The organism is Bradyrhizobium sp. Rc2d, from assembly GCF_900099855.1.
In the GTDB taxonomy this organism is placed as follows: Bacteria; Pseudomonadota; Alphaproteobacteria; order Rhizobiales; family Xanthobacteraceae; genus Bradyrhizobium.
Window position 1 is genome coordinate 1 of record NZ_FNCU01000013.1, and the last position, 53,596, is coordinate 53,596.

At 62.9% G+C, this 53,596-nt stretch carries 62 protein-coding genes, 2 tRNA genes and 1 pseudogene (1 of these 65 cut by a window edge); 28 read left to right on the plus strand and 37 right to left on the minus strand.

Annotation, left to right across the window (positions count from 1 at the left end):
• On the plus strand, positions 1-317 hold a 317-nt coding region (locus BLV07_RS17505), incomplete at its 5' end, for a transposase (protein ID WP_143035441.1).
• Between the two features lie 104 nt (positions 318-421).
• Here BLV07_RS17505 and BLV07_RS17510 read toward each other — a convergent pair.
• From BLV07_RS17510 to BLV07_RS17525, 4 genes are all read right to left on the minus strand, one after another.
• Positions 422-498: transfer RNA gene (locus BLV07_RS17510), tRNA-Pro, on the minus strand.
• A 74-nt stretch (positions 499-572) separates the two neighbouring features.
• A complete protein-coding gene (locus BLV07_RS17515; RefSeq protein WP_091887812.1) occupies positions 573-1,058 on the minus strand; it encodes a DUF192 domain-containing protein in 486 nt (161 codons plus the stop codon).
• Between the two features lie 114 nt (positions 1,059-1,172).
• Positions 1,173-1,802 (minus strand): cold-shock protein, encoded by a 630-nt coding sequence (locus BLV07_RS17520; protein WP_176945599.1) that lies wholly within the window; start codon positions 1,800-1,802, stop codon positions 1,173-1,175.
• A 198-nt stretch (positions 1,803-2,000) separates the two neighbouring features.
• Complete coding sequence (locus tag BLV07_RS17525) at positions 2,001-2,762, minus strand: SIR2 family NAD-dependent protein deacylase (RefSeq protein WP_176945600.1); 762 nt, start codon at positions 2,760-2,762, stop codon at positions 2,001-2,003.
• Between the two features lie 265 nt (positions 2,763-3,027).
• On the opposite strand from BLV07_RS17525, the gene BLV07_RS47595 reads away from it, so the two are divergent.
• Positions 3,028-3,192 (plus strand): hypothetical protein, encoded by a 165-nt coding sequence (locus BLV07_RS47595; RefSeq protein WP_176945601.1) that lies wholly within the window; start codon positions 3,028-3,030, stop codon positions 3,190-3,192.
• A 71-nt stretch (positions 3,193-3,263) separates the two neighbouring features.
• On the opposite strand, the gene BLV07_RS17530 is transcribed toward BLV07_RS47595, so the two are convergent.
• A complete protein-coding gene (locus BLV07_RS17530; RefSeq protein ID WP_091887817.1) occupies positions 3,264-3,551 on the minus strand; it encodes a hypothetical protein in 288 nt (95 codons plus the stop codon).
• Positions 3,552-3,931: 380 nt separating this feature from the next.
• Here BLV07_RS17530 and BLV07_RS49750 point away from each other — a divergent pair, with 380 nt between their 5' ends.
• A complete protein-coding gene (locus BLV07_RS49750) occupies positions 3,932-4,057 on the plus strand; it encodes a hypothetical protein (protein ID WP_283806522.1) in 126 nt (41 codons plus the stop codon).
• On the opposite strand, the gene BLV07_RS17535 is transcribed toward BLV07_RS49750, so the two are convergent.
• The 4 genes from BLV07_RS17535 to BLV07_RS17540 all read right to left on the minus strand — a co-directional run bounded on the left by BLV07_RS17535 (position 4,054) and on the right by BLV07_RS17540 (position 5,760).
• A complete protein-coding gene (locus tag BLV07_RS17535; protein WP_091887818.1) occupies positions 4,054-4,251 on the minus strand; it encodes a hypothetical protein in 198 nt (65 codons plus the stop codon). The genes BLV07_RS49750 and BLV07_RS17535 overlap by 4 nt on opposite strands.
• Positions 4,252-4,723: 472 nt before the next feature.
• Complete coding sequence (locus tag BLV07_RS46290; RefSeq protein ID WP_143035442.1) at positions 4,724-4,912, minus strand: hypothetical protein; 189 nt, start codon at positions 4,910-4,912, stop codon at positions 4,724-4,726.
• A gap of 96 nt (positions 4,913-5,008) precedes the next feature.
• Positions 5,009-5,146, minus strand: coding sequence for a hypothetical protein (locus BLV07_RS47600; protein WP_008558897.1), 138 nt, complete (start codon positions 5,144-5,146; stop codon positions 5,009-5,011).
• A gap of 317 nt (positions 5,147-5,463) precedes the next feature.
• The gene (locus BLV07_RS17540; protein ID WP_008558895.1) at positions 5,464-5,760 is read right to left on the minus strand and encodes an HU family DNA-binding protein; all 297 of its coding nucleotides are present in this window, start codon (positions 5,758-5,760) and stop codon (positions 5,464-5,466) included.
• 354 nt (positions 5,761-6,114) lie between these two features.
• Between BLV07_RS17540 and BLV07_RS17545 the strand changes: the two genes are divergently transcribed.
• Positions 6,115-6,606, plus strand: a complete 492-nt coding sequence (locus BLV07_RS17545; protein WP_091887820.1) for a hypothetical protein — start codon at positions 6,115-6,117, stop codon at positions 6,604-6,606.
• A gap of 116 nt (positions 6,607-6,722) precedes the next feature.
• Complete coding sequence (locus tag BLV07_RS17550; RefSeq protein WP_091887822.1) at positions 6,723-7,025, plus strand: hypothetical protein; 303 nt, start codon at positions 6,723-6,725, stop codon at positions 7,023-7,025.
• A 341-nt stretch (positions 7,026-7,366) separates the two neighbouring features.
• Here the strand turns inward: BLV07_RS17550 and BLV07_RS47605 are convergent, their stop codons facing one another.
• From BLV07_RS47605 to BLV07_RS17560, 3 genes are all read right to left on the minus strand, one after another.
• Complete coding sequence (locus tag BLV07_RS47605) at positions 7,367-7,534, minus strand: hypothetical protein (protein ID WP_176945602.1); 168 nt, start codon at positions 7,532-7,534, stop codon at positions 7,367-7,369.
• A gap of 76 nt (positions 7,535-7,610) precedes the next feature.
• Entirely contained in the window at positions 7,611-7,838 is a 228-nt protein-coding gene (locus tag BLV07_RS17555; protein WP_091887823.1) for a hypothetical protein, read from the minus strand.
• Positions 7,832-8,065 carry a hypothetical protein gene (locus BLV07_RS17560; RefSeq protein ID WP_091887825.1) on the minus strand — a complete coding sequence of 78 codons (234 nt, stop codon included), beginning with the start codon at positions 8,063-8,065 and terminating at the stop codon, positions 7,832-7,834. Before BLV07_RS17560 ends, BLV07_RS17555 begins: the two co-directional genes overlap by 7 nt.
• 489 nt (positions 8,066-8,554) lie before the next feature.
• Here BLV07_RS17560 and BLV07_RS17565 point away from each other — a divergent pair, with 489 nt between their 5' ends.
• Complete coding sequence (locus BLV07_RS17565) at positions 8,555-8,767, plus strand: hypothetical protein (RefSeq protein WP_091887827.1); 213 nt, start codon at positions 8,555-8,557, stop codon at positions 8,765-8,767.
• Between the two features lie 208 nt (positions 8,768-8,975).
• Here the strand turns inward: BLV07_RS17565 and BLV07_RS49755 are convergent, their stop codons facing one another.
• From BLV07_RS49755 to BLV07_RS17580, 4 genes are all read right to left on the minus strand, one after another.
• On the minus strand, positions 8,976-9,107 hold the full coding sequence (locus BLV07_RS49755; protein WP_256477664.1) for a hypothetical protein: 132 nt from the start codon (positions 9,105-9,107) through the stop codon (positions 8,976-8,978).
• Positions 9,079-9,261: a hypothetical protein gene (locus BLV07_RS17570; protein WP_091887829.1), complete on the minus strand. Its 183-nt coding sequence runs from the start codon at positions 9,259-9,261 to the stop codon at positions 9,079-9,081. Before BLV07_RS17570 ends, BLV07_RS49755 begins: the two co-directional genes overlap by 29 nt.
• 39 nt (positions 9,262-9,300) lie before the next feature.
• Positions 9,301-10,242 (minus strand): non-homologous end-joining DNA ligase, encoded by a 942-nt coding sequence (ligD, locus tag BLV07_RS17575; protein ID WP_244551134.1) that lies wholly within the window; start codon positions 10,240-10,242, stop codon positions 9,301-9,303.
• Between the two features lie 199 nt (positions 10,243-10,441).
• Complete coding sequence (locus BLV07_RS17580) at positions 10,442-13,855, minus strand: AAA family ATPase (RefSeq protein WP_091887831.1); 3,414 nt, start codon at positions 13,853-13,855, stop codon at positions 10,442-10,444.
• A gap of 443 nt (positions 13,856-14,298) precedes the next feature.
• Between BLV07_RS17580 and BLV07_RS17585 the strand changes: the two genes are divergently transcribed.
• Together BLV07_RS17585 and BLV07_RS17590 are read left to right on the plus strand one after the other, a co-directional pair.
• Positions 14,299-14,490, plus strand: coding sequence for a hypothetical protein (locus BLV07_RS17585; RefSeq protein ID WP_091887833.1), 192 nt, complete (start codon positions 14,299-14,301; stop codon positions 14,488-14,490).
• Positions 14,491-14,544: 54 nt separating this feature from the next.
• Positions 14,545-14,913, plus strand: a complete 369-nt coding sequence (locus tag BLV07_RS17590) for a VOC family protein (RefSeq protein WP_091887835.1) — start codon at positions 14,545-14,547, stop codon at positions 14,911-14,913.
• Positions 14,914-15,373: 460 nt separating this feature from the next.
• Here BLV07_RS17590 and BLV07_RS17600 read toward each other — a convergent pair whose 3' ends face one another.
• Positions 15,374-15,838, minus strand: a complete 465-nt coding sequence (locus BLV07_RS17600) for a hypothetical protein (RefSeq protein ID WP_091887839.1) — start codon at positions 15,836-15,838, stop codon at positions 15,374-15,376.
• Between the two features lie 946 nt (positions 15,839-16,784).
• Here BLV07_RS17600 and BLV07_RS17610 point away from each other — a divergent pair.
• The 3 genes from BLV07_RS17610 to BLV07_RS17620 all read left to right on the plus strand — a co-directional run bounded on the left by BLV07_RS17610 (position 16,785) and on the right by BLV07_RS17620 (position 18,912).
• Positions 16,785-17,324 carry a hypothetical protein gene (locus BLV07_RS17610; protein ID WP_091887843.1) on the plus strand — a complete coding sequence of 180 codons (540 nt, stop codon included), beginning with the start codon at positions 16,785-16,787 and terminating at the stop codon, positions 17,322-17,324.
• 207 nt (positions 17,325-17,531) lie between these two features.
• Complete coding sequence (locus BLV07_RS17615) at positions 17,532-17,984, plus strand: VOC family protein (protein WP_091887845.1); 453 nt, start codon at positions 17,532-17,534, stop codon at positions 17,982-17,984.
• Positions 17,985-18,273: 289 nt separating this feature from the next.
• Positions 18,274-18,912, plus strand: coding sequence for a glutathione S-transferase family protein (locus BLV07_RS17620; protein WP_091887847.1), 639 nt, complete (start codon positions 18,274-18,276; stop codon positions 18,910-18,912).
• A gap of 229 nt (positions 18,913-19,141) precedes the next feature.
• Here BLV07_RS17620 and BLV07_RS17625 read toward each other — a convergent pair whose 3' ends face one another.
• From BLV07_RS17625 to BLV07_RS17635, 3 genes are read right to left on the minus strand one after another with little or no spacing between them, the layout of a single operon-like run.
• Positions 19,142-19,309 carry a hypothetical protein gene (locus tag BLV07_RS17625; RefSeq protein WP_091887849.1) on the minus strand — a complete coding sequence of 56 codons (168 nt, stop codon included), beginning with the start codon at positions 19,307-19,309 and terminating at the stop codon, positions 19,142-19,144.
• Between the two features lie 6 nt (positions 19,310-19,315).
• A complete protein-coding gene (locus tag BLV07_RS17630; protein WP_091888156.1) occupies positions 19,316-19,576 on the minus strand; it encodes a hypothetical protein in 261 nt (86 codons plus the stop codon).
• Positions 19,577-19,632: 56 nt separating this feature from the next.
• Positions 19,633-19,887, minus strand: a complete 255-nt coding sequence (locus tag BLV07_RS17635; RefSeq protein WP_091887851.1) for a PilZ domain-containing protein — start codon at positions 19,885-19,887, stop codon at positions 19,633-19,635.
• A gap of 223 nt (positions 19,888-20,110) precedes the next feature.
• On the opposite strand from BLV07_RS17635, the gene BLV07_RS17640 reads away from it, so the two are divergent.
• Positions 20,111-20,185, plus strand: a tRNA-Glu gene (locus BLV07_RS17640).
• Between the two features lie 156 nt (positions 20,186-20,341).
• Here BLV07_RS17640 and BLV07_RS17645 read toward each other — a convergent pair.
• From BLV07_RS17645 to BLV07_RS17655, 3 genes are all read right to left on the minus strand, one after another.
• Positions 20,342-20,698: an Mth938-like domain-containing protein gene (locus BLV07_RS17645; protein WP_091887853.1), complete on the minus strand. Its 357-nt coding sequence runs from the start codon at positions 20,696-20,698 to the stop codon at positions 20,342-20,344.
• 108 nt (positions 20,699-20,806) lie between these two features.
• Positions 20,807-21,994 (minus strand): 6-phosphofructokinase, encoded by a 1,188-nt coding sequence (locus BLV07_RS17650; RefSeq protein WP_091887855.1) that lies wholly within the window; start codon positions 21,992-21,994, stop codon positions 20,807-20,809.
• 51 nt (positions 21,995-22,045) lie between these two features.
• Complete coding sequence (locus tag BLV07_RS17655) at positions 22,046-23,191, minus strand: fructose-1,6-bisphosphatase (RefSeq protein WP_091887857.1); 1,146 nt, start codon at positions 23,189-23,191, stop codon at positions 22,046-22,048.
• Between the two features lie 314 nt (positions 23,192-23,505).
• Between BLV07_RS17655 and BLV07_RS17660 the strand changes: the two are divergent.
• The 5 genes and pseudogenes from BLV07_RS17660 to BLV07_RS17680 all read left to right on the plus strand — a co-directional run bounded on the left by BLV07_RS17660 (position 23,506) and on the right by BLV07_RS17680 (position 27,805).
• Positions 23,506-24,127: pseudogene (locus BLV07_RS17660) on the plus strand (PilZ domain-containing protein).
• A gap of 105 nt (positions 24,128-24,232) precedes the next feature.
• Positions 24,233-24,487 carry a hypothetical protein gene (locus BLV07_RS47610; RefSeq protein WP_176945603.1) on the plus strand — a complete coding sequence of 85 codons (255 nt, stop codon included), beginning with the start codon at positions 24,233-24,235 and terminating at the stop codon, positions 24,485-24,487.
• Positions 24,488-24,793: 306 nt separating this feature from the next.
• Entirely contained in the window at positions 24,794-25,834 is a 1,041-nt protein-coding gene (locus BLV07_RS17670; RefSeq protein ID WP_091887859.1) for a PrsW family glutamic-type intramembrane protease, read from the plus strand.
• Between the two features lie 70 nt (positions 25,835-25,904).
• Positions 25,905-26,483, plus strand: a complete 579-nt coding sequence (locus BLV07_RS17675; protein WP_091887862.1) for an HdeD family acid-resistance protein — start codon at positions 25,905-25,907, stop codon at positions 26,481-26,483.
• 236 nt (positions 26,484-26,719) lie between these two features.
• On the plus strand, positions 26,720-27,805 hold the full coding sequence (locus BLV07_RS17680; RefSeq protein ID WP_091887865.1) for a 3-deoxy-7-phosphoheptulonate synthase: 1,086 nt from the start codon (positions 26,720-26,722) through the stop codon (positions 27,803-27,805).
• A gap of 71 nt (positions 27,806-27,876) precedes the next feature.
• On the opposite strand, the gene BLV07_RS17685 is transcribed toward BLV07_RS17680, so the two are convergent.
• From BLV07_RS17685 to epmA, 3 genes are read right to left on the minus strand one after another with little or no spacing between them, the layout of a single operon-like run.
• Complete coding sequence (locus BLV07_RS17685) at positions 27,877-28,131, minus strand: hypothetical protein (protein WP_091887867.1); 255 nt, start codon at positions 28,129-28,131, stop codon at positions 27,877-27,879.
• Positions 28,132-28,173: 42 nt separating this feature from the next.
• Positions 28,174-29,268 (minus strand): lysine-2,3-aminomutase-like protein, encoded by a 1,095-nt coding sequence (locus tag BLV07_RS17690; RefSeq protein WP_091887869.1) that lies wholly within the window; start codon positions 29,266-29,268, stop codon positions 28,174-28,176.
• Positions 29,265-30,329 (minus strand): EF-P lysine aminoacylase EpmA, encoded by a 1,065-nt coding sequence (gene epmA, locus BLV07_RS17695; RefSeq protein WP_091887871.1) that lies wholly within the window; start codon positions 30,327-30,329, stop codon positions 29,265-29,267. Before epmA ends, BLV07_RS17690 begins: the two co-directional genes overlap by 4 nt.
• A 162-nt stretch (positions 30,330-30,491) precedes the next feature.
• On the opposite strand from epmA, the gene efp reads away from it, so the two are divergent.
• Positions 30,492-31,058: an elongation factor P gene (gene efp / locus BLV07_RS17700; RefSeq protein ID WP_028177546.1), complete on the plus strand. Its 567-nt coding sequence runs from the start codon at positions 30,492-30,494 to the stop codon at positions 31,056-31,058.
• Positions 31,059-31,082: 24 nt separating this feature from the next.
• A complete protein-coding gene (locus tag BLV07_RS17705) occupies positions 31,083-32,705 on the plus strand; it encodes a peptidase M23 (protein WP_091887873.1) in 1,623 nt (540 codons plus the stop codon).
• Positions 32,706-32,800: 95 nt separating this feature from the next.
• On the opposite strand, the gene BLV07_RS17710 is transcribed toward BLV07_RS17705, so the two are convergent.
• Both BLV07_RS17710 and BLV07_RS17715 read right to left on the minus strand, forming a co-directional pair.
• The gene (locus tag BLV07_RS17710) at positions 32,801-33,304 is read right to left on the minus strand and encodes a cupin domain-containing protein (RefSeq protein WP_091887875.1); all 504 of its coding nucleotides are present in this window, start codon (positions 33,302-33,304) and stop codon (positions 32,801-32,803) included.
• Between the two features lie 21 nt (positions 33,305-33,325).
• Entirely contained in the window at positions 33,326-33,805 is a 480-nt protein-coding gene (locus tag BLV07_RS17715; protein ID WP_091887877.1) for a carboxymuconolactone decarboxylase family protein, read from the minus strand.
• A 54-nt stretch (positions 33,806-33,859) separates the two neighbouring features.
• On the opposite strand from BLV07_RS17715, the gene BLV07_RS17720 reads away from it, so the two are divergent.
• Positions 33,860-34,378 (plus strand): MarR family winged helix-turn-helix transcriptional regulator, encoded by a 519-nt coding sequence (locus tag BLV07_RS17720; RefSeq protein WP_091887879.1) that lies wholly within the window; start codon positions 33,860-33,862, stop codon positions 34,376-34,378.
• On the opposite strand, the gene BLV07_RS17725 is transcribed toward BLV07_RS17720, so the two are convergent.
• Positions 34,375-34,626: a hypothetical protein gene (locus BLV07_RS17725; protein WP_091887880.1), complete on the minus strand. Its 252-nt coding sequence runs from the start codon at positions 34,624-34,626 to the stop codon at positions 34,375-34,377. The genes BLV07_RS17720 and BLV07_RS17725 overlap by 4 nt on opposite strands.
• Positions 34,627-34,798: 172 nt before the next feature.
• Here BLV07_RS17725 and BLV07_RS17730 point away from each other — a divergent pair, with 172 nt between their 5' ends.
• Complete coding sequence (locus BLV07_RS17730) at positions 34,799-36,028, plus strand: lytic murein transglycosylase (protein ID WP_091887882.1); 1,230 nt, start codon at positions 34,799-34,801, stop codon at positions 36,026-36,028.
• 6 nt (positions 36,029-36,034) lie between these two features.
• Here BLV07_RS17730 and BLV07_RS17735 read toward each other — a convergent pair whose 3' ends face one another.
• From BLV07_RS17735 to recJ, 3 genes are all read right to left on the minus strand, one after another.
• Positions 36,035-36,826, minus strand: coding sequence for an aldolase (locus BLV07_RS17735; protein WP_176945604.1), 792 nt, complete (start codon positions 36,824-36,826; stop codon positions 36,035-36,037).
• Between the two features lie 96 nt (positions 36,827-36,922).
• The gene (locus tag BLV07_RS17740) at positions 36,923-37,732 is read right to left on the minus strand and encodes an SDR family NAD(P)-dependent oxidoreductase (RefSeq protein ID WP_176945605.1); all 810 of its coding nucleotides are present in this window, start codon (positions 37,730-37,732) and stop codon (positions 36,923-36,925) included.
• A gap of 35 nt (positions 37,733-37,767) precedes the next feature.
• Positions 37,768-39,609 carry a single-stranded-DNA-specific exonuclease RecJ gene (gene recJ / locus BLV07_RS17745; protein ID WP_091887889.1) on the minus strand — a complete coding sequence of 614 codons (1,842 nt, stop codon included), beginning with the start codon at positions 39,607-39,609 and terminating at the stop codon, positions 37,768-37,770.
• Positions 39,610-39,893: 284 nt separating this feature from the next.
• On the opposite strand from recJ, the gene BLV07_RS17750 reads away from it, so the two are divergent.
• The 3 genes from BLV07_RS17750 to BLV07_RS17760 all read left to right on the plus strand — a co-directional run bounded on the left by BLV07_RS17750 (position 39,894) and on the right by BLV07_RS17760 (position 42,561).
• The gene (locus tag BLV07_RS17750; protein ID WP_091887891.1) at positions 39,894-40,970 is read left to right on the plus strand and encodes a methyl-accepting chemotaxis protein; all 1,077 of its coding nucleotides are present in this window, start codon (positions 39,894-39,896) and stop codon (positions 40,968-40,970) included.
• A gap of 390 nt (positions 40,971-41,360) precedes the next feature.
• Positions 41,361-42,104, plus strand: coding sequence for an SDR family oxidoreductase (locus BLV07_RS17755; RefSeq protein ID WP_091887893.1), 744 nt, complete (start codon positions 41,361-41,363; stop codon positions 42,102-42,104).
• A 40-nt stretch (positions 42,105-42,144) separates the two neighbouring features.
• Positions 42,145-42,561: a cupin domain-containing protein gene (locus BLV07_RS17760; RefSeq protein WP_091887895.1), complete on the plus strand. Its 417-nt coding sequence runs from the start codon at positions 42,145-42,147 to the stop codon at positions 42,559-42,561.
• Positions 42,562-42,925: 364 nt separating this feature from the next.
• On the opposite strand, the gene BLV07_RS17765 is transcribed toward BLV07_RS17760, so the two are convergent.
• Positions 42,926-44,686, minus strand: coding sequence for an adenylate/guanylate cyclase domain-containing protein (locus BLV07_RS17765; RefSeq protein WP_091887897.1), 1,761 nt, complete (start codon positions 44,684-44,686; stop codon positions 42,926-42,928).
• Positions 44,687-45,010: 324 nt separating this feature from the next.
• Here BLV07_RS17765 and BLV07_RS17770 point away from each other — a divergent pair, with 324 nt between their 5' ends.
• The 4 genes from BLV07_RS17770 to BLV07_RS17785 all read left to right on the plus strand — a co-directional run bounded on the left by BLV07_RS17770 (position 45,011) and on the right by BLV07_RS17785 (position 49,514).
• Positions 45,011-46,261 (plus strand): adenylate/guanylate cyclase domain-containing protein, encoded by a 1,251-nt coding sequence (locus BLV07_RS17770; RefSeq protein ID WP_244551135.1) that lies wholly within the window; start codon positions 45,011-45,013, stop codon positions 46,259-46,261.
• Positions 46,262-46,573: 312 nt separating this feature from the next.
• A complete protein-coding gene (locus BLV07_RS17775) occupies positions 46,574-47,005 on the plus strand; it encodes a YybH family protein (RefSeq protein ID WP_091887901.1) in 432 nt (143 codons plus the stop codon).
• A 224-nt stretch (positions 47,006-47,229) separates the two neighbouring features.
• Positions 47,230-47,994, plus strand: a complete 765-nt coding sequence (locus BLV07_RS17780; protein ID WP_502690091.1) for an IS5 family transposase — start codon at positions 47,230-47,232, stop codon at positions 47,992-47,994.
• A 227-nt stretch (positions 47,995-48,221) separates the two neighbouring features.
• Positions 48,222-49,514, plus strand: a complete 1,293-nt coding sequence (locus BLV07_RS17785; RefSeq protein WP_176945606.1) for an adenylate/guanylate cyclase domain-containing protein — start codon at positions 48,222-48,224, stop codon at positions 49,512-49,514.
• Between the two features lie 78 nt (positions 49,515-49,592).
• On the opposite strand, the gene BLV07_RS17790 is transcribed toward BLV07_RS17785, so the two are convergent.
• The 4 genes from BLV07_RS17790 to BLV07_RS17805 form a co-directional block, all read right to left on the minus strand.
• On the minus strand, positions 49,593-50,606 hold the full coding sequence (locus tag BLV07_RS17790; RefSeq protein WP_091887905.1) for a 4-hydroxythreonine-4-phosphate dehydrogenase PdxA: 1,014 nt from the start codon (positions 50,604-50,606) through the stop codon (positions 49,593-49,595).
• On the minus strand, positions 50,603-52,141 hold the full coding sequence (locus BLV07_RS17795; RefSeq protein WP_091887907.1) for a tripartite tricarboxylate transporter permease: 1,539 nt from the start codon (positions 52,139-52,141) through the stop codon (positions 50,603-50,605). The genes BLV07_RS17790 and BLV07_RS17795 overlap by 4 nt, the downstream gene beginning before the upstream one ends.
• Before the next feature lie 11 nt (positions 52,142-52,152).
• A complete protein-coding gene (locus tag BLV07_RS17800; RefSeq protein ID WP_176945607.1) occupies positions 52,153-52,635 on the minus strand; it encodes a tripartite tricarboxylate transporter TctB family protein in 483 nt (160 codons plus the stop codon).
• A 217-nt stretch (positions 52,636-52,852) separates the two neighbouring features.
• Positions 52,853-53,596, minus strand: partial view of a Bug family tripartite tricarboxylate transporter substrate binding protein gene (locus BLV07_RS17805; protein ID WP_091887911.1) — the 3' portion only. 249 nt of this gene lie beyond the right edge of the window; the window shows 744 of its 993 coding nt (coding positions 250-993); the start codon falls outside the window, past its right edge; its stop codon occupies positions 52,853-52,855.

Consider the following 53,596-nt stretch of genomic DNA (forward strand, 5'->3'; position numbering starts at 1 on the left):
CGGTCCCCTTGCTCGAGCACCTGCGAGACCGCTTCCCGAGCCTCCAACATGTCTTTGCCGATCGGGTTTACCGCGGCAAACAGCTTACCAACGCGCTGTCCCACTGTGGACCGTGGACAATCGAAATCGTCCAGCGACCACCGGGGGTCAAGGGCTTCCAGCTCCTGCCCAAACGTTGGGTGGTCGAACGCACCTTTGCGTGGCTCGGTCGCTGCCGACGCCTCACCAGAGACTTTGAAGGCTCGGCCGCGACAGAGCTTGCCTGGCTTCATGTTGCCCATCTCAGGCTGCTGACAAGACGCCTCGCTGCACCCTAAAAAGCTCGCCGCCCTTTTTGAGTCAGGCTCTAAGGCGCCCCCCGAATCCCTAGGCAAGAGATTTGGGCATCGGCCTGGGGCATTCTTCGGGGACACGTCGGAACTGGTCGGGGCAGCTGGATTCGAACCAACGACCTGCAGTACCCAAAACTGCCGCGCTACCAGGCTGCGCTATACCCCGAATGTCCGGCGAGCCCCGTCGATACACGCTTCCCGGCGCGTCAGCAAGGCGCCAATGACGCCGTTCCAGGGCGCCTATTTGCTGCCGAACAGCGGGTGGGCGACCCGGTCGCCGGGGCGGATGCCGTATTTCTGCGCCGTTCCCGCCACCACCTCCAGAACGGCCCGGGCCGGGCCCTGGGACGAGATGATCTTGGTCGACATCGGCTCGGTGTTTTCGGCGATGCGCAGGATGCGGCCGTCGGCGCGGATGAAGATCATGTCGAGCGAGACGTAGGTGTTCTTCATCCACATCGACACTTCCTGCTCGGGATTGAAGTCGAACAGCATGCCTTTGCCGTCGGCCAGCTCCTTGCGGTACATCAGGCCGGTCTGCTTCTCCTGCTCGGTCGTCGCCAGCTCGACCGAGAACACCTGCACGCCGTTCCTGGTGACGATCTCGAGCGGCTGGAAGCTCGCGGCGCGAACAGATCCGATTGCGACTGCCATGCCGGCAACGACGAGGATGGCGGCAAGCCAGCCCTTCGCAACGGACCAGACGGCCTTTCGATCAGAATTCATGGGGGCACTCGCGGCGTGGGACTGGAACAGTCCTTACGCAACGGTCGTCGGAAAAGCCAGAGGCGCGCTGGCTGACCGGCGCGCCTCTGCTCACGATTGCGGGAATGGGGTGCCTTAGTGCGACTGCAAGCCCGGCGACCCGGTCTCGGGATGGATCTCGGCCGCCATCATTCCCTTGGAGCCGGGCCCGAACCGGACCAGCACATATTGGCCGGGGCGCAGCTCAGTCATGCCGAAGCGGCGCAGTGTCTCCATGTGCACGAAGATGTCGGGCGTGCCCTCGCCGCAGGTCAGGAAGCCGAAGCCGCGCAGCCGGTTGAACCATTTGACCTGGGCCCGCTCCAGGCCGCTGGTCGGCGTGACCGTGACGTGGGTGCGCGGCGGCAGCATCTGCGCCGGATGAATCGCGGTGGATTCGTCCATCGAGACCACGCGGAATGCCTGATAGCCCTTGGTGCGCTGGACGCACTCAACGACGATGCGGGCGCCCTCGTAAGCAGTCTGGAAGCCGTCGCGCCTGAGTACGGTGACGTGCAGCAGCACGTCGGGCCAGCCATTGTCGGGCACGATGAAGCCGTAGCCCTTTGAGGCGTCGAACCATTTGATGACGCCGTGAACCTCGACGAGGTTGGCGCTGCCCTCACCCAGTCCGGTGAAGGGGCTGAGCGCGCTGTCGCGACCGCTGCCGTGCTCGCCCACGGGAACTCCGACCTTCTTGGACTCAAATCCGTCCGACGACCCCATAACCCCGGACCCCACACTGCCATGCAACCCGCCACTTTGGCGGCGCTCGAATCACGCGTCTTAAGAGAATGTTCTCAATTCGACGCGACGCGAATCTTTCGACTCAAAAGATAACACTCCCGGTTGCGAGGCATAGACAAAAAAGAGATTCGCCGGAACCTATGAACAGCTTGCACAGCCGCGAATCAAATTGATGCCTCAATTGCCGGCAAAGGGCCCGAGCGCTTCGCCGATGTCGTGATGGATCACGAGGTCGGCGATGTCGTCCTGCTCGGTGGGCTCGCGATTGATGATCACAAGACGTGCGCCGGCGTTCTTCGCCATCATCGGAAAGCCCGCCGCCGGCCACACCACCAGCGAGGAACCGATCGCGATGAAGAGGTCGCAGGCTTGCGATAGCGCAGCTGCGCGCTGCATTTCATCTTCGGGCATCATCTGGCCGAACGAAATCGTGGCGGTCTTCACCGGCTCGTCGCACATGGTGCAATTGGGCGCGGCGCCCTCCTCGTCGAAACGGCGCTTCACCCAGTCGAGTTGATAGGCCTGCCCGCATCCGATACATCGCGCATAAGTAGTATTTCCGTGAAGTTCAATCACGTGCTCGGCGGCCAGCCCCGAGGCCTGGTGCAGATTGTCGATGTTCTGGGTGATGACGGCGGGAACCTTGCCGGCGCGGTAGAGTGAGGCCAAAGCGCGGTGACCGCGGCCCGGCTTTGCCGCCGCGAACACCTCCTCCATCGCAAAGCGCCGGCGCCAGGATTCGTCGCGCGCCTCCTGGCTCGCCACGAACTCGTCGAACGGGATTGGACGGTTGCGCGTCCAGATTCCGCCCGGCGAGCGGAAGTCAGGGATGCCGCATTCGGTCGAGATGCCGGCACCGGTGAACGGCACGATTCGCTTCGCTTCGGCGATCATGTCGCCGAGCCGTTCAACGCCGCTGCGAAGGTCCGATGCTATCACGCGCTGCTCCCGATGTGTTTTGCGCACACTGCAAAGACGCACAAGCGGCAAGATTATTGACGCTCTTATCCACCGTGACGAAAAGAGCGAAGAGAAACAGACTCGGCAATTCCTGCCGCCCATCGCATATCACAATCCTGCAATGCCTCCTCCCCATTGACGCCCCATTCGGGAGCCCCAATGGATGTATCGAATCCGACTCGCAGCGCGATGCGGCGGCAGTGCTCGAGGTCAGTGGAAACAGGTGCGAACAGAGGGGATGGATATGACCGAAGATGAAGAACGCAAAGCTCGCGAAGGCGAGGAGATCGCGACCCGTGTTGCCGCCTTCCGCGCCACCCAGGAGAAGTTCAAGCGCGAGCGCGAGGAATATTTCGTGTCGACACTCGAGAATGCCCGCAAGGTCGAACGTCCCTCGCTCTGGCCGTAGGGCGAGACGTCACGCGCATACGAACGAAAAAAAGCCCGGAGCCTCGCTCCGGGCTTTTCGCTTCTAACTCGCTACCAGTGCCGCCAGTGGTGGTGCCGGTAGTACGGTCCGCCGCCGTAATAGGCGTAGGGACCCGGTCCGTAATAGTAGCCCGGGCCGTCATAATAGCCGTAGCCCGGCCCGTAATAGCCATAGGGATGCGATGCTGCGACCGCGCCCGCCGTGATTGCGCCGGCGGCAAGGCCGAATGCGAGGCCCGGACCGATGCCGCGGCCGCGCGCTTCGGCTGGCGCAGGCGCCGCGACCGCGGTTACGCCGACGGCTGCGACGGTGGCCAGAACTGCCAGTGTCTTCTTCATGATTATCCTCCTTCGCGCGTCTTGCGGGACAACGGCGAGAGCCTGCGATGGTTGCGCGCAGCGCGGAACCGAAAGCGGTCAAAAAAACAGTGAACTCGCGGGAACGAACGCTCGCTGCGCGGATTGACTTCGCAAGTGCGGAAGCCTCCGCCATCCGGGTTGAGGCGACAGCACGAAGACCTCGTCAGCATCCTCCGCGGTGCTGGCGGGGTTTTTTAGTTTCGCGGGAGAGATGCAGCAGACCATAGCGGCTGCCGGCGTGCGCCTTCGGCCGGCAGCCTGATCCTTCGTCGCGGCTCCGAACGACGCTTCTTTTTGTGAGCGTGGAACAAGATTTTCGCGCACACGTTGAAGTCGTCTTCAGGCAGAAGAGGCCCGACATGCCCACGTGGCTCGAAGTCCTGCTCAACCTGTCCGGCTATGCCGGTTTCGTGGCGCTCGCGACGCGCGGCGGCACGTTCCGGGATAGGTCCGCGGACGACCGGATCTGCGGCGAGAAGCGCTAGTTCGCGTGCAGCGCCTGCCCTGCCGTGCGCACCAGCCGATCGGCCTTGACCGCGACACGGGTGTCCTCGGCCTGCGGCCGCAGCGAAAAGCTGATCACCACGAAAGCGAGACAGAAGAGCGTGCCGACGATGGCGACGCGCCGGTAGGTGTGGCGATCGCCTTGATGAAAGGACGGCTCTGAAAATGGCGTCATGACAAAATGGCTTCTTCGCAAAATCGCTTCTTGATTGTCGTTGCCAGACACCTATCCCAAGTAGCGGCAAGCGCAACGTGATTGGGCTTTTAACCTAACCGAATAGGGTTATCGGCTTTCGGACAAGGTTTCGTTAGACGTTGCGCCAAGATCTCGGTGCGCCGCGCGACGACCGCCTTTGTTCCAGCTTCGACTCCCTTTCGTTCGCGAGGAACGAATCGGAATCGAAGAAATCGGCGCGGAGCAACTCTTAACAAGTGGTGTGAGCGCGCGCGGCGAGCGCCCGATCACGTGAGGTCGATCGCTGCGGCACCGACAGTTTGTCTTGGCGCAGCCGCGAGTCGCGGTCGCAACAAACGACTGCCTGCGAAAGCCAGCCGTGACCGACATGTCCCGCATCGATACAGAAGGCACGGCTTGTTCTACATCCGACTCCATTTCGTTCGCAAAGAACGAATCGGAGTCGGAAAAATCAGACGAATGCGAATCCTAACGATCGATGAAAGCGGGCGCCGTAACGTCTTCGGCGCACCGCAAAATTTTCGGCGGCAAAATTTTCGGCGACACGGATTTCGAGGCGACTGTGAACACGATGACGATCTCGCGGCACGGCTCGCACCGAAAGCTGTTGGGTGAGTTTGCCGTCATCGGCTTGGCGCATTGCGGTCACGTCATGCTGCGCGAACGCGTTCCGTCACACCTTCGTTCCGTCACACGTTCGTTTCAAAGGCATCAGCGTCGACGCTCGCCGATCCACTCACGCCGCCCGCTTCGCTTTGCCCTTCTCCGAAAAGCATTCCAGGATCTGGATGCGCAGCTCTTCTGCGGCCGGGCCCTCCAGCTTCCTGAGCTCGTTCCAGAGCCTGATCACTTCGCGCTGTTTCTCGACGGTCATGAATCACCTCCAAGAGAAGATGACTGACTAGAACAAAATGAGAACGACGTGTCCAGCCCCTCCCCCGAAATTCCACAGGGCGTAGCGGCTTGAACCTTTTCCGCGCTGCGCGGCCCCATGGAGGCTGGGGATTTCAGGGCCCAGTCATACGGCAGCGCCGCTTGACGAACATACTCCGTCATCGCAGCGCTGTTGCATTTTGGATTTTCAACCTTACGTTACGAGCATGGTTGGCGGCTAGGCGCTGAAATCCCAACGCCGTCAGCCAAGAGAGCCCCGTGCGAAAGCGCGGGGTTTTTCTTGTCAGCGCCGGCGCCTTAGACGGCGTCCTTGGCCACCTTCAGCGGCGAGGCCTTGACCGACTTGCTCGCCGGCTTGGCCGCAAACTGCATCGGCTCCTTGGTGAAGGGATTGATGCCCATCCGGGCTTCGGTCGCGGGCTTGTTCACCACCGACATCTTGACGAAGCCGGGAATGACGAACTCGCCGGACTCGTTGAGCTCCTTGTAGCCCACCGTCGCCATGTATTCGATCACCGACTTCACGTCGTTCTTCGACAGCTGCGTGCCTTCCGCAATTGCATCGATCAATTGGGTCTTCGTCATCTTCGCCATGTTCTGAATTCCTTTGAAGGGATGCGCGTGCGTAAACTCTGCTGTGGACGCGGCCGGACCGCGGAGGCGCGCTTCTAATTCATGCCAGAGGTCATGAAGTGACCGGGCTTAGAGCCTATCGAGGCCCAAAACGCAAGCAGGGGTTCTCTAGGGTTCCCGACTTCCTGTGAAAGATGTTGCAGCATTTGCCGATTCTTTTTGAACCATTTGCCGCCTGGCGCGTCTTACTTATTGAAGTCCCTAAGCTTCACCCCACCAGAAAGCCCCGCTTCCCCCAGGCGGGGTTTTCGCTTTTGCCGGCCTGGTAGAGCGCCGCGGCTGCTATATGGTCGAAAGGTTTTTCATGGGGGACTCATGAAGGTCGCTATCGTCATCGCCGGCTTGATCGTTGTTGCAATCGCCGCCCTCGTCGCCATCCAGCCAAGCTTCTTGAAGCCAGGGTCCCTGGCACTCGTAAAAAAATCCGACATCTTCGGTTTCTCGCCCGGGATGACATTCGACGAGACCAGCAAGCTCGTCAGTCAACGTCGCTACCTCTGCCGCCAGATCCGGGACTCGTACACCCTCGAATGCGAGATCAATGGCGCCAAGATCACGGTCGATAGTGACGACACCGACGCCAAGCACCCGATCTGGCGTGTCCATGCGGAGTTGAACAATCCGGGGCCGCAGGAAGCCGCCGTCAAATCGATCTCCGACCAGTTCAACGCTCAGCCGATCAAGGTCCACGCGGGGTGGACATGGATCGTCGGCCGTGAGCTCAAGCTGAGCTATGACGGCCTCGCCTTGAACCTCGTGGGCGAAGCCGCGGAGGCCAGGGTTCGCAAAGACGAAGCCAGGCGCTAGGGAGCACGATGAGTCACCTCATCGTGAAACTTGTGACTGGGCACGCCTTGTTGAGACTTCGGTAACCTAACGTCTCCAATCTCGCATCAGTATCGTTGCGTTGGAGTATCCTCACAGTGTTGGATTTTAACGAGCTGCGTGAACTCGCGGCTGATGTGCGCGTTTTTGTCGATATCGCCGAGGACAAGGCCGAAGCGCTGCGAGCCGTCATCGCAGCTTATGACGTCGTGCTCGCGATCTTCCCCTCTGGGGACGGCATGGGCCTCCACGTCATCAAAGGCAAAGAGATCCTGGACAAGATCGCAAACTCGCGGAGCCATGCGATGTACAGCCACACGGCCATCGCGGTCCCCGACCTCGAGCATGCAGAAGTGCTCAAATACCTGACGGCGCCGGTCGAGCAACGGATCGCAGCCTGATCGCAGACGGCGCGGCCTGCATGCTTCGCCAGGCGATGCAAAGCATTGTCCGGAGGCGCCCGCTCCGGCGGGCTCCTCACCATGAGGCTCTGATATCTCGACCGCGACACGCGACCTCATCCTGAGGGCCCGCCATAGGCGGGCGTCTCGAAGGATGGGCTACAGGCGAACGAGCGAAGCCAGCTTCATCGCGAGCCGGAAGGTACTTCGGGAAGTTATCCGCGGAGTCGGTTGAAGATCCGGAGCGGGAGCCGTGATCCCAGCACCATGAGGATCGCGATGGTTGCAACCAGCACATATTTCAGCGGCTGTTGCGACGACGCGAGCGAGCCTTCCCATGTTCACTGGCCGCCCAGCAAATAGACCGTGAAGCCAATCACGATACAGCCAAGCCCGAAGACCGCCGTCACGATTTCGACGACGTTTTCCAGACCGAAGAATCTGACGATGGCGCTCCATGCGGCAGACAGGAGCATCTCCGCGATCGCGCTGAGCAGGCCTTGAAGCATGGCAATAGGTCGCATCGGTCGTCAGCGGGGTTCAACCGCCGTAACCGCTCGGCCTGTCCCGCAGTAGAACCGCCCCTCACCGAACGTCCCCGGCCTTCCGGCTCTCACCAATTGAAACCGGCTTGTTCAGGAAATATTCGCGATTACCGGTCGCAGCTTCCGCGTACTGGTCGATGGCCACGATGATGGCCTGGACGTGGGCATAGCACCACCCTTCCCGCGTCGCTCTTCGGCGAACGTCCTCGAGCGCGGTCAGGAAGGGCGATAGCTCTCTCTCATCGTCGAACCAACGCCTGCTCACCATGTCCTCCCGCCGAGCACCCTGCCCTTGGTCTGGCGCGGCTGCGCGCTCTTCAGCGCGTCCCGCTGCGCGCAAAGACTTTCAATCTTCGCCTCCATCCGCGACAGCAGTGCTTCGGCCGAGGCCGTCCCGACACCCGCCCGCTGCAATTGGAGGATCTCCTTCCTCTGCCTTCCCATCCGGATGCGCATCCGTTCGATCTCCCGCCTGACAACGTCCAGGTCCGGCATGTTCAGCCCCGCGATTTTGAATGTGGTCCATGAGAACAAAAACGGAACGGAAAGTCGAGTCCGACGTTGGATTGAGAAGGAGGAATTGTGCCGCCTGCGCCGCACTTGGGTCGCAACCGCTCAGAACGGATGGCACGCGTGCGAGTGCGCGGGTAGCCCTACCTTCCATCATAGGCAGGGCAATCGCATATGGCATTGGGGAGGCCTGAGCGCGCGCCTCGTCCTTCGAGACGACCGCGGAGCCTGTCATCGGGCCGCGCTTTGCGCGGACCCGGTGGCGGTCTCCTCAGGATGAGGCTAAGCGGCATCGGTGTCCGTTGAATTTGCTGGCGCACACTCCGCCCTCATCCTGAGGAGCCCGCCTCAAGCGGGCGTCTCGAAGGATGGCCGCAGGGAGGTCGCTTTCAAATACGATTGCCCTACCTCCATCGGGAACAGACGATCGCTGCTCGTTCTGACTAAGCTGACCCAAATGCTGGAGGAGCCCGGATGCCGTACTTCACATCCAAGCAGGATCAGGCGCAGCGCACTTACAAGGTGCTTGCCGACGTCTTCTGCGCGATTATGCTCGCAACCTTCTCGATTGTGTTCTTCGGACTGCTCGGCGGCATTGTTGCCTTCGTTCTACTTGAGGCCGGCCTGCTTGCGATCGATTGGCTCTTGCCGAACGAGGACGACGATGCGGCAGGCGTTGTTCGCTAGCGGACTTTCCCGTGGTAGCCCCACGCCGACTTGCTCGAACCCATGTTGCTCGAACCCATGAGGTCGACGAGCACGGTGCAAGTCCGGTCGGCTCCCGCTTGTTGGCCAGCGACCACTATTAGAGGCCTCCGAAAAGGACTCCGAGCACGATCAGGATGGCTCTCGCACACAAAGCCGATGCCAAGCCAGATCGGGCAGTCGGGCTTTGTCAGAACAGATCGCCTATGAGCTTGAGGATGCTGACGATCAGGCCCGAGAGACATGCTGCAGTGCCGAGGTCGGCCAGATAAAGCAACACGTCACGTTCGTCCTCACTCAGTTCTGCCAGTGCCTTGCGCATCTTCCCTCTCCATGGCCTCGATCAGCTCTTCGTCATCGAGAACATCCAGCAGATCATTGATTGTCTTATTGCCGTCGCGAGACCCCGGCTCGACATAGCTCGCCAGAATGGCCTGGGCCTGTTTGACGGCTGCCCTCACGCGATCCGGTTTCACGGCCGGTACTCCACGCACACTGTGGAAGCTAAAACGCAGCTAGGAACGGCGCGTTCCTTTGCTCAGCCCCTTGAATGAGCTGGCGCGCAACAACCCTTCGGATGTGATGTCGCGGTACTCCACGTCAGCGTAGAACGTCGGCTCGACCCAGGTGGCCTTCGGCTTCCTGATGGGCTTGGTGAGCTTGGTTTTGGGGCTGACGACGGTCTCCAGTGCCTTGCGGATCTCCGCGGACTTCGTTCGAGACCAGCCGGTCCCGACCTTGCCCATGTAGCGCAGCTCTTTGCCCTCCTGCTTGCCGAGGTATAGCGCCGCGACGCCGGACGGGTCTTTGACGAATCCGACCACGGGAAATTTCCCGCGCTGGACCGTCTTGATCTTCTGCCAGGCTTCGACCCGGTCCGACCGGTACGGCGCGTCAACCCGCTTCGAGATGATGCCTTCGTAGTTGAGCTTGCTTGCGGCCTCGAACAACGCCTGCCCGTCCCCGACATGGTGCTCGCTGTAGACGATCGGCTTCTCCAGCTTGTGGCTCTCGATCAGCTGCTTCAGCAGCTCTTTGCGGGCAATCTGCGACAAGGTCCGAAGGTCTTGCCCATCGAGCCACAGGAGATCGAAGGCGAAGTACAGCAAGCGATCCTGATCGCCCCTCGCGAGATCGGCCTGCAGCTCGGCGAAACTGGGACGCCCCTCATGGATGACCACGACCTCGCCATCCACGATCGCCTGTCCTGCGATGTCGAAGGCGCCCGCAATGGTGGAAAACTTGTTCGTCCAGTCCAGGCCGGTGCGCGTCAAAGCTCTGCGGTCGTCGCCGTCAATCCGGAGCTGGATGCGGTAGCCGTCGTATTTGATCTCGTGAATCCACTGAGCCCCCGAAGGCGGCTTCATCTTCGGGATCGCCAGCTGCGGGCTGATGAAGCCCGGCATGGGCGCGTCTTCCGGCGCTTTGGCCGGAGGTGCCTTGGTACGCTTCGCCACTGACGCAACTCACGAGAGCCCGCGGTTGGGATGGGCGCTGACGGCGGGCCGTGCACCTGCCTTACTTGCGAGTCGCAACGCCGAGGCGATCGCCACGTTCCGAAATTCTGGCTGAGGTTGAGTGCCCACCCGCGATCTACTAGGACGCGGTCTCCCGCGCGGCCGACTTGACCAGGGAGCCGCGATGCTCGTTGCAGAATCAACTGCTGGGACCTGCGATCGGATTCTTCTCGGAGCTGACAATGATCTCTTGAAGTACTGCTCTAGCAGCCCGAAGATCTGGTGTCTCAAAGCCCTCAGCGAACTGGCCATAGAGCGGACTAAGCAGATCGTGAGCCTCGTCGCGCCGGCGTTGCTCTATCCAAAGTCGTGCAAGGCATGTCGCAGCGCGCAACTCCCAGAGCTTGGCGCCTTGCTGGTGCGCGGTTGCAGCCGCATGCCCGAACTGTGCTTCCGCGGCGGTCGGGTCGGGCCTCGGCAGCCGCAGCATCAACTCGCCTTTTATCCGATGGAGCTCGGCCTCGAACCACCGCTCGCCGGTTTTTTCCACGCGGTCGATCGCTTCGGTAATGAGATCCAAGCCCTCGTTCACGGCGCCGGACCGACCGTGGACCTGAGCAAGCAGGCTTCGGAAATAGGGTACCAGGAAGCCCGCTCCGGTAGCCTGCCACATCGTAAGTCCCTCTCGGATCTGCGCAATACCAGTGTCAAAATCCCCAGCCTCGGCCAGCGTCCAGCCGCGAATGATGATGCCGGCTCCGAGGAAATGTGGGGAATCCTGCTCGGCTGCAAGCGCGATCAGCGCATTCGCCCGATCTCGGGCCTCGTCGTGGTTCTGGCGGAGCTGCGATAGGATGCAGCCGTAAAGCAGCGCATAGCCGAGGGTATTGCGGTGGGACAATTCCGTCGCGTCTCTCAATGCCTGTTCGCTCGTCGCCCGGGCCTGCTCGGGATAGCCAAGTGCGAACAGTCCCCAGGATAGAACGGACAGTCCTGCAACACTTGGATCCTGTGCGAACAGGAAGGCAAGCGACCGATGGGCGGCCCGATCATAGAGAGCGAGCGTCCGCTCTAGATGGGCGCGCGCAGCCACTAACTCGCCACGAAGCAATTCAGCGGTTCCGACGATGCGGTTGCCGATGGTTTCGGCGGCAGCATCGTTCTGTTCCTGAGCGCGGCGGAGTAAATCTTCGCCTGCACTTCGACCAGCCTCGAGCTCCGCCCTCACGACGTGAAAAACCCACTCCCCATAGAGAACAGGGAAAAGCCGCAACGTGTCGCCGAGGCGCTCGCATAAGTCTCGGGCCCGCGCGTTAGCCCGCCCGACCTCCGGTGCGGCCCAGCCCCTCGCAGCCATCAGGGCGACACCGAGGGCGACTTGCAGTTCGAGTTCCCGCCGCCATCTTGCGGCGTCGTCGGGGAGAGCAGAGATCAGTTCGAGACCTTTGGTCAGCTGCGTGATCGCCTCTGCTGTGGCCGAGCGCGCGATCTCTGCTTGTCCCGCCTTCAGCCAATAGTCGATGGCCGGTTCAGCCAGCCCCGCCTCCATGTAATGGTGGGCCAGAAGCTCCGGCTGTGTCTGCACCGTCTCCGGAAGATGCTGCTCAATGGTCGTGGCGATCCGGGCGTGTAAGCGCTGCCGCTTCGGACGCACCAGGGTCGCATAGGCGGCGTCCTGCACGAGCGCATGCTTGAAGCTGTAGGTCGCCTGAGGCGACGTACCGCGCCGGAACACGAGGCCCGAATCGACGAGGTCATCCAGCCCCGCCTGCAGGTCACTCTCCGGGAGCGCCGTCGTCCTCGCGAGCAGTTCATAAGAGAATTCCCGGCCAATCGCGGCCGCGACCTGAGCCACCTCACGAGCGGGGGCCAGCCGGTCAAGCCGGGCCAACAGCGATTCCTGGAGTGTGGTTGGGATTGCCATGGGCTGCAACGGCCCCGCGAGCGCGTAATGGTCGCCCTCATCGCGGAGTAGATTGGTCTCCAGCACAGTCCGCGTCAGCTCCTCGACGAACAGCGGCACGCCGTCGGTCTTCGCGACGATCTGGTCGAGCACCGCAGGCGGCAGCGCCTTGCCGCCGCTCAGCCGCGCGACCATTGCCGCGCCCTGCCGGCGGCTCAACCGGCTGAGGGTCAGCGGGGTCACATGGGCATAGCGCGTCCAGCGCCGCACGAACTCGGGCCGGAAGGTGATGAGGACGAGCACGGGGGCGCCTTGCACTCGGTCGACCAGCAGATCGAGCAACTCGAGCGAGGTCGGATCTGCCCAGTGCACGTCCTCGTACAAGGCGAGGACGGGCCGGCGCATTGCAAGCCCCAACACCTGATCAACAAGTTCGTCAAGCGTCCGCTCCTTCTGCCGATGCGGGCTCATGTCGAGCGGCGGGTAGCGCGCATCCGTCTCCAGCGACAGCAATGCCGCGAGCAGCGGAGCCACCGCGGCGACATGTTCCGTCGATAGCGCGAGCAGCGCCTCGAGCTTGTCGAGCCGCGTTGCAGCGGGATCGTCCGCGGCAAAGCCCGCTGCCCGCTCCAAAAGCCCGATCACTGGATAGAGCGGGCTGGTCTGATGGTGCGGTGAGCAGTAGTGGCTCAGGGCCGTATGCGGCTCATTCTCAAGTCGCCCGCGCAGCGCCCGCAGAAGACGCGACTTGCCGATGCCAGGCTCGCCCGTCAGCAGAACCACCTGGCCGTCACCCTCCTTGGCCCGCTCCCAGTGCTCGAGCAGCAGGCCGATCTCATGGTCGCGACCGACCAGCGGCGTCAGTCCAGCCCCGTGCAACGCCTCGAACCGGCTCTCGGCGGCGCCTTCCCCGACCACGCGCCACGGCCGCACCGGAACGGGAAAGCCTTTCAAGATCTGCATGCCGAGCTCGGTAAGCTCAAACAGTCCGCCAATGAGCTCCCGGGTGCGGGCGGAAATCACCACAGTGCCGGGCGCGGCCATGGCCTGCAGCCGCGCCGCGAGGTTCGGCGTGTCGCCGACCACGGTCTCCTCGCGCGCCGCACCTTCGCCGATCAACTCGCCGACAACCACCGGACCGGTCGCAATGCCCACACGGGCCGCCAGCGTGTCGCCATCCGCCGATGCCAGGTTGTGCACCGCCGCGACCGCCGCGAGGCCGGCGCGCACCGCGCGTTCGGCCTCATCCTCATGGGCGCGCGGATAGCCGAAATAGGCCAGCACACCATCGCCCATGTACTTCGCCACGTGCCCTTCGAACCGCGCGATCGCGCCCGCCACTGCACTCTGATAGGACCGCAGGACTTGCGCCATTTCCTCCGGATCGAGCCGCGCCGCGAGCGCGGTCGAGTCGACCAGGTCGACGAACATCACGGTGAGCTGGCGGCGCTCGGCCTCCGGTGCAAGCGCAGCGCTGCCGGAGGTGACGCTGGGCACGGCCGTAACAGGGGTGGTCGCCGACATCGAGCCGGTGCGCAGCGCAGCAATGGCGGCAAGCAGCTTGCGGCGATGGCCGATCGAGACGATGCCGAGCCCGACCAGATCCTCGGCCGTGAGGTCCATGAGGACCTCGGCATCGATGTCGTTCTCCCGGAATGCCTGTTCGTACTGTCCCAGCCCCAGACCACACAGCCAGGTCCCGATGTCCATGGGCTCCTCCCGGCTTTCGTATTCAGCGCTGAGGTGCTCCAGTCTATCTCAAGATGGCGTGCGCTGGGCGCGGTGAAACGTCACGAGTTGAGCGCGGAGGAAGGGCAGTGACAGTGCACCAAATTCATTCGCCAGACGCCCGCGCCCCCGCGCCTTCGATCACCGCTAGCGGCGCCTGAATTGAGTGCGCTGTCACCGTAACTCCAAAAGCTGCCTCTGTTTCTGCGCCCTAACGTCGGCTTGCGGGGTGCGAACGGACCAAGGACGAATATGGCCGCGACGTCCCCATGTGACATCCAGCAGACGTTCGCTGGGTCGACTTTTTGTTCTGGCGTCGCGCCGGTTCCGGGTGCACACTAGTTCTAACACCGCACGGCGCTGTGCTTTTGATGAGAACGCCGGTTTGCGCTCCCTCCCAATTCACGCAGGGAAAGGAGAGTGCCATGGGAAGACACTCACAATCCCGCATTGACGACAACCTGAACGCGGAACGTGCCCGCATCATAGCGGAACTGGAAAATACGCAGCCAGGACCACAGCGTGATCTTCTAGAAAGCAAACTGCGCCAGCTCGAAACCGCTTCTCATATAGATGAATGGCTGACGTCATCGGGTCTGCAACCCCCCGAGGAATAAGGCCGTCTCAGGCCGACCGAGCGTAGGGGTCAGCAGATAGCGAGAGGTCTTTCGATGACCATCACCCTCAACCACACCATCGTCCCTGCCCGCGACAAGAGGGCAGCGGCGCAATTTTTTGCGCGCATTTTTGGCCTCAATGCCGATCCGAAAGACGGCCATTTCGCGCCGGTACGTATCAACGACACGCTCACGCTCCTCTTCGACGACGACGAGGCGTTCGAGAGCCACCACTACGCCTTCCACGTCAGCGATGCCGAGTTCGATGCCATCTTCGGCCGCATTCGCGAGGCGAATCTCGCCTATGGCAGCGCACCGTGGAGCCTCGACGACGGTAAGCTCAACGACTGGAACGGCGGCCGCGGCGTCTATTTTCGCGACCCTGACGGCCACGTGCTAGAACTCATGACCGTACCGCAGTGAGCCGCTACAGCGATGAGGCGATCGAGGAAATTGTCGTTGTGTCGTGTATGAGATCATCTGGCCCGAGGTGCCGGAAGCCGCATCGTATTACGGTGCACAAATTCATTCGCCAGATGTCCTGCTCCCCGCGCCTTCGATCGACGCTAGCGGCGCCTGTCAATTGAGTGCACTGTCGCCGTAACTCCAAGAGTCAAGCCCGTATGGTGCCCGGCATACTCTTCGGGAATTGGGGACCAATGAACTGGCAACCGTCACAGCCGCAGATGGGGTGGTGGAACATCGCGGTTACGATGATGCTGTCCCATAGGTGAAAACCCCAATAGTGCAAGTTCAACCCGTCCGGCTCAAAGCGGTCGAAGAAGTAGGAGAAGACCAGCGGGTACTCTCCCCGGATCACCTCTCGGCCGCTCTCGGCGTACAGCCTGAAGAACTCCTCCGGCGGCTCATAGGGGGCGGTAATTCAATATCGCATGCCCCACTCCTCCGGTAGTATTTCCCTCGTGTGGTGGTAGTGGAGACCCCGGATGATCTTCCAGAGCACGCGGAAGAACCGGCCATGGTCGATCAGTTTCGCCACCCTCGTCGGCGGCAGGTAGACACCGCGGACTTTGTGCGTGAACTCCTCCAACACCTTGTTGACCAGGGCGGCGTTCTTCCCCTTCCTCAACTTGTCGCGGATACGGAAGTGATGGGCGTTGCCGGCCTCGCTCCCGCGCGTCATGGGCAGAAGGGTATGGACGAAGTATTCTTCATCGAACTGGTAGGCCAGATTGCAGGCCGCGTGCACCGGCACCGTCAGGAGCTTGTCAATGTTATACTTCCGCCTCATCTCCTTAGGGAAAAAGAGCAACGGAGGCACATGGTCAACCGACAGCGGATCGGTCAACGGCTTGGCGCACAGGTAGCAGTGGGTGTGCTTCACCATGGACGAGGTACCCAGGCCAGAAGCGCGATGATTGCGACGGCGGCGAGAATGCCGAGGCCGGTGGCGCTGACACTGAATCCCCAGCCCTTGAACTCCAGGTGATGTTTCGACATGACGCAGTTCTCCATTGAGAGGCAAATCATGTCTTTCGGGGGATGATTTATGTGCCCGGTTTTTCGGGACTCGTACAAGGGGTCTCGAAGAATTTTTTGACTCGGAGAGAGCTAGCTCTTTGATTTTGCTCGCTCTCGTCAGTTGATCGTGTGTGAGTTATCAACACCCTCCCTCGGCTTCCCTACCGTCGGCAACAGACCTTGCCTGCTCGTCCTGGTTGAGGCCAATATCCCAAAGCAGGGAGCGATCCAATGGCAAACTTAAAGCTTGCCGAGACAATCAGCATCATCGCATTGATCGTATCCGCTATCGCGGCGCTGATGACGCACCAAAACGGTGTCATAGCACGGGCAGCGGACCGCGCTTGGCTCGGATCTGCATCGATGAAGCTGAGCGAGAGGCCGATGGACGGCAAAGGGCTCGAGTTTTTACTCGAGTATCAGAATACGGGCCGACAGCCTGCACTCGACGTGGCGTGGTATCTGGACTCCCACGTCTTGAGCCCTATCGCGTCGACGGCGAGATATTTCGCAAGTCAATGGAAACACAGACGCCTGTTTTCGTCGACGGCTGTTTCGTTTATCGCACCCTCGAAGAGGTTCACGGACGTCGTTCTGTTTCAAATTCGATCCCAGACACGTCCGATATGATGCGGACGGAAAGCCGGTGTTGGATATTTGCGCCTATGGCCATTTGACGAATTAGCTCGCCTCCATCGGCGATCTTTCTTGATCCACCATGGAGTGCGCGGCTCCAGGCCCCACCTATTTCGAGGTGCCGTTTGGCAGCAAGCATGAACTGTTCATTCGAACCAAGGAGCTATTGGCCACCCATGACGGGCAAAAAGCAAAAGAAGCCTAAGAACGTCACGGCAGCACAGAAAAAGGACTTCTGGGAGGAGCATCTCCCCTACGAAATAGAAATGATGCGGGCCATTCATCACGTCGCTTTGCAAGGAAGCCCTACGCAAGCAATGCACAATGCAATGATCGAGAGCTTGATGGTTCATTGCCGCAATCTTATTGAATTCTTCAAATACAACCCTCCGTGTGACTTCAGTCCAACCTTCTTCACCGAGGGCACGTTCAGGGTGAATAGGAACTTCATCAACAAATCGCTTTACGACAAGATCAATCAGCAAATTTCTCACCTCACGTCAGCGCGGACTAGCGTTAGCAAGGACAAGTTGGGGCCTTATGAGTGGGGGCAGATCATCGACGCCATAGAGAAGGAGTTGGTGCGGATGGAAGCTGCACTCACGCCAGCATGGAGGGCAGATTGGAAATTTACGAAGCCAACGACGGTGCAATCTGGTTCGGGAACGGGCTCTTCAAGCCAGATCGCGACGATAGGCGGAGGTAGTACGCTCTAAGTCGGACTCCCACTCGCTTATGAGCATTCGAGCGGGTGCCCAGACGCCAGTTACTTCGCGGATCTCCCCTGAAGACGCTTCTTTAACTCGGTATTCGGACTGAAGTGGCTGACGTGGAGTCGCCCCTGCCCCTCTTTCCTGCTATCTCTCCCTCCCGCCGGCTCCGCCGACCCAAAAGCCCTCCATCCGATCCAGGGAGCAACAACCATGCGATATCTCCACACCATGCTGCGCGTGCGCAATCTCGATGTCGCGCTGAAGTTTTACCAGGATGCGCTGGGCTTGAAGGAGGTGCGGCGGATCGAGAACGACAAGGGGCGATTCACGCTGGTGTTTCTGTGCTCGGCCGACGATCTCGAGGCGCTGAAGAAGCAGCCGTCGAGCCGCGGCGCGCCGCTGGTCGAGCTCACCTATAATTGGGACGAGGAGAAATACGGCGAGGATCGCTTCTTCGGCCATCTCGCCTATGAGGTCGACGACATCTACGCCACCTGCGAGAAGCTGATGAAGGCCGGTGTCACCATCAACCGGCCGCCGCGCGACGGCAACATGGCCTTCGTCCGCTCGCCCGACCTGCACTCGATCGAGCTGTTGCAGAAGGGCGAGCCGAAGCCGCCGCAGGAGCCGTGGTCGTCGATGCCGAATACCGGCCACTGGTAAGGCAGTTGGCAGGAACAAGGCCCCTCGCCCGTCGTTCTCTTCGCAACGAAGCCGATTGGAGGAGGATGCGATGGCGAGAGGGCTGTTGCTGTGGCTGCTTGGCGTGCCGATCCCGGTGATCATTCTGTTGTGGTTGTTCTTCGGCCGCTGAGTGCCGCGTTGAATTTGCAATGAAGGCTCCGCCCCGGGCGGAGCTTTTTGCATGAGGGGCTCGGCGCAATCGCGCATCGCTCGATGAGGCGAATTCCGCTATCACCCGCGCAAGCGACAACGCCGCGGGAGACGCCTGATGCCTGACACCAAGCTGACGATCTGGGGCCGCGCCAACTCGGTCAACGTGCAGAAGGTGCTGTGGTGCCTCACCGAGCTCGGCCTGGCTTACGAGCGCATCGACGCCGGCATGCAATACGGCAAGACCCGCGAGGCCGAGTATCTGGCGATGAATCCCAACGCGCGGATCCCGACGCTGGTCGAGGGCGAGTTCGTGCTGTGGGAATCCAATTCGATCATGCGCTATCTCTGCCTCGCGCATGGGCGCGGCACGCCGATCTACCCCGAGGCGCCGAAGCTGCGCGCCAGCGTCGACCGCTGGCTCGACTGGACGCTGTCGACGGTGCAGCCGGTCGACCGCCCGGTGTTCTGGGGCATCGTGCGCACCACGCCCGCCGAGCGCGACCTGCTCCAGGTGCAGCGCGATGCCGATGCCGCCGCCGAGGTCTGGGCCATCGCCGACCGCCTGCTCTCGTCGCGCCGCTTCATCGAGGGCGATGCGTTCACGCTCGCCGACATCGCCGTCGGGTCCTATGCGCGGCGCTGGCTCGGCGTCGAAGGCATCAGCCGGCCGGCGCAGCCGCACCTCACCCGCTGGCTCGCCGAGCTCGGCAAACGGGTAGGATTTGCACAATTCGTCGCACCGCCGATGTCGTGACCGCTGGCGCGGCGTAAGCTGCGATGATCGCGGGAGGAATCGCCGTTGTGGCGCAACCGTCCGGCGTCACGGCAGCGCTTGACGGCTACTGTGCATGGGGTTGTTTTCGCATATTTTGTTGTGGCGCTAGAGCGTTCTCGAGCGAAGTGGATACCGGTTCACGTGAAGAAAACGCGTCAAAACAAGAATCTAGAGCTTCGGTTCTGATTCAATCAGAACCGATAATGCTCTAGAGCCACCCGCGCTCGACCAGCAGCACGCAGATGATCAGCGCCAGCGTCACGGCCGCGGTGGCGAGCCGCGCGGTCCAGCTCAGGCCACGCCCGACCCACAACAACAGCGCGCCATACATCAGTACGGGGATGAGGATGTCGAGCCGCAACAGGTCCGGCGCCATGGGCCCTCAGCGCCGGATGCTGGTGTCGATGCTGACCGAACCGCCGACCTTCACGCAGGTCCCGGTGCCCTCGACCATGACGAAGCGCGGACCGTAGGAGGCGCAGGAGCCTGCCTTCGCCGTGCCGGCCGTGCTGCCCTTCAGCGGCAGCGTCTTGCCGGTCTCCTTGCCCGCCTGCGGCCGCTCGGCGGGCGGCAGGCGCAGGCTCTCAGCCGCGGTGGCGGAGGTGGCCAGCAACGAGATCAGGATGAGGAGCGGCGTGCGCATGGCCGCCTTGTAGCCCGGACCGGCCGCGCGCGCCATCCGGGTCGGGCACCGCGATGTCAGAGGAACTTGATGCCGGCCGACTTGCCGCGGCGCCAGACCACCTGGCAGCTCCGCCCGGTGCGCGCATCGCGAGCGAAAGCCATCCGGATCACGCCAGGAAGCTGGCTCGCATCCTCGTCCATCGTGATCTTCGCGCCCGTCGCCGAGATGTCCTGGACCAGGCAATGCCGCGCGGCGAATCCGCCGTCGAGGGTGATCCAGGCGTGCCGCGACAGCAGCTTGCGCTCTGCGCGCTTCTTGGGCGGTGGCATAGGAAAATCTCCTACTCCAGCGCTACCCAGGGAACCCTAAGAAACCGTTGAATTCGCCCCCGAATGATTCCGGGGCCGACGCTTGTCCACCGGGCCAAAAGACCGTTCCCGAACGGCTTGCCCGGGAGCGCAAAGGCCACTATACGTTCGCCCGCTGCAAGCCGCCGGGCACTGTTCGGCCGGCCAGCGGCCGTGCCGCGGACAGCGGCGGGGCCCTGCGTTTGCTCCCTTCGTCTATCGGTTAGGACGCCACCCTTTCACGGTGGAGAGAGCGGTTCGATTCCGCTAGGGAGCGCCAAAATTCCCAGACGTCTTTGATTTGGTTCCGCTTTTTTAGCCGATCTGGCAAACGGAATCTGACGGGATCTCCCAATCGCATACTGAAGCTCTGGCTTCCGCCAGACGCACGAGCGTACTCTTGCTCATTTTCCAGCGCGGTCTCGGCCGCCCCGACTCAGCACGTCACGTGAAAGAGCCCGATCTTCCGCGTATGCGAGTGGTTGAACGTATCAATCGCCTTAGGGGTCGGCTGCAGCAGGACCTTGCAGCCCTTTCTCGCAAAATACGCCTCTGCTTCTGGCGACAGATGCACATTTCCGTACTGGCCCGAGCCAAGAATTAACTGCTCGCATCCCTTCTCAAAGACGAACTTCGCTTCGTCCTTCGAGAGGATATGCGAGGTGCCGTAGTACTTCTTCGAGAGCTTCTTCTTCCGCTTTGCCACTTCGCCGGACAGACGGATGATCACGTCGTGTTCATACGTCTTTCCGTCAATCGTGATGGTGCCGAACGTAGTGTGCTCGATCTCCATGGACTGACCTTCTCCTGATCTCGGCGCGACCCCAACTCGGCAGACGATTTCCAAGACATCCTTCTTTTGGTTTCGGTTTTTACGTGATTGGCAAACTGGTGTCCCCGCTCAAGACGCGCGGTTGAGGAAGATCGGCAGCCCCCGCTTGTTGGAATAGAGAGGACGGTACCGCTCCGTGTTGTATGTACTGGCGACGTCCAGTTTGCGCGGCCCGAGCTTGGCGTCAGGGATAGGCACAAGGTCGTAGCGGCCCTCGACCAGCGCTGACATCAGGCCGGACTTGCCTTCCAGAATGGCATCATAGGCCATGTTGCCGAAAGTCAGGGCGACGAGCTTGTCGATGAAGTCAGGATCGCCCGATCGCAGATCGTAGGTGAGATCAGAGACGATGGTCTCCTCGCCGGCGCGCCCCTTGATCTCGTCGGCAAGGGCTTCGGCCACGTTCGTCCTTTTGCGGTGACCGTAGGCGTCAGCTTCGCCGTATTCCTGCATCTTGTAGCCCTCCCACTGAGCGCCTTCGCTCAGCACGATGAGCGCGTAGTTGCTTGGGTTGGCGCGTTTCTCCTCGAGCAGCAAACGGATCAGCTTGTCGAGATTGACTTTGTACTCCGGGATCACGCATCGGATCGAGGTCGCGTACGCGGTGTAGAGTGCCGTAAATCCGGCATCGCGGCCAAAGATGCGGAAAATGCCAATTCGCTCGTGTGAGCCGATAGTGGTGCGCTGGCGCTGGACGGCATCGCTGGCGCGGGTGATCGCGGTCGAGAAGCCGATGCAATATTCGGTGTTGCGGACGTCGTTGTCCATCGTCTTCGGGATGGCGATGATCTTCACGCCGAGCCCGCTGAGCTTGTCCGCATAACTTAGCGTGTCGTCACCGCCGATGGCGATGAGGTGTTCGATGCCGAGCCCCGATAGGTTCGCCAGTACCCGGCTGGTGACGTCCCAGCTCTTGGTTGCGACGCCGCCCTTGGTACTCTCCGACATTGGAAGGTCTTGGCCAGCCAGATGATCGGGCAGCTTTTTCATTTTGGAGGGATTGGTGCGGCTCGAGTGCAGCACGGTGCCGCCGCGTCGATCGATGATGCGCGTGTTTTCGCGGTTGAGTGGGATGAGGTAGTGGGATTTGCTGGCGGGGTCGTCGAGGTTCAGGTGCGTGAGGGCCTCCCAGCCGCGGCGGAGACCGATGACCTCGATGTCGTCCTCGGTCCCGCGATAGGTCACCGTCTTGATGATTGCGTTGAGACCGGGGACGTCGCCGCCGCCGGTGAGAATGCCGATTCGTTTCCTTGTCACGCCCCACCTCCCAGTATGGCATGTCGCAATAGCGCCTGCGTCACACGTTCTCTACGCGGCCGCTTCCGGCTTGCGCTCCTCGCGCAGGCGAAAACGCTTCAGGAGTGCGGATACGGTGTCGCGGAAGCCGCCATACTCCAATTCGGAATAGGGCAGCATTGCAGCGCCGGACCAGCCTTGGCTGCGCATCTCGATTGCCTTGCTTTGCGCGCGCCGGCGTACCTCGTCCCACGCCGGATTGTCGAAGAAATCGGTATAGGACTCGGAAAAGCGGCCTTCCTTGTCGATCGAAAAACCAACGCAGGAAACGATCGGAAGGCAGTACATGCCAGTCACCGGTGTATTGATCGGGACGGGCATCAGCGGCATCACGTGCGAGCCGCGCGCATCGCCACCCACGAAGTGTGCCTTGGCGAAGGGAGAGACGATTTCCTCGGGCGCGGGAAAAATTCCCTGGTTCCTGATGATCGCGACCGGATCATCCTTGCCGGTGTACTTGCCTGCGATCGCGTGAAGACGCTGCGCCGACACAGCGGCGGCAACCTCGCCATAGGTTTGAGAAACGATGCGATCAATGCCAAAGCGCTCGTTGTCGCGAAGCAGCGCGGCAATGTGGTAATTGTCCGCGGGCGCGTCGAGTTCGATCACGCTGTCGCCAGCGGTGTGATCCATGTCGATGACATGGAAGCGGAAGCCCCTGATCATCGGCGGCAGCATCAGGCCAGCGCAATACATGGGATCGGCGAAGGCGAGGTAGAGCGGCAGGTTGTAGGCGCCGGGGCCGCACTTGTCGGCGGCGAACACCATGAAGGACTCTGCGGGTCTCGGACTCGAGAGGCTGTGGTCGAAGCTGAGCTCGGCGACGCCCGGCCCGGCACCGCGAATGTTTCCTGATGGTGCATCTGCGAGGAGATCCTGGCCGGCGCCGTAGAGACCGGAAGTCTTCGCAACCGAAGTGGCCGCGAGAAACGCCTTCCAGGCGAATTGATGGATCTCGGAGCTCCCCTCGCCCCGTGTGTGCGTCATGATGATCGCAATGTCGTCGCCGGTGTGACAGACAAAACCATCGATCAACAGACCATTGCAGATCGCCTTGGCGACCTCGCCCTCGACGGCCGCCATCATGCGTGTCGACGGCTTCGTATGTCCGCCGACGGAGCCAATGTCAGCCTTGATGACTGAAAGGGTAAGTCTCATGAGCGTTCCTCCCCGCACAAGCTCAACACCTCGGCCTCGGCGCTTGCTGCGCCGGGGCGACGGCGCTGCTCATTCGCGGAAACGAACGTTTAATGTCGGGACTAGGTTCCAGCCCTAGGTCAAATAGCGCTCCGCACTGCGTGCGCGACCTCGCCCTTTTTCGTTGTGAATTTGCGCAGCGACTTATCGTATCGGCGCGATCCGCGCGTTTACCGGAAATTTACCCCTGCTCCTGAGTGCCGGTATCATTTGCTTAGAATTTGACTGCTACCGTGGAACTACGGAAGCAATCCCCCCAACATCATTGGCACTTCATGTCCGTCGCAGAGTTCCTCAGGCAGCGTGCAGTGGATGTCACCGTGAGCGGCAGCTACTCGCTGCCGCGCTGGTACGATTGCGAGGGCAAGCTCCGCAGCTTCGCCTGCCGGACCAAGCGCGTCTCGCCCTTCCGCATGATCGTGGACGTGCCTGTCGTCGGCAAGGTCGGTCGTCACCTCCTACTTCGAGGATTTCGGCGAATTCCAGTGCACGATCAGCGCGACGCTGAAGTCGGGCTTCCTGATGGAGCTCGACATGACGCGGGCACGGCGCGCCTGGATGTCTGAAAAGCTGACCTGGCTCGAGAAGAAGCAGAAGGACGCCAGCGTCCAGGAGCTGCGGCGCGATGCGCGTTTCGTTCCGCAGGTCTCACACACGTTCCTGACGCTCGCCGACGGCAGCACCCATCCGTGCTTCATCATCGACGTCTCCACGGCCGGCGTCGCGATCTCATGCGAATACGACCCGCCGGTCGGAACCCCGCTTGCGGTCGGTGCCTGCGTCGGCCGCGTGATCCGTAAGTTCGGCCACGGCTTTGCGGTCAAATTCGCCGACAAGCAGTCCCGGGACGACCTCGTCCGGCTGATTATCCGCACGCCGTTGCTGCAGTCGGCCTGAGAAAAATCGCTGCCCTATCGCGGCCCCAATGCGGGATCAGCTTTACGGGTCTGCGCCTCGCGCCTGATGTCATCTTTTTTTGCAGACTTGCGATCGGGGGACCGAATGGCAGTCGACAAGATCACAGTTGATAAGATCACTTGGGACAGGGTCGGCCGGGTCACCGAGCCCGGACGCTACATGTACACCTTCGGCTGGCTCACCATCACCGCCGGCGATCTCGAGATCTGGAAGCAATATCCGCAGGCCGCGTTCACGCTGCTGGAGCAACCGGCGGAGCCGGACGCCCCCATCGGCGGCGAATTCCATCTCGGAGCCTTCGATATCGCCCCCAGCGCGCCGCCGTACAGCACCCACTGAACGCGGGAAAGGCCGTTGCCGGGGGCGATGGTCGCCTTCGCGGCCACGCGTGCATGTGAATCGAAGAAACCTCCGCATTCCCTTGATCTGGCTTATCAATGAGTCCAGATGACGGCGCTCGGCCGTTGCCATTGGTGACGAACCGGTTCTGTCATGCAATTGATTGCGCACGTCTTTGACGTTCGGCGGCGCCCCCGATGAACGCCGGCTGTCGCGCTTGTTAAGCGAAGCGACAGCAGGCTCATGACACATGGTCGCATCGGTGGACGTAGATTAGCGGATCAAGGGAACCTATTTTCGGCGCCGATGTACCTGATTGAATCATTACCCACCGTCATCGGAACTGCCGCCATTGCCCCGGCGCTGCTGATGCTGTGGCTCGTTATTGCCGCCGAGGAGCGCCCAGGGCCACCCGCCCAGGTCTGGACCGCCTTCCTGCTCGGCGCGGCCAGTATTTCGCTGCTGGGCCTTGTCCGCGCCCCCTTCTCCAGGATGATCGCAGCGCCCGCCGACCCCTGGGCCGCGCTCGCCATGCATTCGATCTTCGGCGTCGCGCTGCCCGAGGAAGCCGTCAAGGTGATCGCCATCGTGGTGGTCTCCTCGACCAAGCGGCGGACTTTCGCCAATCCGATGGACACCGTGGTCTATGGCGCCGCGGTCGGCCTCGGCTTTGCCGCTTATGAGAACCTCGCCTACCTCGTGCAGCATGCCGAGATGTGGCGCTCGCTGGCCGCCCTGCGCAGCGTGCTGACGGTGCCCTTCCATGGCGCGCTCGGCATCATCGCGGGCGCGTACCTCACCATCGCCCGGGCCGGCACGGCGCTGGGCGCCAACCGCCACAATCGCGACTGGGCCCGCCTGTCCAGCCGCCTGCTGATCTTCGCGGGCCCGCTCGCGTTGCATTCGGCGTTCGATTTCCCGCTGCTGACCCTCCAGCGCATGCCGGATCTGGACCCGACGCTCCGAATGTGGCTCGGCGCAGCGAGCCTGTTGATCGGCTTCAGCTCGATCGCCTTCGCCGTCCGTCTGGTCCGGCGGGTCGCGCGCCACCATGCGCCCCGGACAGATATTGCGCGGGAGCGGCTCAGCCAGCTGCGCCGGATGTGGGCGCTGCTGCTTGCCGGCGGCGGCATCGGCTTTCTCGGCCTCGCCTTCGTGCTGACCTCGATCCATCACTGGCTGATTAATCCCGAGCGCAATCTGACGCTGGCCCTGATCCCGATCGGCTTCGTCTCGATCCTGCTCGGTCTTGCACTTCTGATTGTCACGACCGCAATCTACATTCTCGGCCGCAACCGCATCCGCACCAGCGCCGAAGGTTTTTCGTCGGCGCCCGGCGGCGGGTGAGCTTGCGGGATGGCGAGCGCGCCGCGCGCATACTAGATTGAGCCCAGCCCCCTCGTTCTGGAGCCTGCCGATGACATCGCCCGAGGAGTTTTCACGGATGCAATCCGCGATGAGCCAGGCGGTCAAGGCGCACTGGAAGGCCTTTCTGTTCGAAGGTATCCTGCTCGCCGTTCTCGGCATTGCCGCGCTGATCCTGCCGCCGCTCGCGAGCCTTGCGACCGCGATCTTCCTCGGCTGGATGTTCCTGATCAGCGGCATCGGCGGATTGATCGTGACTTACTGGGCGCGCAGCACGCCGGGCTTCTGGTGGTCGCTGATCTCCGCCGCGCTGGCGGTGCTCGCCGGCGGAATTCTGCTGGCCCGGCCGATCCAAGCGGTGCTGACGCTGACCATCGTGCTCGGTGCCTACTTTCTCGCCGAAGGCGTCGCCACCATCATGTATGCGCTGGAGCACCGCCGCGAGCTGAGCAGCCGCTGGTCGTGGCTCCTGATCGCGGGCCTCGTCGACATCGCGATCTCGTTCATGGTGATCGCCGGCCTCCCGAGCTCGGCGGAATGGGCGATCGGCGTCCTCGTCGGTATCAATCTGCTGTTCGGCGGCGCCACCCTGATCGGCATGGCCCTGGCGGCGCGCAAGAGCAACACCTGAGACGCTCGTCGCGCCCGTTTCCTGTTTTGGGGGTGACAACCCGCCAACGGCGCGCTATATGGCCTGCCATGATCACCGTCGCCACCAGCTATTTTTGGTACTTTAGCTACGACAGCTCGCTGGCGGCGGGAGGATCGCGCTCAATCTGACACATTGCAGCAAACGTCCGAACAAGCCGCCAGACCTGGCGGCTTTTTTATTGGCCGGCAGGTTCTAAACACAGACAGGAGCCCGCCGTGCTGAGCACGACCGACGATCTTCGTATCCGCGAACTGAAAGAGCTGAACACGCCGGAAGAGGTGATGCGGGAAGTCCCGCGCACGCTCACCGCGACGCGTGTGGTGATGGCGGCGCGTAACGCCATCCATGCGATCCTCAACGGCCAGGACGACCGCCTGCTGGTCGTGGTGGGCCCGTGCTCGGTGCATGATCCCAAGGCCGCGCTCGACTACGCCGAGCGCCTCGCACATTTGCGCGAGGACCTCGCCGACCAGCTCGAGATCGTGATGCGGGTCTATTTCGAGAAGCCGCGCACCACGGTCGGCTGGAAGGGCCTGATCAACGATCCCGATCTCGACGGCAGCTTCGACATCAACAAGGGCCTGCGGTTGGCGCGCAACGTGCTGTCGGCGGTGAACAATCTCGGCCTGCCCGCCGGGACCGAATTCCTGGACATGACGACGCCGCAATACATCGCCGACCTCGTGTCATGGGCTGCGATCGGCGCGCGTACGACCGAGAGCCAGATCCATCGCGAGCTGGCGTCGGGGCTGTCCTGCCCGGTCGGCTTCAAGAACGGCACCGACGGCAACGTGCGGATCGCGGCGGACGCGGTGAAGTCGGCCTCGCATCCGCATCATTTCATGGCGGTGACCAAGCTCGGCCGCTCGGCGATCGCCTCGACCGCAGGCAACGAGGACTGCCACATCATCCTGCGCGGCGGCAGCAAGCCGAACTATGACGCGGCAAGCGTCGCGGCCGCCTGCAACGAGCTGACCAAATCGGGCGTCGCGCCGCTCGTGATGGTCGACGCGAGTCACGCCAACTCGAGCAAGAAGCCGGAGAACCAGCCGCTGGTGATGACCGATATTGCCGGCCAGATCTCAGGCGGCGAGAACCGCATCATGGGCGTGATGATCGAGAGCAATCTCGTCGCCGGCCGTCAGGACGTGGTGCCGGGCAAGCCGCTCACCTACGGCCAGAGCATCACCGACGGCTGTATCGACTGGGCGACGACGGCGGCCGTGCTCGAGCAGCTCGCCGATGCGGTCGAGATCCGCCGCAACACCCAGCGCGCAGGGCTGCACGAGCGATCGGCCTGAGGCGTGACGAGGCGAAGTGTCAGTCGCTTGCTCAGTTCCTCACCTCTCCCCAGCGGGGAGAGGTGAAGAGATCAGCAGCCGCGGCAGATGCTCTTGATCTTGCGATCGAGCTCAGCGTCTTCCTTGTTCGCGGGAGTGTTCGGATTGCTCAGATTCTTCTCGCTCGGCACGTCGGCCGCGCGCGGCTGGCGATGACCGACGGGTGCCGGCAATACCGTTCCAGAGGTCGCGCCGCCCGATGTCGATCCCTTGGAGCCGCCGGTCTGCGCAACCGCCGTGCCCCCGAGCAAGACCACGAGCGATGCTGCCACCATGATCTTTTTCATGTCCGCTTCTCCATTCTCAACCGGCGCACGCTTCAACACCGCTCAGGTTTCGGGCGGATAGAGATGAACGTCGCCGCAATAGTCCACGATACGATAGCGCGTTTCGGCTCCCGCTTCACGCGCATCACCTGCGGTATTTTGTGCCACCGACACATAATTCGGTCCGATCGGCGACTTGCCGGCGCCGCCGGGAATATCGATGACATAGTCGGGCTGACACAGCCCTGACACCCGCCCGCGCAATTGCCGCATCAACTCCTGTCCGTGCGCCAGCGTCGTTCGCAGATGCGCAGTGCCCGGTGCGAGATCGCCGTGATGCAGGTAATAGGGCTTGATCCGGCATTCGACGAAAGCTCGCATCAAATCCGACAGAGCGGTGATGTTGTCGTTGACACCGCGCAAAAGCACGGACTGGCTCACCATGGGAATGCCGGCGTCGACGAGCCGCGCGCAGGCGGCACGCGCCGTTCCGGTCAGTTCCCGCGCATGGTTGGCGTGCAACGCGACCCAGGTGGTCGCTCCGTCGACCTTGAGCGCGGCGACCATCTCGTCGCTGATGCGCGCGGGATCGGCCACGGGCACGCGGGTGTGAAGACGGATGATCTTGACGTGATCGATCGCGGCCAGATCGGCCATGATCTCGCTCATGCGGCGCGGCGACAGCATCAGGGGATCGCCACCGGTCAGGATCACCTCCCAGATTTCGCTATGCGCGCGGATGTAGTCGATCGCCGCACGATAGGCGCTGTCCGAGAGTGCGTTCTCCTTGCCGGGCCCGACCATCTCGCGGCGGAAGCAGAAGCGGCAATAGACCGCACAGACGTGAACGAGCTTGAACAGCACGCGATCGGGATAGCGGTGCACGATTCCGGGAACCGGCGAGTGTGGGTGATCGCCGATAGGATCGGCGTTTTCGCCCGGCTGCGCGTCCAGCTCGGCCGCGGTCGGAACGAACTGCCGTGCGATGGGATCTTCGGGATCGGCGGTGTCGATCAACTCGACCAGCGCCGGCGTGATCGCCACCGCATAGCGCGCAGCAACGCGTTCGAGCGCCGGCAGCGTCGCTGCGGGCGCCAGACCTTCGGCGACGAGCTCGGCCGGCTCGCGCAAGGTGCGTGCAAGATTTGTCGTCCTCATGTCTCACTTAGCGTTTCATTTGCAGGCGGTGTCCAGACCACCTGATCAATTCGCGATGCGCCGCTCGCCAGCATGACCAACCGGTCGAAACCGAGCGCGACGCCGCTCGCCTCCGGCATTGCGGCGACTGCGGCCAGAAAGTCCTCGTCCAGAGGATAGGCCTCGCCATAGCGGCGCTGCTTCTCCGCCATCGATTCCGTGAAGCGCTTGCGCTGCTCCTCGGCGTCGGTGAGTTCGCCAAAACCGTTGGCGAGCTCGACGCCGCAGGCATACACCTCGAACCGCTCGGCGACCCTGGGATCGTCCGCCTTCACCCGTGCCAGCGCCGCCTCTGGAGATGGGTATTCGAACAGAATGGTCAAACGGCCCTGCCCCAGATGCGGCTCGACATGCTCGACCAGAACCTTGCTGAAGATGTCGGACCAGGTGTCGTCCTCGGCCACACGGACCTTCCCGTCGGCCACCTGGGCAAGCGCGGCACGGTTACCCTCGCCGCCCGAGATTGTCGACAGCAGGTCAATGCCGGCGAAGCGCTCAAAGGCGCCGGCGACCGTCACAAGCTCCGGCTCGACGAAGGGATCGGCGGTCCGGCCCCGGAACGAGAAGGTTCCTATGCCGGTCGCCTGCGCCGCGCGGGCGATGATAACGACGGTATCCGCCATGATCGCGTCATAGGGGGCGTCTGCCCGGTACCATTCCAGCATGGTGAATTCGGGTAGATGCAGGTCGCCGCGCTCGCGGTCCCGGAACACCCGGGCAAACTCGAAAATCCGCGTCTCGCCCGCCGCCAGCAGCTTCTTGCAGGCGAACTCCGGCGAGGTTCGCAAGTAGCGGCTCGCACGGCTGCCGTCCGGCCGCATGATCTCGGTCCGGGGGGCGTGCAAATGGGTCTCGTTGCCGGGGGAGACCTGCAGGACGGAGGTTTCGACCTCGACGAAGCCCTGCTCGGCGAAAAATCCCCGTAGGGCCCCGGTAATGGCCCCCCTGGCCTGGAGGAACGGCCGCCGGTCGAGGTGCCGTTCAGGCGACCAGAACGGCGAGATCGGCTTGTCCCCAGCCATTAACGGATCGCCCCTCGGAACAGCAAAATGCTGGCATCCAACGGCAAAATCAGTATGTTGCGGCCCGAAACGGGCGCCGAGGTCTGATTTGAGGCCCCAAGTCCCCCATCGATTTGACCACGTCCTGGCCGGTGCCGGGCCAAGCAAGCAGGAAATACAGCTTTGAGAGTCATCGCCAGTTCTATTCGCAAGGGCAACGTGATCGAGCAAGACGGCAAGCTTTATGTCGTCGTGAGCGCCGAGAACATTCATCCCGGCAAGGGAACCCCGGTCAGCCAGATCGAAATGCGCCGAATCTCGGACGGGGTAAAGATCTCCGAGCGCTACAAGACCACCGACCAGGTCGAAAAGGCCACGATCGAAGAGCGCAACTACACCTACCTCTATGAGGACGGTGACGGCTACCACTTCATGAACCCGGAGACCTACGACCAGGTCCAGGTCTCCAAGGACGTCGTCGGCGACGCGGCTGCGTATCTTCAGGAGAGCATGACGGTCAAGCTGTCCATGCACGACACCAACCCGGTGTCGATCGCGCTGCCGCAGCGCGTGACGCTGGAAGTGGTCGACACCGAGCCCGTGACCAAGGGTCAGACCGCCTCCTCCTCTTACAAGCCTGCGGTGCTCTCCAATGGCGTGCGCACCACCGTGCCGCCGCACATCACGGTCGGCACCCGCGTCGTGGTGATGACCGAAGACGGCTCCTACGCCGAACGCGCCAAGGACTGACGGGGAACAGAGCGATCGCAACAGGTGCCGCCGGGGGGCGAGACAGTGGTTGGGAACGGTTTCCGCTTCGTCTCGCAACTTCTGGCGTCGCTTTCGCTCCTCATTGCCACCCCGCTGGCTGCAGATGAATTCCGCAGCCCCTCGCTCACGGCCCTGCGCGTCGATTGGCGCGCAGCGCTGGACCAACTCCGCTCCGAGATCACCACTCGTCCCCGCGTCGCGGACGATTTCATTTTCGCACCCCGCCGTTCGGTGCCGCGCTTTGATCCGCGCGCGATGCCTGCGCTGGTGCAGCTCAACGCGGTCTCCTCGCAATTCTTCACCGGTATCGCCCGCAGCCCCGTGCCCGTGCTGCTGCCGTTCGACGCCGCTGCGTACCTCGAGGCGCAGCGCAACGGTGCGCCGGCTACAACAGCGCTGTCGCGCTACCAGGCTGATTTCAATCCCGTCGACATGTTCGACGCCGGTCCCGCCGGCTACAGCGCGACCTTCTCGTTCGAGCCGGGCGCCGGCGACGGCATGCCGAGCCGGGTGTTTGCAAGGCCGGTCGAGGTGCAGATCACGGGATCGGCGCTCGTCTACGACGTCGCCGATCCCTCAGGCGGCAAGGGCGAGCAGATCAAACCGCTCGCCGCGCTCTACCCGGACCTGCGCAGGTTCATCCGGGAAGGCTATGTGCGCTACGCCTTCACGCGCTTCGGTGTCGCCTATGTGGTGTCGGTCCAGTGCCTCGACAGCGTCGCAAGACCGCGGCGGCTCGCCTGCAAGGAAGCCTATCCGGTCGCAGAACGTTTCCTGAAGGCGCTACGGGTCGCCGGCGGTCAACGGATGCGGCCTCTGATGGACGTTGCCTCCAATGTCCTCGATCGTCCTGCCGCGCGTTCGTCGGATTTCAGCTACCGGCCGAGCGGCGACATCATCCCGAATACGGGCTATCGCAAGCAAGGCGGCCATCCCGACGTGATGGCCTATGCGCAGATCCGCTTTCCGCTCGAAAAGACGCCGGCCTTCGTGCGCTCGCAATCCTACCGCAAGCGTGACAAGAGCGACGGCCCGACCGTCTATCCCTGGCGCGACAATTTCTGCGAGTCCCGCAGCTTCGAGGTTTGGCAGTGCGCCGGCGGATACGGCCACCAGGGCGAGGACATTCGCGCCGCCGATTGCCCGCCGCCCGGAGAAGGGCGCGAGCCCTGCGATCCCAAGCAGCGCGGTGTCGTCGCCGTGCGCGACGCAATCGTGATCCGCACCGCCAAGGACCAGGCTGCGACGCTGCAAGTCAACAGCCGGACCGAACACATCCGCTTCCGCTACATGCACATGAACCCGCAGGCGATGAACGCCGATGGCCTCGTCAACGGCCGCATCGTCAGCGAAGGCGAGAAGATCGGCGTGGTCTCGAACTATCTCGACCATCCCGCCGGCACCTCGATGCATCTGCACTTCGATGTGCAGGTGTTCACCCGCGACGGCTGGATCTGGGTCAGCCCCTACATCACGCTGGTCTCGGCCTATGAGCGCCTGATCCGCGCCCGCGGCCGCGAGGTCGGTCCGGAGATCGCAGGCGCTCCGCAGCCCGTTGCACACGCGCTGCCAGAGGACGTGATCAAGCCGGACCTGCGCGAGGGATCGAGCGGCGAGGAGAATTGAGCAATTCGTGCAAACGGATTGCTCTCACCACACATTCGGTGCCGTCCCGGCCTAGCGCGCAATTGCGCGCGGGGGGCCGGGACGACGTTGAGGCACTACTCCAAATACGTTGTCAGCTGCGCACCCTCATCCGCCACGAACACCGCGATCAACTCTGCAGGCTCGGTCGCACTGGCATTGGCGGAGACCAAATGCGTCGAGCCCGCCGGCTCGAAGAAAGACTGGCCGACGCCGAACGTCTCGACCGGGCCGCCGCCGAGCTGCGAGCGGATCTCGCCTTTGGTGATATAGGCCGTCACCGAGCCTGCGTGACGATGCGGCCGCGAAAACCCGCCCGGACCGTAGGACACGCGCACGATGGTGACGCGCTTGCCAGGGACGTTCGGTAGCGCGTAGGAGCCGATCGGCTCCACCTTGTCGAGCGGCGAACTCTCCGCAGCGGTAGCGCAGAGCGGCGCCAGCGCGCCTGACACACTGTCGATCGTCACCGGCAGCGCCTTGCCGATCGCAAGCGCGCAGGCAAGCCCTGCCACGACCGCGAGCGCCGTCGAATGTGAGGGCGTCGGACGCTGCACGGCGGAATAGCTCATCGCTGTCATCGTGACCTCCCCTCAGCTTGATCAGGACGCTGCAGCATTCGCCGCCGCCGGCCGCTTGGCCGGCGTCCAGCGATAGGCCGCACCAAACCGATTCCAGACGTTGATCGAGGCGACCGCCGAGGTCAGGTAGGTCAGCTCGGTTTCGGAGAACTCGCGCGTTGCCTCCGAATAGATCTCCTCGCTGACGCCACCGGGTAGCAGCGTCAACGCCTCCGCCCAGGCCAGCGCCGCGCGCTCGCGCGCGGAAAAGATTGGCGCCTCGCGCCAGACCGCAACCAGATGGAGCTTGTCGACGGGAACGCCGATCCGTTCCGACAGCAGGACGTGATGCTGCAAGCAGAAGGCACAGCCGTTGATCTGCGAGGCGCGCAGCTTGACGAGCTCGATGAGTTGCTTGTCGAGGCCGGCCTTGGCGGCAAGCTGACCGAGCGCCAGCACCACATCATAGACGTCGGGCGCCAGGCGCTTGAAATCCTCGTATTCGCTGCGGGCGTGTGACATTGCCGTTCACCTCGTATTATTGTAAGTGTGCTTATATCTTATAAGAGCTCTGATATGCCACGCAAGACCGCTGCCATCACAAGATCGAACGCCGCGCGCAACGCACCAGACGGCGCCGTGCGTATTCCTGCGCCCGGCGAAGGCAAACGCGGCGAGCAAGGCTATCTCGGCTACCTCCTGCGCCAGGCTCACGCCGCGGTCCGGCTGAAAATGGAGCGCACCCTCGCCGATCTCGGCGTGACCTCGCCGCAATTCGCGGTGCTGACCATGCTCAACGCCTATCCCGGCCTGTCCGGCGCCGACGTCGCCCGCCTCACCTTCCTGACCCCCCAGACCGTCGGCGTCATCATTCGCAACCTCGAACGCGACGGTGCGATCGCGATGACGCCGCATCCGGTCCACGGCCGCATTCAGCAATGGACACTGACGCCGCGCGGCGCCACGCTGCTGAAGGCGTGCCGCGAGCGGGTGATCGCGCTCGAGAAGCGCCTTGCTCTGGGTTTGGATGGCAAGGCGGAAACCACGATCCGGCGCTGGCTCGCCGGCATCGCGGCCGAGTTGCAGGAGGACTAGCCGCCCTTCAACGCATTCTTGACCTCGCCGTCAGGCCAGGCTTCGCCTGCGGCAATCACCCGCACGCGGGTTCGGTCCGCGGCATTGACCAGCACGTGCGAACTCACCCGGTCGCGGCTAGGCTCCAGGTGCAGATCGGTTTCGGGCTTCCAGCTCAGCGTGGTCGCGAGATCGCCGGGAAAGATCTGCCATTGCGATCCGTCGTCGAGCTCGACGACATGGCTTTCCGCATGTGCGTGAATCTTCATTCCACCCCGATTGCTGTGGCGGCCAGATATTTCCTCATCTTCTCCTCCTCATTGTCGTGGGGGAATGCAGGACTGCGACGGTTTGTTCCGACGGAACGGCTGATCCGGCCGCGCGGAAATCAGGTGCTAGGAACCGACTCACACGTGCCATGTTTCGGGCTAGAATGTGCACATGACGCACGCTGATTCCTCATCCCATCCAACGCGCCGCGCCCTGCTCCACTCGACGTTCGCTGCAGCGGCGTTGCTTGCACTCCCGAAACGCGCCCTCGCCGCGCCTGCAGGCTTCGACGAATGGCGCGAAGCCTTTCGCGCACGGGCGATGGCCAAAGGCATTTCGGCCGCGACTTGGCAGCGCGCGATGGCGCGGGTCGAGCCGGACATGAGCGTGTTCAAGCAAATGCGCAACCAGCCCGAATTCCACGAGCAGGTCTGGCAGTACATCAACCGCCGCGTCTCCGACTGGCGCATCATCAACGGCAAGATCGCGCTGAAGAACAACGAAGCGCTGTTTGCGCGCATCGAACGCGATTTCGGCGTCGAGCGCGGCACGCTGCTGGCTTTGTGGGGCGTCGAGTCCGCCTATGGCGATCCGCTGGTGCAGCAGAACCATATGACGCCGGTATTTCCCTCGCTCGCCGCGCTCGCCTGGAACGAGCCGCGGCGCAAGGCCTATTGGGAGACCGAGCTGATCAACGCGCTGCGCATCGTCGACAAGGGCTGGAGCACGCCGGAGCAGATGCAGGGATCCTGGGCCGGCGCGATGGGCCATTCGCAATGGATGCCGGAAGTCTGGCTCAATGTCGGCATCGACTATGACGGCGACGGCAAGGTCTCACCCTTCGGCAAGCCCGATGACGCACTCGGCTCGACCGCGAAGTATCTCGTCAATCGTGGCAAGTGGCATCGCGGCGAGCACTGGGGCTACGAGGTGCGCGCGCCCGGCAACATGAGCGGTAGCCGCACCTACGCCGCTTGGGCGTCGGCCGGCGTGACCCGTGCCGATGGCCAGCCATTCCCACAGCCCAACGCAACCGCGCAGCTGTGGACGCCTGTTACGGGCGGACCGAGCTTCCTGCTCGGACCGAATTTCTACTCGGTGAAGAGCTACAATCCCTCGATGAACTATGCGCTGGCGATCTGCCATCTCGGCGACCGCTGCCTCGGCGCGCCCCCCTTCATCCAGCCCTTCCCCGGCTCCGAGCGCGTGCTGACGCTCGCCGAGGTGCAGGAGATGCAGACGCGCCTGACCAAGGCCGGCTTCGACACCGGGGGCACCGACGGCCGCGTCGGCAACGACACGATGAAGGCGGTCAAGGATTTTCAGCAGCGCGCGGGAATCTCACCCGCGGACGGATACGGCGGGCTGAAGGTTCTGGCGAAGCTGCGGCAGGGGTCGTAGGCCACCTCAGTGCCGGTACTGCGGCTCTTCCGCGTCGAGTTGGCGGCGGATCGCGGCGAGATGCAGCCGCGCGGATTCGGTATCGCCTTCGCGCATCTGCCTGTAGGTTTCGGCCGCAACCGCGGGATCGACCGGCAGCACCTTTCGTCCGGTCGACATCGCCAGCACCTGCACCTCGGCTGCGCGTTCGAGGTAATAAAGATCGTCCCAGGCTTCAGCGATGGTCGGGGCCAGCACCATCACGCCGTGATGCTTCATGAAGACGATATCGGCATCGCCTACAGCGGACGCGATGCGCGCGCCTTCGCGGTTGTCGAGCGCGAGGCCGTTATAGTCGCGGTCGACCGCGGTGCGGCCGTAGAATTTCAGGGCGGTCTGGCCAGCCCAGATCAGGGGCTCGCCCTCGGTCATCGAGAGCGCCGTCGCATAGGGCATGTGGGTGTGGAAGGCGACCTTGGCGCGCGGCAGGCGCTTGTGCATCTCGGCATGGATGTAGAAGGCGGTCGCCTCGGGCACGCCCTCGCCGTCGAGCACGTTGCCGTGAAAGTCGCAGATCAGCAGCTTTGACGCGGTCAGCTCGCGGAAGGCGAAGCCATAAGGGTTGACCAGGAAGAGATCGTCATGCCCCGGCACCACGGCCGAGAAGTGATTGCAGATGCCTTCCTCAAAACCGTTGCGCGCGGCCATGCGGAAGCAGGCGGCAAGATCCTCGCGCGCGGTGCGGATCGCATCGGTGGCGAGGTCCGGCCGGTTCGAACGATGGGGCGCGGATGAGGAAGCGTGAAGGCTATGCGCCATGGCGAAGGGCACCTCTGTCGGTCGGGAGCTGCCCGCGTTGTACAGGGGCTGCGCCTGCGCGTCAGCCCCTGCGAGTGCCACCCTGCCCTGCGCAGCTCAAGCGCGCCGCGGCACGCTGCCGGCATTCATGCCGCCATCGATCACGAGTTCGCTGCCGGTGACATAACGCGAGGCATCGGAGGCCAGATACAGCACGCCGGAGGCGATATCTGCCGCTTGGCCGGCACGACCCAGCGGCGTTGCGACCTTGGCGCGCTCCTCCGGATCGATCGGCGCGTTCTGGCCGGCGCCGGTCGCGCCGGTCGGGATCTTGCCCCAGATCGGCGTGTCGATGATGCCGGGATGCACCGAGTTGACGCGGATGCCGTCGCCGGCCGCCGCGCACTCCATCGCGATCGATTTCGCAAACAGCCGCACGCCGCCCTTGGTGGCCGAATAGGCCGACAGCCCGGGTGCACCGCGCAGGCCCGCCAGTGACGACATCATCACGATCGAGCCTCCACCGGTCTTGCGCATCAAAGGCAGGCAGTGCTTGACCGAGAGGAACACGCCGTCGAGGTTGATTGCGTTCTGCTTGCGCCAATCGGCCAGCGTCATGTCGACGATCGAGGGCACGGAGATGCCGATGCCGGCATTGGAGACCATGACGTCGAGCCGGCCATAGCGCTTTGCGACCTCGGCGACGACCTCGATCCAGCGTTCCTCGCTGGTGACATCCTGCTCCAGGAAAATTGCCTTGCCGCCGGCCTTGGTGATGCGCTTGGCGAGCTCGGGGCCGCGCAGCTCGTCGACGTCGGTTGCAATAACGGTGGCGCCCTCGCGCGCGAACAGCTCGACGATGGCCTCACCGATGCCGGAAGCGCCGCCCGTCACCAGCGCGATCTTGCCCTCAATCTGCCCTGCCATGTTCACTCCCTTTCTTTTTTTGTTGTTTGCGGCCGTTATCTAATCACGGATGGCCCTTGGTCCGGTAGCGCGATGTCGACGACGCGGAATTGCACACGCTCGACGCCCTGGTAGCGATCGACCGACAACGATCCCGCGACATGCATTTGCTGACCGCGGTTGGCGAGCAGCGCAGTGCCGAGCTTCTGGCCGACCGAACGGAACGCGATGCCGTTGACGATGGCACCGTCACCGGATTTGAAGCGCAGCCTCAAGTGCGCCTGCCCGACCTCGTCGGCATAGACGAGCTGGTGCGCCGGCAAGGCCAGCACCGGCTCCGGATTGCCGCTGCCGAACGGGCCGGCGCGGTTGAGGGTGGTCGCAAGCTCCGGCGTCACCGCGCGCGCGGAGACCGCGCCGTCGACATAGAGCTCGTGGACGTGCCGCGCCTCCGCGACATCGCGCGCCAGCGCGTTCTCCAGATAGGCGCGGAATTCGGCGAGCTTCTCCTTGCGCAGCGTCACGCCCGCAGCCATCGCGTGGCCGCCGCCCTTGAGCAGAATGCCATCAGCGACCGCCTGCCGCACCGCCTTGCCGAGATCGACGCCGGCGATCGAGCGGCCCGAGCCGGTGCCGATGCCGCCGGGCTCGAGCGCGATGGCAAAGGCGGGCCGCGAAAATTTCTCCTTCAACCGGGAGGCGACGAGGCCGACCACGCCGGGATGCCAGCCTTCGGAGGCCGTGACGATGACGCCGAGCTTGTCTTCCAGCCCGATCGAGGCGATCGCCTCGGCTTCCGCCTGCGCTTCCGCCGCCTGCTCGATGATGCGTCGCTCGTTGTTGAGGCGATCGAGCTCGGCGGCGATGCGCGCGGCCTCGACGCTGTCAGCTTCGAGCAAGAGCCGCACGCCGAGATCGGCGCGGCCGATGCGGCCGCCGGCATTGACGCGCGGCCCCAGCATGAAGCCGAGATGCCAGGCCTCCGGCGGACCGTTGAGCCGCGCCACGTCCATCAGCGCGGTATGGCCGACATGGTCGCGCCGCCGCATCGCGATCAGTCCTTTGGCGACGAAGGCGCGGTTGAGACCGACCAACGGGGCGACGTCGGCGACAGTGCCGAGTGCGACGTGATGCAGCATGCCGAGCAGATCGGGCTCGGGCATCTCGGCGCGCCAGAAACCGCGCTGACGCAGCTCGCGATTGACGGCGACCAGCGTCACCAGCACGAGGCCAACGGCGGCGAGATGACCAAGCCCCGAGAGATCGTCAGAGCGGTTCGGATTGACCAGCGCATCGACCTCGGGCAGATCGAGACCGCATTGGTGGTGGTCGATCACGACGACGGACATGCCGAGGCGCTTCGCCTCGGCCAGCGGCTCGATACTGGTGGTGCCGCAATCGACGGTGACAAGCAGCGTTGCGCCCTTCGCAGCGAGCGTGCGCACTGCTTCGGTGTTCGGGCCGTAGCCTTCGAAGATGCGGTCGGGAATGTGGATCAGCGGATCGAGGCCGCAATGGCGTAGATGCCAGGCGAGCAGCGCCGCCGATGTCGCGCCGTCGACGTCGTAATCGCCGAAGATCGCGACCTTCTCGCCCTTCGTTGCGGCATCCGCGATCCGCTGGGCAGCGGCTTCCATCTCCGTCACCGTGAACGGGTCCGGCAGCAGTTTTCGGATCGTTGGGTCAAGGAAGTCCGGCACGGTGTCGATGTCGACGCCACGGCCGGCCAGCACCCGCGCCAGCAGCTCCGGCAATTGGTGCCGCTGCACGATCGCAAGCGCCTTGGCCGCCCCGCGCCCGTCGAGCCGGTCACGCCAGAGCTTGTCGGTGAGCGAGCGCGTCACCCCCAGGAACGCCTGGGGCGCTTCGACGGGCAAGGCAGTGGCGGGTGGCGTCATGATTCGAGAACGATCTTGGGAACTCGGGGGGCCGGACGAACACGGAAGGCGTCCGGGTCACTGGCGGATTGGCCGGCAAGCCGCCGGATTTTGCAACGGTCACCAGGCACAAAGCGGTGGATGAGCGATCCTGGCGGCACGAGGTGACTATCATTTAGGCAATCCGCAAAACAGCAAATTAAGCGGGCGTTAGGCGGAATCCTCGAAAAGGAATCGTATTCGATCTGTAATTTGTTGTCCTGGGTTCATTGCAGATCAGACCTCATTGCCAAGGGAAGCTCCCGATGTCCGCTGCGCTGGGTCTGAAAGCCAAGCCGATTGCCACTGAACCCGCTGATGATGATTCCGACATCTCCGCACTGATCAACCGCCTGACTGCGGAGGTCAACCAGATCGCGGTCGACAAGACCAAGGCGATCCAACAAATCACCAACCAGATGAAGATGCTGGCCCTGAACGCGCTGATCGAGAGCTCGCGCGCCGGCGCGCAGGGCGCGGGCTTTGCGGTGGTGGCGCAGGAGGTGCGCGGCGTCGGCCAGCAGGTCGAGACCATCGCCCGCGAGCTCGAGACACAGTTGACGAAACGAACCGGCGACCTCGTCGCCTCGATCGACCGCATGAGCCAGCGCTCGCGCGGCGAGCGCATGGTCGATCTGTCACTCAATGCCATCGAGCTGATCGACCGCAATCTCTACGAGCGCACCTGCGACGTGCGTTGGTGGGCGACCGACTCCGCCGTGGTCGATTGCGCGGCTGCGCCGAGCGCGGCGGCTGTAAACCACGTCTCGCAGCGCCTCGGCGTGATCCTCGGGGCCTACACCGTCTATCTCGACCTCTGGCTCTGCGACCTCGACGGCAACGTCATCGCCAATGGGCGCGCCGACCGCTTCCGCGTCGTTGGCCAGAACGTCGCCCACACCAAATGGTTTCGCGAGGCGCGATCCTTGCGCTCCGGCGACGACTACGTCGCCGGCGACGTCGAGAACCAATCGCTGCTCGGCAACGCGCAGGTCGCGACCTATTGCGCCAGCGTCCGCGCCGGCGGCCAGGCCCACGGCGCGCCGATCGGCGTGCTCGCCATCCATTTCGACTGGGAGCCGCAGGCCCGCGCCATCGTCCAGGGCGTGCGCATCGGCGACAGCGACAAGGCCCGCGTACTGCTGGTCGATTCGAATCTTCGCGTGATTGCCGCTTCCGACGGCCAGGGCATCCTCAGCGAGCGTATCTCGATCTCGCTGAATGGCCAGCGCTCCGGCTTCTATCACGACCGCACCGGTGCGCTGGTCGCATTCCATGCCACCCCGGGCTATGAGACCTATCGTGGGCTCGGCTGGTACGGCGTGATCGTCTGCGGGGCGTGAGGCGCCCCGCAAAATCGGACGGGTAGCCCGCCAATATCAAAACTCGCGAAAACAACCCCATGCACAGTAGCAAGGGGTTGCTTTCATTGGTGTTTTCCGACGAGGCTTCCTTGCTGTTCTCAGGGGCCGTCACAACGCTTTGACACGTCGGGCAAAACACTGGCAATCTGCGATCGTCGCAGGTTGTGTTCACAGCACGAGGGATGATCCCTTAGCGGTTTTGTGAGATCGCACCCCGGCTTCTGAAGCATTTTCCGGCAAGCCACGCTCGTTACAGACAAGAGCCCCGCGCCAATGGTCGCGTAGAGTCGCTTCGCATCACGTTCATCGACGTGAGAGCGCGAGTTCGCATTGGTCATCTCGCGCTCCGAAATCCCGAGGAGACATGCCATGAAGATCGTCGTGATCGGTGGGACCGGATTGATCGGATCCAAGCTCGTGGCGAAGCTCAAACAGCAGGGCCATGAGGCCGTGGCCGCCTCGCCGAAATCAGGTGTGAACGCCGTGACCGGCGAAGGCCTCGCTGCCGCACTGGCCGGCGCCGATGTCGTCGTTGACGTCGCCAATGCACCGTCCTGGGAGCCGGCCGCCGTGCTCGATTTCTTCCAGCGTTCGAGCCAAAATCTCGTCGCGGCAGAGGCTGCTGCGGCCGTGAAGCATCACGTGGCCCTTTCAATTGTCGGCACCGAACGGTCGCCCGACAACACCTATTTCCGTGCCAAGCTCGCCCAGGAGACCATCATCAAGTCCTCTTCGGTCCCCTACTCGATCGTGCGCGCCACTCAGTTCTTCGAATTCCTCGCCGCCATTGCCGAAACAGGCGTGATCGAAGGGAAGATCGTCGTTCCCACGGCCCAGTTTCAGCCGATCGCAGCCGATGACGTCGTTGCTCGCCTCGCGGAGGTCGCAACGGGCCGGCCGCTCAACGGTACGATCGATATCGCAGGACCTGAGAAGGCCCCCTTCAATGAATTCATCGCGCGTCGCCTGAAGGCGGCCGGCGACACACGTCCCGTGGTCGGAGACCCGAAGGCGCTGTATTACGGCGCCCCCATCGACGACACATCGCTGAACCCGCTCGGCGAGGCGCGGCTCGGGAAAACGCCGCTCGCAACATGGCTCGCCGGCCTCTGAGACTTGTAATCACGACCATCACCGCAGTGAAGGACATCCCATGCGCAGATTGCTGATCGCTACAGCGGTTTATGCTGCCTCGTTGCTGACGGCTCATGCAGCCGAGCCGGCAGCGCCATTGGCAAAGGTAACGGTCGTGTTCGACCAGACTCTGCCCAACGTCCCCGGCAAGAGCATGAAAGGCGTGCTGGTCGAATATGGCCCCGGGGGCTCCTCACCCGCGCACATTCATGCTCCCTCTGCCTTCATTTATGCCACGGTCCTGGAAGGCGCGATCCGCAGTCAGGTCAATGATGGCCCCGCCAAGGTCTTTCACAAGGGAGAGAACTTTTCCGAGCGGCCCGGCGACCGCCACGCCGTCAGCGCGAATGCCAGCAATACCGAGCCTGCGAAACTGCTTGCGGTGTTCGTGGTGGATACGGCCGACAAGGAGTTGACGACTCCGATCGCGAAATAGTGCCGGATCCGCAAGCGCAGCCGACAATCCCGATCGGCAGGGTTATCGCATACGTCGCTCTTTACCAATTCGACCGATGGGCGAGTGGATAGAGTTGCGGTTGGCATCTCTGGTCGTGCTAGCGCGTGTACCCATAAACCCGGCGGCGTGATGCGACCAAAAGGAATGTCTGCTTTGCCCCTATAGCGACCGAGTTCGTGCGGCAGCGCGATATGTCGCGATGGGCCAATTGGCGACATTCTGTCGCTCATCCGACGACTTCTCCGTCCGGTGTAAGGTTAGATGCGCAGACATCGCATGTGGCCACCGAATAACCGAAGTCTCGAAAGCAACGGTCAAGTTAACGTTTCCTTCCTTCAGCGTATCATTCGGGGAGCCTGGCTCGCCGCAATCCTTCTTCGTATCGCGAGATGTCTTCGGCACGCCGATAAGGTCCCAGCACGTTTTTGAGGTTGGAAACCCGCAGTGTAGGATTGAGTTGGCGCAGGCGCACGACCGCCTTCTGCGCTTGATCGAGCCTTCCCGCCATCGCATTGCTCGCAGCGCCAATACGAAGTAGAGGTTGAGAGTTTGGATTGTCCTGCAACGCCATTGCCGCCCACGATGCCGCTTCGTCATAGCGACTTAGGAAAAAATGTGCATGCGCAGTCCCAGCTCGCATCGGTGCGCCCCACGGATCAAGTGGGCTTAGGCGTATGGCACGCTTGAAGCGCTCGATCGCTAGCTCGTATTCGCCGAGCCAGTTCTTTACCCAGCCACCGCAATCCCACGCCTCGGCCACATTGGAATTGAGCGCAAGCGCGCGATCGATTAAGGCGGCGCCTCGATCGAGATCGCGAACAACATATGCCAATGCCCATCCGCTATCAGCGAGCGCGATTGCATCATCCCTACCTAGCTCAACCGCCCGCTGAGCGAGCCTCGATACCTCGGCCACCTCCTCCGGTGTGAGTGAAATCCAGCCAAAGGCCTTGGCATTGGCATAGCAAAAGGCGGCACGAGCGTAGGCTGTCGCAAAGTAGGGGTCCAGCTCGATCGCGCTGTTGAATAGGTGCAGTGCCTCGCTGCACGCTTGCTGACTAGCATCCTGATAGGACTTAGCTAAACCGCGCAAGTAGTGATCATAGGCGTCAAGACGCTCGGTTGCCTTGCGTGTGGCACGCTCTATCTCGGCTCTCTCCACCGCCGGCCCGATTGCTCCGACAATGCTCTCCGTCACCTGGTCCTGCAGATCGAAAATGTCGCCGAGCCCACCATCAAACCGGTTCGCCCAAAGATGCGCGCCAGTAGCGGTATCGATAAGCTGTCCCGTGATGCGCACCCGGTTTGCCGCCCTGCGAACGCTTCCTTCCAACACATAGCGAACTCCAAGCTCACGCCCGACTACCTTCACGTCGACGGCGCGACCCTTGTACGCGAAGCTGGAATTGCGGGCGATGACAAACAGCGCCTTGAAATGAGATAGCGCCGTGATGATGTCCTCGACCATTCCATCGGCAAGGTAGTCCTGTTCGGGATCCCCGCTCATGTTGGTGAAAGGTAATACCGCAATCGACGGTTTGTCCGGAAGCGCCAGTGCGGGGCTTGCCGATTGCGTCCGCAGCTCTGTAGCTGGTGCTGGCACTCGGAACACGTGGACCGGTCGAGCGATGTTCTTGAGCTGACGCTCGCCGAGATCCTCAAAGACCAGATCTAGCTTGTCGCGTACTTGATCGTGCACGACTCTGCTCACGCAAATCCCATTGGCTTCGGCGAGGGCTTCGAGCCGTGCCGCAACATTGACACCATCGCCGTAAATATCGTCGCCGTCGATGATAATGTCCCCGAGATTGACGCCGACGCGGAACTCGATGCGATGGTCCGCCGGGACATCCTCATTGCGACCCTGCATAGCGCGCTGTACCTCGACGGCGCATTCGACGGCTTCGATCACGCTCGAGAATTCGATCAGGAGGCCATCGCCTGTGGTCTTGACGATGCGGCCCTGGTGCTCGGCAATGTTCGGCGCGATCAGTTCTCGTTGATGCGTCTTGAGCGCCGCCAAGGTCTCGGCTTCGTCGACACCCATCAGCCGGCTGTAGCCGACAACGTCGGCGGCGACGATAGCGGCGAGCTTCCGGGCCATGCCCACACCCGTTCAGGTTCGAGGGCTAGAGCCAGTCTACCCGAATAGGCGCCGATGGTCATCAGGTCCGTAGCGGTTCCGTAATTCCGTTATGGGTTCAAAGGCTGCCCTCGTTAGCCAGCATGACCTTGGTCGGGTCACCTCTATGAAGCGGACATCCCCGAACTCTGGGCTGAGGTCAGCCACGGGCACATTGAGCCGTTCCCGATAATTTAAGCTGCTGCTATAATTCCGGCCGGCCGGAAAATCCCGGCAAGCGCGGGGGCGCCAATGCAGCCAGACACCCGGTACGCCAAGAGCGGCGACGTTCACATAGCCTATCAAGTGTTCGGCGAGGGCCCGCTCAATGTTGTCTTCGCTCCGCCGGGCTTTACCAACGTCGAGCACTGGTGGGACGAACCGGAGGTGAGTCGTTGGCTGCTGCGCCTGGCGCGCTACGCCCGGGTGGTGATGTTCGACAAGCGCGGCACGGGCCTATCGGATCGGGTCGCTGACTACCCGGGTCTAGACCAGCGCATGGACGATCTGCGGGCAGTCACGGACGCCGCCGGGATGGAACAGGTGGCGCTTCTTGGCATTTCGGAAGGCGGCACGATGTCGGCGCTGTTCGCCGCGACCTATCCCAGTCGCTGCCGCGCGCTGGTGCTCTGCAACGCCTATTCGGCATCGACATTTGCTCTGTCGACGCTGGGGCAAAATCTCGACTATATCGAGCGTGACTGGGGCAGCGGCGGCAGCGTGGCAAGGTATGCGGCCTCCCGCGTCAATGACTGCGCGTTCAAACGCTGGTGGGGCAAGAACGAGCGAGTGTCCAATAGTCCTGCCGGCGCTGCGGCGTACGCGCGCATGAACCGTCAGATTGATATCAGCGACATCGTCTCGACGATCCGGGTCCCGACCCTCGTCATCCACCGGACGGACGACAGGAACATCAGCGTCGAGGGCGGCCGGTTTCTCGCCACGCATATTCCAGGCGCTCGCTATCTCGAGTTCCCAGGCGTCGACCACATCCCCTTCGTCGGCGACAATGCCGACGACATCGCCGATGCGATCGAGGAGTTTCTGACCGGCTCGCATGCCCCCGTCGCGGCCGACCGCGTGCTTGCTACGGTGCTCTTCACAGACATCGTCGGCTCGACGGAGAAAGCCGCCGCACTCGGCGACCATCGCTGGCACGATCTCCTTGACTCTCATCACACCGCGATACGGCGTACCCTCTCACGCTTCCGCGGCCGCGAAATCAAGACGACCGGCGACGGCGTTCTTGCTACTTTCGACGGTCCGGCACGCGGCGTGCGCTGCGCTTGCGCCATCGCCGACGAAATCAGGCCGCTTGGCATCGAAGTCCGCGCCGGTCTTCATACCGGCGAGTGCGAAGTGATCGGTGATGATATCGGCGGCATTGCCGTTCACATCGGAGCGCGTGTGGCGGCGCTCGCCGGCGCGAGTGAGGTGTTGGTGTCGGGCACGGTCAAGGACCTAGTGGCGGGTTCCGGCTTGCGTTTTGGTGACCGCGGCAATCATTCGCTCAAGGGTGTCCCCGGAGATTGGCGCATCTTTGCAGTCGAACGGTGAATGCGCCGTCTAACCAATTCGGATTGACACTCCTCGGCTTTTTTCTCTCGCGCCAAATGTCCCTTGTGGGTCAAAATGCGAAGACCTCAGAGTGAGGAAATCCAGTCCGCTCCGCCCTACTAAGCGGCCTCAATACCTTCCGTGACTTCGCTGATGGGCCAATAGCGGCAGGGTGGGGGAACTGGGGCCGCAGATTGTCCTCTGCCCGACCAAGGAATAAAATGCCCTCCAACTTTCCAAGTTTGCAACCATCCAGTGCGCAAGCTCATCGCGGGCAACGCGAGGGGGAGAGCCTCATCATCGGAGGTACACATGGCAGCGGAAGATCTTGATCGCGCAGTCGAGCGAAGTCATCGAGCCGTGGCAGCGGTATTCCGAGGTGATCCGGGCCCGGCGACGGCTCTCTTTTCAGAAAATGATGACGTCACTTTGGGCAACCCTTTTGGGCCCTATGCACGCGGCCGTAAAGAGGTCGAAGAAACGATTGCCCGTGCCGCCTCGAACTATCGCGATGGCGACGTGACCGGCGTGGAACTTGTAGCGACATATGTGTCCGATGGGCTCGCCTGTGTCGTCGAAGTGGAGCGAGGGCATGCCAAAGTTGGTGGGAGCGATCAAACGGCCACACTGGCTTTGCGTGTGACCAGCCTCTTTCGCTTGGAGCACGACGTTTGGAAACTTGTCCACCGGCATGCCGACCCGATCACGACACCACGTCCAGCAGCGTCTGTGATCAGCCAATAGCAACGCGCTATCATTCGTTCGGCGTTCTCATCTTCCGCGACAACAATCTGCTTGCCGCGAGTACGCGGCCGCGACTTCTGTTGTGGGTCATTTTCGACGGTCTTGGCAGAGATTGAGGGCTGGTTGATGTCCGCTGCTGTCCGTAAGCGCCATACAAGGCTCGGGCCAGGAGCGTTGCATTTGGCCGGACTGCCGTGATTCAAACTCCCGAACTGGGGGCTCGAATCATGCGCTACGAACTCGCCGACCATGAATGGACTGCCCATCAAGCCGATGCTGCCGAACAAGCCGCGTGGCGTCCTCGGGTGAACGACAGACGGGTCCTGAATGGCATCTTCTGGGTACTCCGATCAGGAGCACCCTGGCGTGATCTGCCGACAGCGTTTGGCCCATACACCACTTGCTACAACCGGTTCGTCCGCTGGCGGCGGGCTGGTGTCTGGCGCCGCATCATAGAAGCGCCTGCCACGGCCCATGATGCCGCCGTCCAGATGATCGACACCTCCATTGTCCGCGTGCATCAGCATGGAGCCTGCTTCACAAGAAACCAACGCCAATCGATGGGAAGGTCCCGCGGCGGCCTAACGAGCAAAATCCATGCGGTGGTCGATAGCAATGGTCTGCCAGTGCGGTTGGCGCTGAGCCCCGGTGAGGCCCACGACGTCCGACTTGCCGGAAAACTGCTGTCTCGTCTGAGATCCGGGTCAATGCTGCTTGCCGACAGTGGCTATGACGCCGACTGGATAAGAGAGCTTGCCATGAAGAAGGGCGCATGGGCCAACATCCCGCCGAAGAGCAATCGCAGAGATCCGATCTGCTTCAGCCCCTATCTCTACCGCGCTCGCAACCAGGTCGAGCGGTTCTTCAACAGGATCAAACAATGTCGTCGGGTGGCAACGCGCTACGACAGGCTTGCCGCCAACTACCTTGCCTTTGTTCAACTCGCGTCAATCAGGCTATGGCTGCGTCTTTATGAGTCCGCGTCCTAGTTCCTCCACGGCTCGTTGTTGCGATGCGTCGTTTTCCAGGGGATGAAACCTCCGCAGAGTTCCGTGTACCAAGAGGCGCGCGCATGCATTGCGCGACGGTGGAACCGGCCGACGAGCCGGTCAGCGCCACTTGTCGCGCGCCCAGCACGCCCCAAATGAACGGGGTGGTCGACCGCTCGATTTCCGGAAGGCGGGACCCACCGAGGTTCTCCGTCGCGGAGACCAGCATGCCGTCACCGGCACCCACAAACGAAGCTGAGAGGTTGGCCGCCCTGCGCGCGCTCGACATCGTCGATAGCGCGCCGGAAGTTGCTTATGACGAAATCGCCGAGCTCGCGGCGCAGCTCTGCAGCTGCCCAGTCTCTTACATCAGCTTCATCGACGACGAGCGGCGCTGGCTCAAGGCACGATATGGTCTGCCGGCCGAAGTCACTGACGCTCCGCGCGAGAACGCTGTCTGCACAACGACGATTTGCGGCACCGAACTACTCGTCGTTCCCGACCTGAAACGGGATCCGCGTTTCGAAAACAGCCCGATGGTCTCACTGAAGCCATCCTGCCGATTCTATTGCGGCATGCCGCTCATCACTGACGAAGGTTATGCGCTCGGAACGCTTTGCGTGATGGACTTCGAGCCGAGGCAGCTGTCTTTCGAGCAGACGGAAGCTCTTCGAATGCTGTCGCATCAGGTGCTGGCGCAACTGGAACTCCGTCGCAAGCTGATCGAGGATCGCCAGACCATCAAGCAACTGGAGCAAGCACGCCTCGAGGCCGCCGCTGAGCGAGCACGCGCCGAGGAATTGTTGCACAACGTCTTGCCGGCGCCGATCGCCGACGAGCTGACGCGACGCGGCAGAGTTCAGCCGAAATACACCCGGTCGGCCACCATTCTGTTCGCGGATATTCAGGGCTTTACCCTGCTCGCCGAACGGACCGAGCCAGCCAGGCTCATCCATCTCCTCGACGAATATTTCTCGGCCCTGGACGAAATCGGTGCCCGACACGGTCTGGAGAAGGTCAAGACCATGGGCGATGCCTACATGGCGGTTGCGGGCGTTGTTTCGCCCGACCGGCGGCACTCGATCGATGTCTGCCTCGCGGCGTTGGAGATGCGGGCGCAGCTCGACTACCTGAGAGCGGAATGCGAAGCGATCGGCGAACACGCCCTGCAATTGCGCATCGGAATCCATACCGGACCGGTCATTTCCGGCGTCGTCGGCAACCGCAGAATAACCTTCGACATCTGGGGGGATGCGGTCAACACCGCGTGGTTCATGGAGGCGTTCGGAGTCGCTGGCCGGATCAACGTCTCGGAAACCGTGGCCGGGCACGTCCACGGGCTATTCGACCTGGAGTCCCGCGGCTCCATCGAGGCCAAGCACGCGCGCGCACACCAAATGTTCTTTCTCAACGGCCTTAAGAGGGAATATTCGCGCAACGAAGACGGAAATCTGCCGAACGATCATTTTCTTTCCGAGTATCACCGTATCGGTGGTTCGCGATTGGCCCACGAACGCTGAGAGCGCGTTCAGTGCCGCAACCGATGATCGCAGAACGGTTTGCAGACGAACTGCCTGGCTCGCTCACCTGATTTGCCGTCAGCTCGACTTAGCGCCGCGCCGAGCCGCCATCTCCGCTGCAAGCAGCAGCGCGGCGCGGCTGGCGCCGATCGAGGCGATGCCTTGCCCTGCGATGTCGTAGGCGGTGCCGTGCGCGGGCGTGCAGATCGGGAATGGAAAGCCCCCGAGCAGGGTCACGCCGCGATCAAATCCCATCAGCTTCATCGCGATCTGCCCCTGGTCGTGATACATCGTCAGCACCGCGTCGAAGGCGCCGGCCTTGGCGCGTAGGAACACGGTATCGGCGGGGAACGGTCCCTCCGCGGCGATGCCCTCGCGCTGAGCGGTTGCGACCACGGGCGCGATGACATCGATCTCCTCGCGGCCGAAATTGCCGCCGTCGCCGGCATGCGGATTGAGACCCGCAACCGCGATGCGCGGTCGCGGAAAACCGGCATTGCGCATGCAAGAATCGGTCAGCTTGAGCGCGCGATGGATACGTTCGCTGGACAGCTTTGCAGCGACGTCTTTGAGCGGAATGTGGGAGGTGACGCGTGCATTCCAGAGCTGGTCCAGCACGTTGAACTCGCTCGCCGCGGTCTTGAGGCCGACCACCTCGGCGGAGAACGCGATCTCATCATCGTACTCGGCGCGGGCAAGGCGCATCGCCTGCTTGTTGAAAGGGGTGAAGCAGACCGCATCGACGCGTCCGTCGCGGCCGAGCTCGAGTGCGTACCGGTAATTGGCCAGTGCGAATTTTCCGCCAGCAAGGGTCGCGGTCCTCGGCTCGACCTCCTTGAGATCGAGATGGCCGAGATCGACAAACAGCGTCTCGCCCTCCGCCGCGCGAAGGTCGGCCCCCTGCTCCACCATCGCCAGCTTCGGCTTGACGCCGGCGACGCGCGCGCCTTCGTCGAAGATGCGGCGGTCACCGATGACGACGAGCCGGCAGCTCGCGCGGATGTCGTCCTGCACCGCGAGCTTCGCCGTCAGCTCGGGGCTGATGCCGGCGGGATCTCCCATGGCCAATGCAATCAGCGGCTTTGCGGTCATATGATCACCTTTTCCTCAGCTGTCGTCCGATCGGTAGATGGCGCGGGTTTGCGCCAGAGCCGCGCGAGCTGCAGCACGAGCGGAAGCAGCAACAGTGCGATCCCGGCCACGATCAGGCACGTCACCAGCTTGTTTGCAAAGAAGATCCCGAGCGATCCCTTGGAGATCAGCATCGACTGCCGGAACGCATCCTCGGCCTTGTCGCCGATGACGATCGCGAGCACGAGCGGCGCCAACGGATAGAACAGCTTCTTGAAGAGATAGCCGACGATCCCGAAGCCGAGCATCATGACGACGTCGAGATAGGAGTTCGACACCGAATAGGCGCCGACGACGCAGATGATCACGATCAGGGGCGCGATCACCACGAAGGGAATCCGCATCAGGGCGGCGAAGACCGGAACGGTCAGCAGCACCAGCGCGACTGCGACGATGTTGCCGACATACATCGAGGCGATCAGCCCCCAGACGAAATCCTTACTGTCGACAAACAGCATCGGCCCGGGATTGAGGCCCCAGATCATCAGCCCGCCCATCATGACCGCCGCGGTCGCCGAGCCGGGAATGCCGAGCGAGAGCATCGGCAGTAACGCGCTGGTGCCGGCGGCATGATCGGCCGTCTCCGGCGAGATGATGCCTTCGACCTCGCCCGTGCCGAAGTATCGGCCGCAGCGCGAGAAACGGCGGGCGATGCCGTAGCTCATGAAGGATGCCGCGGTCGGGCCGCCTGGCGTGATCCCCATCCAGCACCCGATCGCGGCGCTGCGCAGCAAGGCAACGCCATGCTGCGGCAGACGGCCGACGGCGCGGAACACTTCGCGCCAGTCGATCTTGGAGGACACCGCGCGGGCATGAAACTCCTCTTCCACGGCGACCAGCAGCTCGCCGATGCCGAACAGGCCCATCACGGCGACGACGAAGCTCACGCCCTTGACGAGTTCGTCGACGCCCATGGTGAGGCGGACGCTGCCGGAGACGGTGTCGATGCCAATGGCGGCGATCGCAAAGCCGATCGCCAGCGCCACGACGGTCTTGATCGGCGCCGCACCACCCATGCCGACGAAGCTCGCGAAGGCGAGGAAATAGACCGCAAAATACTCGGCCGGCCCGAACGCGAGCGCAACCTGCGCCACCCAGGATGCGAGGAAGGTGATCAGTATGACGCCGATCAGCGCGCCGAACGCCGCCGAACCGAAGGCGGTCGCGAGCGCCGTCGTTGGCCGGCCGTCGCGCGCCATCGGGTAGCCGTCGAAGGTGGTCGCGACCGACGACGGCTCGCCGGGAATGTTGAAGAGGATCGAGGTCACCGAGCCGCCGAACAGCGCGCCCCAATACATGCTGGAGAGCAGGATGATCGCCGAGACCGGTTGCATGCCGAAGGTCAGCGGCAAGAGCAGCGACACTCCGTTCGGCGCACCCAGCCCCGGCAGCACGCCGACGAGAATGCCGAGCAGCACCCCGACGGCCATCAGGGCCAGATGCGGCACGGTGACCGCGATGGTGAAGCCGTGCAGGAGCTCTGCGAGATTATCCATCGGCTTCTCCGTCAGAACCCGAGCGCGGCGGCGAGCGCGCCGTGCGGCAGGCTGACCTGGAACATGCGCTCGAACACGACGTAGAGCGCGAGTGCCGTCGCCCCCGCCATGGCAAGCGCGCGCGGCATGGATTGGTGCCGGGGGATCGCCAGCACCGCGAAGACATACAGCGCCGAGGCGACGTACATCCCGGCCAGCGGAATCGCGGCCACGAAGATAGCGGCCGGCACGAACAGGCCGGCGAGCCGGCGCAGCTCGATGGGCGTGATGGCGATGGGGACATTGGCCAGTGTGGCAGCCGGTAATATGCCGCGCACCATATTGTAGAGGCTCCCAAGCACGATGATGATCCCGGTCAGGAACGGAAACGTGCCGGCGTCCACACCCGCGCTCGACCAGCCGATACCATTGTCGAGGCTGGAGACGACGACGGCCGCACCAAAGCTGCCGGTGAGGACGGCGGTCGCAAGTTCAAGCGCGCGGCGCGAGATCATTCGGGGCTCCAGGCGAGCAGCGGACCTAATTTCCTCCGTCGTCCCGGCGAAGGCCGGGACCCATAACCACAGGGAGGAGTTTGACGAAAACTAGGAGTCAGAAATTCGTTGGTACGAGGACCGCCGCCCATCGAGAGATCACGCGGTATGGGTCCCGGCCCCCGTGCGCATTGCGCACTAGGCCGGGACGACGGCGGAGTAAGGGGCACGCCCCGCCTCACTTGACGAGCCAGCCCTGCTCGCCGGCGACCTGCTTGACGTGCTCGAGGTCCTCCTTGATGAACTTGTCAAGCTCGGCGCCGGTCAGGAAGGTGTCGACCTGCGAGGTCTTCTCGATGTAGTCCTTCCATTCCGGCGTGGCCTGGACCCTCTTCATGAGGTCGACATAGAACGCGGCCTGGTCCGGCGTGACCTTGCCGGGGAGCCACACCGTGCGCGGCTGCTCATATTGCTTGATGTCGAGGCCCTGCTCGACGCAGGTCGGAACGTCGCTCCAGCCTTCGGTCGCGGTAACCTTCGAGCCCTGCGGCAGCCGCTTCGGACTGAAAACACAGAGCGGGCGCTGCGTGCCGCCGCGCCATTGCCCGAGGCTTTCGCTGGGATTGTTGACGTGGGAGTCGAGGTGTCCGCCGGCGAGCTGGACCGCGGTCTCGGCGCCGCTCTTGAAGGGGATATAGGTCAGCTTGACCTTGCCGGCCTTCTCGATCATGCGCGTCAACACCTCGTCGGTGTCCTTTGACTGCGCGCCGCCCATCTTGAATTCGCCCGATGCTGCCGCCTTCAGATAGTCGCCCGCCGTCTTGTACGGCGCGTCCTGCTTCACCCAAAGCAAAAATTCGTCCTGCGCCATCGCCGCGATCGGGGTCAGATCGGTGTAGTTGAAGGCGACCTTGGAGACGAGCGGCTGCTGCCAGGCGTTCGACGTGCCGAAGATCACCTTGTAGGGATCGCCGGCGGAAGC

Excerpts from the sequence above, each read along its gene's own strand:
- BLV07_RS17515 (WP_091887812.1), bottom strand. The coding sequence starts at position 1,058 with ATGAATTCTGATCGAAAGGCCGTCTGGTCCGTTGCGAAGGGCTGGCTT.
- BLV07_RS17520 (WP_176945599.1), bottom strand. The coding sequence starts at position 1,802 with ATGGGGTCGTCGGACGGATTTGAGTCCAAGAAGGTCGGAGTTCCCGTG.
- BLV07_RS47595 (WP_176945601.1), top strand. The coding sequence starts at position 3,028 with ATGACCGAAGATGAAGAACGCAAAGCTCGCGAAGGCGAGGAGATCGCG.
- BLV07_RS17530 (WP_091887817.1), bottom strand. The coding sequence starts at position 3,551 with ATGAAGAAGACACTGGCAGTTCTGGCCACCGTCGCAGCCGTCGGCGTA.
- BLV07_RS49750 (WP_283806522.1), top strand. The coding sequence starts at position 3,932 with ATGCCCACGTGGCTCGAAGTCCTGCTCAACCTGTCCGGCTATGCCGGT.
- BLV07_RS17535 (WP_091887818.1), bottom strand. The coding sequence starts at position 4,251 with ATGACGCCATTTTCAGAGCCGTCCTTTCATCAAGGCGATCGCCACACC.
- BLV07_RS46290 (WP_143035442.1), bottom strand. The coding sequence starts at position 4,912 with ATGCGCCAAGCCGATGACGGCAAACTCACCCAACAGCTTTCGGTGCGA.
- BLV07_RS47600 (WP_008558897.1), bottom strand. The coding sequence starts at position 5,146 with ATGACCGTCGAGAAACAGCGCGAAGTGATCAGGCTCTGGAACGAGCTC.
- BLV07_RS17540 (WP_008558895.1), bottom strand. The coding sequence starts at position 5,760 with ATGGCGAAGATGACGAAGACCCAATTGATCGATGCAATTGCGGAAGGC.
- BLV07_RS17545 (WP_091887820.1), top strand. The coding sequence starts at position 6,115 with ATGAAGGTCGCTATCGTCATCGCCGGCTTGATCGTTGTTGCAATCGCC.
- BLV07_RS47605 (WP_176945602.1), bottom strand. The coding sequence starts at position 7,534 with ATGCTTCAAGGCCTGCTCAGCGCGATCGCGGAGATGCTCCTGTCTGCC.
- BLV07_RS17555 (WP_091887823.1), bottom strand. The coding sequence starts at position 7,838 with ATGGTGAGCAGGCGTTGGTTCGACGATGAGAGAGAGCTATCGCCCTTC.
- BLV07_RS17560 (WP_091887825.1), bottom strand. The coding sequence starts at position 8,065 with ATGCCGGACCTGGACGTTGTCAGGCGGGAGATCGAACGGATGCGCATC.
- BLV07_RS17565 (WP_091887827.1), top strand. The coding sequence starts at position 8,555 with ATGCCGTACTTCACATCCAAGCAGGATCAGGCGCAGCGCACTTACAAG.
- BLV07_RS49755 (WP_256477664.1), bottom strand. The coding sequence starts at position 9,107 with ATGCGCAAGGCACTGGCAGAACTGAGTGAGGACGAACGTGACGTGTTG.
- BLV07_RS17580 (WP_091887831.1), bottom strand. The coding sequence starts at position 13,855 with ATGGACATCGGGACCTGGCTGTGTGGTCTGGGGCTGGGACAGTACGAA.
- BLV07_RS17585 (WP_091887833.1), top strand. The coding sequence starts at position 14,299 with ATGGGAAGACACTCACAATCCCGCATTGACGACAACCTGAACGCGGAA.
- BLV07_RS17590 (WP_091887835.1), top strand. The coding sequence starts at position 14,545 with ATGACCATCACCCTCAACCACACCATCGTCCCTGCCCGCGACAAGAGG.
- BLV07_RS17600 (WP_091887839.1), bottom strand. The coding sequence starts at position 15,838 with ATGGTGAAGCACACCCACTGCTACCTGTGCGCCAAGCCGTTGACCGAT.
- BLV07_RS17610 (WP_091887843.1), top strand. The coding sequence starts at position 16,785 with ATGACGGGCAAAAAGCAAAAGAAGCCTAAGAACGTCACGGCAGCACAG.
- BLV07_RS17615 (WP_091887845.1), top strand. The coding sequence starts at position 17,532 with ATGCGATATCTCCACACCATGCTGCGCGTGCGCAATCTCGATGTCGCG.
- BLV07_RS17620 (WP_091887847.1), top strand. The coding sequence starts at position 18,274 with ATGCCTGACACCAAGCTGACGATCTGGGGCCGCGCCAACTCGGTCAAC.
- BLV07_RS17625 (WP_091887849.1), bottom strand. The coding sequence starts at position 19,309 with ATGGCGCCGGACCTGTTGCGGCTCGACATCCTCATCCCCGTACTGATG.
- BLV07_RS17630 (WP_091888156.1), bottom strand. The coding sequence starts at position 19,576 with ATGCGCACGCCGCTCCTCATCCTGATCTCGTTGCTGGCCACCTCCGCC.
- BLV07_RS17635 (WP_091887851.1), bottom strand. The coding sequence starts at position 19,887 with ATGCCACCGCCCAAGAAGCGCGCAGAGCGCAAGCTGCTGTCGCGGCAC.
- BLV07_RS17645 (WP_091887853.1), bottom strand. The coding sequence starts at position 20,698 with ATGGAGATCGAGCACACTACGTTCGGCACCATCACGATTGACGGAAAG.
- BLV07_RS17655 (WP_091887857.1), bottom strand. The coding sequence starts at position 23,191 with ATGAGACTTACCCTTTCAGTCATCAAGGCTGACATTGGCTCCGTCGGC.
- BLV07_RS47610 (WP_176945603.1), top strand. The coding sequence starts at position 24,233 with ATGGCAGTCGACAAGATCACAGTTGATAAGATCACTTGGGACAGGGTC.
- BLV07_RS17670 (WP_091887859.1), top strand. The coding sequence starts at position 24,794 with ATGTACCTGATTGAATCATTACCCACCGTCATCGGAACTGCCGCCATT.
- BLV07_RS17675 (WP_091887862.1), top strand. The coding sequence starts at position 25,905 with ATGACATCGCCCGAGGAGTTTTCACGGATGCAATCCGCGATGAGCCAG.
- BLV07_RS17685 (WP_091887867.1), bottom strand. The coding sequence starts at position 28,131 with ATGAAAAAGATCATGGTGGCAGCATCGCTCGTGGTCTTGCTCGGGGGC.
- BLV07_RS17690 (WP_091887869.1), bottom strand. The coding sequence starts at position 29,268 with ATGAGGACGACAAATCTTGCACGCACCTTGCGCGAGCCGGCCGAGCTC.
- epmA (WP_091887871.1), bottom strand. The coding sequence starts at position 30,329 with ATGGCTGGGGACAAGCCGATCTCGCCGTTCTGGTCGCCTGAACGGCAC.
- BLV07_RS17710 (WP_091887875.1), bottom strand. The coding sequence starts at position 33,304 with ATGACAGCGATGAGCTATTCCGCCGTGCAGCGTCCGACGCCCTCACAT.
- BLV07_RS17715 (WP_091887877.1), bottom strand. The coding sequence starts at position 33,805 with ATGTCACACGCCCGCAGCGAATACGAGGATTTCAAGCGCCTGGCGCCC.
- BLV07_RS17720 (WP_091887879.1), top strand. The coding sequence starts at position 33,860 with ATGCCACGCAAGACCGCTGCCATCACAAGATCGAACGCCGCGCGCAAC.
- BLV07_RS17725 (WP_091887880.1), bottom strand. The coding sequence starts at position 34,626 with ATGAAGATTCACGCACATGCGGAAAGCCATGTCGTCGAGCTCGACGAC.
- BLV07_RS17730 (WP_091887882.1), top strand. The coding sequence starts at position 34,799 with ATGACGCACGCTGATTCCTCATCCCATCCAACGCGCCGCGCCCTGCTC.
- BLV07_RS17735 (WP_176945604.1), bottom strand. The coding sequence starts at position 36,826 with ATGGCGCATAGCCTTCACGCTTCCTCATCCGCGCCCCATCGTTCGAAC.
- BLV07_RS17740 (WP_176945605.1), bottom strand. The coding sequence starts at position 37,732 with ATGGCAGGGCAGATTGAGGGCAAGATCGCGCTGGTGACGGGCGGCGCT.
- recJ (WP_091887889.1), bottom strand. The coding sequence starts at position 39,609 with ATGACGCCACCCGCCACTGCCTTGCCCGTCGAAGCGCCCCAGGCGTTC.
- BLV07_RS17750 (WP_091887891.1), top strand. The coding sequence starts at position 39,894 with ATGTCCGCTGCGCTGGGTCTGAAAGCCAAGCCGATTGCCACTGAACCC.
- BLV07_RS17755 (WP_091887893.1), top strand. The coding sequence starts at position 41,361 with ATGAAGATCGTCGTGATCGGTGGGACCGGATTGATCGGATCCAAGCTC.
- BLV07_RS17760 (WP_091887895.1), top strand. The coding sequence starts at position 42,145 with ATGCGCAGATTGCTGATCGCTACAGCGGTTTATGCTGCCTCGTTGCTG.
- BLV07_RS17765 (WP_091887897.1), bottom strand. The coding sequence starts at position 44,686 with ATGGCCCGGAAGCTCGCCGCTATCGTCGCCGCCGACGTTGTCGGCTAC.
- BLV07_RS17775 (WP_091887901.1), top strand. The coding sequence starts at position 46,574 with ATGGCAGCGGAAGATCTTGATCGCGCAGTCGAGCGAAGTCATCGAGCC.
- BLV07_RS17785 (WP_176945606.1), top strand. The coding sequence starts at position 48,222 with ATGCCGTCACCGGCACCCACAAACGAAGCTGAGAGGTTGGCCGCCCTG.
- BLV07_RS17790 (WP_091887905.1), bottom strand. The coding sequence starts at position 50,606 with ATGACCGCAAAGCCGCTGATTGCATTGGCCATGGGAGATCCCGCCGGC.
- BLV07_RS17795 (WP_091887907.1), bottom strand. The coding sequence starts at position 52,141 with ATGGATAATCTCGCAGAGCTCCTGCACGGCTTCACCATCGCGGTCACC.
- BLV07_RS17800 (WP_176945607.1), bottom strand. The coding sequence starts at position 52,635 with ATGATCTCGCGCCGCGCGCTTGAACTTGCGACCGCCGTCCTCACCGGC.